The following is a 57,671-nucleotide window of genomic DNA, read 5'->3' on the forward strand; positions in this document are numbered from 1 at the left end:
ATAAAAAACAAGAACGTACCTGCAACGAGCAAGATTATTGTCATCAAAATTGAAAATTGTGAGTTAATATCGAGTCTTCGTCTCTTTTTTCGCAAGTATTCATAGGATTGAATAATAGTTGTAAAGCCTAAACCACCAAAAATAACCAAAAAAGCGATAATAATATTCACAAAAACATTGTAAGTATAACCTTCGAAGCTATGAGGAAACAAAGAAACACCCGCATTACAAAAAGCTGATACCGAGTGAAACACCGAGAAAAATAACGCTTTCCCAAAAGGGAATTCTTGAATGAAAGAAATAAACAAACACAACGCTCCTGTAGCTTCAAAAAGCAAAGTAATATACACCACACGCTTTGCTACGGCATAAATATCGTAACTTTTGTTGTGATTAAGCCCTTCGGCTACTATTTTTTTAGTATAAAAACCGATGCGTTTAGCAATAAGCAATACTAAAACAGAGGAAATAGTAAGCACTCCCAATCCGCCAAACTGAATAAGCACCAATAAAATGAGTTTCCCGTAAATAGTAAAGGTCGCTCCTATATCTATCACCGAAAGACCCGTAACGGTAACCGCCGAAGTAGCTGTAAAAAGCGCTTCGAGGAAAGAAATATCTTTCTGAGGCGTATGTGCAAAAGGCATCATCAAAAGCAAAGCACCTACGACTATTAAGCCTATAAACGAAAGCATTATGAGGTTATATGGTGATATTTTTTTTAACATTGGATTCAATTTTTATTGTTTATCCATCTGAACGGTACGAATAGGGAAAGGTATATTTATATTATGTGCATCAAAACACTTCTTGATAGCCATTATAGCTTCTGATTTATACAAAAAAGACTCAGAAAGTTTTTTGGAAGGAATAGTAAAATACACAATAAAATTGATAGAACTATCGGCGAACTCAGTATAATAAAAAGAAATGGTAGTGTCAAGCTCTTTTTGTTTCATCATCTGCCGAATGGTAGTTTCAGTAAGCATTTTCACCTGCTCCAAATCCGATTCATAACCTACGCCACAAGTAACTAATACATTGGCAGTATCACTTTCAGAATAATTTTTCATAGGATTATCAACTATAAGCTTATTGGGTATCGACACATAGTTCCCGTCAGCCATTTTAAGCTTGATAGTACGCAAATTTATATCTTCAATAGTACCTGTATAGCCCATAGTTTCAATTTGATGTCCTATACGAATGCTCTTACTAAAAGATAAGGTAATGCCTGAAAAAGTATTGCTAAGCGTGCCCTGTAATGCCAAACCGATAGCTAAACCTGCTACTCCTGCCCCTGCCAAAATGGTTTTAAACATATTTTCGAGGTCTAAAATATTTAGCGAAAACATAAAGAAGGTAATAACTACCAACACAGAAATAATATTGCCAAGCATTATGCGTGAAGAAGGTTTTACACCACGCTTTTCTAAGATACGAATGGCTATTTTTTTGATAAGTCTAGAAAGATAAAAACCTAAAATAAAGACTAATAAGGCTATAACGATATTAGGTGTTTTATCGATGAAGAGTTGAATCCATAGATGTATTTTTTTAGTGAATACTTCTATAATATTAATGTAATCATTTACTATTCCGTTTTCCATTGAGTCTAATAAGTTTGTTTTACCAAATGGCAAAAGTACAAAATATATTGCTGATACGCACTTTTTTGCTATTTATTACATAAATGAGGCTGTCTAATCTTTTCAGACAGCCTCATTTTTGGAAGTTATATTCGTTTATTAACGTGAATAATTAGGAGCTTCTTTGGTGATGGTAATATTATGGGGGTGGCTTTCGGTAATTCCGCTTGTAGTGATGCGCACAAAGCGACTCACGGCTTGCAACGTTTCGATATCCTTAGCACCACAGTATCCCATACCTGCGCGCAAGCCTCCGATGAACTGATGCATACTTTCTTGTAGTTCGCCTTTGTATGCCACGCGCCCTACAATGCCTTCGGGCACAAGTTTTTTGATATCGTCTTCAACATCTTGGAAATAACGGTCTTTACTACCTTGGTTCATCGCTTCTACCGAGCCCATACCACGATAAGATTTGTATTTTCTGCCTTCAAAAATGATAGTTTCCCCTGGTGATTCCTTAGTGCCTGCAAGCAGAGAGCCAAGCATCACACTATTGGCACCTGCGGCGATAGCTTTTACGATATCGCCAGTGTAGCGAATGCCTCCGTCGGCAATCACAGGGATTCCTTTACCTTTAAGAGCGTTTGCAACGTTCATTACCGCTGATAATTGAGGATAACCCACGCCTGCTACCACTCTGGTAGTACATATAGAGCCTGGACCTATGCCTACTTTCACTGCATCGGCGCCATTTTCGGCTAAATAAAGGGCAGCCTCGGCAGTGGCAATGTTTCCTACCACTACTTCTAAGTCGGTAAACTTACTTTTTACGGCTTTAAGAGCGTTCGTTACGCCTTTTGTATGTCCGTGAGCTGTATCGATAACTACGGCATCAACTCCTGCTTGTACAAGGGCTTCGGCGCGGTCTACCACATCGGCAGTAACGCCTAAGGCTGCTGCTACGCGCAAGCGTCCTAAGCTATCTTTGTTAGAAATAGATTTTTCTTGCAAATTGGCAATGTCTCGGAAAGTAATAAGACCTACTAATTTGTAGTTTTTATCTACTACGGGGAGTTTTTCTACCTTACTGCGTTGTAAAATACCCTCAGCTTCCTTCATAGAAGTGCCTTCGTTGGCAATCACAAGGTTTTTAGAGGTCATTACTTCGGTTATTGGGCGATTATTATCGTGTTCAAAGCGTAAATCGCGGTTAGTTACAATGCCTTTTAAGATTCCGCCGGCATCAACAATGGGGATACCGCCAATATTGTTTTCTTTCATACAGCGTTTTGCATCACTCACCTTGCTGTTTAAGGGAAGCGTAACAGGGTCGATAATCATACCGCTTTCGGCACGTTTTACTTTGCGTATTTGTTTGGCTTGCTCCTCAATAGTCATATTTTTATGGAGCACCCCTATGCCTCCTTCACGTGCCATAGCTATAGCCATAGCAGCTTCGGTTACAGTGTCCATAGCTGCTGAGATAATAGGTACATTCAAAGTGATATTACGGGTAAAATGTGAAGTTATCGACACTTCACGGGGTAATATCTCAGAATAATTGGGGATAAGAAGGACATCATCATAGGTAAATCCTTCATTAATAATTTTATCTTGGAAATTCATTTTAAAAAAGAGAATTTAGTTGCGTGCAAATGTACTTCTTTTTTTATATACGAAGCAAATTTTTCGAGTATTTTAAATGAAACAAATAGAGACGATACTCTTTATATCGTCTCTATTAAGGTTACAAATTCTTTTGCTTTACTTGATAAACTCTTTGATAGGCACTTTTTGGAAGTATAAATCTCCATCACCTTCGTAAAGAATACCTATATATTTATTGTCTATTACCGTAAGACAAGAATAGCCCATAGCTGCTTGCTCATACAACAATATTGAAGGTAGTTTATCCCAAGTATTACCTTCATCATCGCTGACTTTTATTGTCATATTTACTCTGTTCTTTGCATCATTAGGATTAGAGAAGAATAAATACTGTTTTCCCTTTTTGTCTTTATAAGAAACGATACTTGCCATACAATTAGGCTCGGTGAGAGCAGTGCGAGAGGTAGAATGTTCTATCCACGTTTTACCCATATCGGTTGTAACGGCTACGGAACGACCGTGATAGTTATCAGAGAGCTTATAGTTGGTGCGATTACGGTCATCACGCATATTGAGCATTAACGTACCATCAGAGAGTTCTACCACTTGAGACTCGGTAGTATGTGTTTTAGCTCCTGTCCCTACGTGCCACGTCTTACCGTGGTCTTTGCTGTAAATAATAGTAGAATGAGGCACTTGGTCTTTATCTTTAAACTGACCTGCAAATACCAAGGTACCATTACTCATAGAGATACCTCTTCCAGGTCCTTGGAAAAAGAGTCGCCATTCGGGATTTTTGATTTGAGAGGTGATATTGATAGGTTCACTCCACGTTTTACCATCATCTTCACTTTTTACTACTACTATTTGTCCTGTTTCCTCAGGAGTCATTCCACTTTTAGAGCCCCACCAACTCATTGTTTGAGGATCTAAGCCGTGCTGCCACAAGCCCATGACCCAAATAGTATTGGTTTGCTCGTCTACCAAAACTGCAGGATCTCCTACCCCATTAAGGCGGTTAGTTTTTCCTCCCCATTCCCCCATATCAATCACTTTTTTCATAGGTTCCCACGTTTGTCCGCCATCAGTACTGCGACTCATTCCTACATCGATATCTTCTTGCAAATCCTTGCAGTTGTTGTAACGATTGTCGTAAACGGCTATCAGCGTACCCTTATTAGTGGTTACAAGCCCTGGTATACGGTAACATTCTATCCCGTCTTGTTTACGCTGACGAAGCGCAATAGCAAAACGTTGTCCTTCTTTTTTAGCATTGCTGAGGGTGATTTTTGCCTCATTAGTGATGAGTTTTACCTTTGATAAGTACAGTTTTTGCAAGAGGTCTGGTTTTTGAGTAGTACGAGCAGAAACCCAAACAAAAAGGGTATCATTAGTAGCTTTGAAATTTCCTTGTAGTTTGGTGCTGCAACCAAGATTTGAAGTTTTAGCAAAAAGTGTTGCTTGTTCTCTTTTAGCGTTAGCACCTACATAAACAGAGAGTTCTGAAAGATTGAGCCTTTTACTCTTAAACTGCAAAGAAAGTTCTTTTACCTCTGTTCCTTGCTTTACAGGTAGTACAAATGAAGTAATAAGATTATCTTTATCAGTAGCCAAAGGCATTTGTGTTTGAGTAAAAGTCATTCCCTTTTGGGCATAGCCAAAGCTAAGAAAACATAATGCAATAATGGTAAATAATTGTTTCATTTGTTAATTTGTTGATTTAGAGATTGATTATTAATATTATAGACTTTGACAAAGTTGTGATGTAAATTCATACAATATTATGCTTTCTTTACATATTGAGTAAGGATAACGATTTGTTGTCCATCAACTTTGCCTTCTATATATTCAGCATTTTCGGGGTCGAGAGTGATTTTGCGCACAACAGTACCTTGTTTAGCTGTCATACTAGTGCCTTTTACTTTCAGGTCTTTGATAAGTACTACATTATCACCATTAGCGAGTACTGCCCCATTGCTATCTTTGTGAATTACCTTTTCGCTCTCTTCTAAATGATCGTCGGAAGCCTGGGCAAAAGCCAATTCTTCCTCATCTAAATACATCATATTGAGAAGATCAAGCGACCAGCCTTCGTTTTTGAGTCGGTTGAGGAGACGCCACGCCATTATCTTTACAGGGCGGTGTTCGCTCCACATACTATCGTTGAGGCAACGCCAATGGTTGCTATCCATCGTTTCGGGATTTTGTATTTGGCTAAGGCAAGTACCACATACCAAAAGGCTATCATCTGTACTTTCGTTTCTAGCGGGAGGCACTGTATATACACTTAGGTTTTCAGTAGCTCCACAGAGCTCACAACAATTACCACTACGAGATTTTAGTTCTTGTAACATCTTAATTTAATTTGTCGATTTTCAATTAATCAATGTGCAAATATAAAAGTTTTTCTCTGAACTACAAAAAAAGAGGCACGAGCTACAAGCTCGTGCCAGCGTGTGATGATTTTTATTATAAAAACTCTACTTTTAAATAATTGATTTTACCTTCTGAATTTAGTTTTGCTGTATCTTTACCTTTAAAGGCAAAGAAAGTACCATCTTTTCGTTTTCCTGAGGCAGCCCAATGAGTTTCAAGAGTATTTTCAGCAACTTTAATGGTTTCCCAAAGATGTTTTGTAGTTTTATTTCTTTCAAAGAATTGTTTAAAAAAAGAGATTACTGCAGTTTTACCTTTCATTTGTGAACCATCGGCACTTAACATTGTAATATCTTCAGAAAACAAAGCTATTAACTTATCAAAGTCTGTTACACTATTTCCTGCATAATCTGATAAATAGAAATACTCATCAAGAACTGTCCAACTCTTAGCTTCAAGAGGTAATTTATCAAATATTTTTTCCTCAGTACCGAGCCACATTACGGAGTTTGCCATATCTACAAATTTGAGTTCATCGGCACGAAGGTCGGCTAAGGCTTTTTGCCCCTCAGGAGTGTTGCGCGCTCTGAGAAAATCGTCTTTACTTTCATACCACAATTCACCCATAGCATCAAAGGTAAAAGGGAGGGTTTCTCGCTGTGTAGACGATTTTTCATCAGTAGGTTGAAAAGGAAATGTTTTAGCATAATCCTTTATCAGCAGGGCTTCTTTATAGTTTATTACTTTTTGAGAATGTGCTTCCCATAGTTTTATAAATTCTTCTGTGCTAAGATGATGTTTCTTGCGCACAAACATTATAATCTTAAACATATCAATATAAGTTATCAGAATAATTAAAAGATTGTAAGGAATTTTACAAAACGTTTCTACAAAATATATTGTAAAAATACCTAATTATCATTATATTCAACTTTGCCAAAGGTCGTAGCACGACAAGCTTTTAAGACTTTTGGCAAAGTGTAATGGTGTTCATTTACTAATTTACTAATTTGTTAATTTCCCAATTTCTCTTTACAAAGTCGGCAAGTTCTTTACCTTTGAGAAGACCTTGTGAAAGTCGTGCTAAATCAAAGGCTTGCTTGATAAGGCTTTCTTTTTGAACTTCGTCTTTAGAGTGGAGGATAGCATCGGCTAAAGGAGAATTGCTGTTTACCACTACGTGATATACTTCGGGGAACCCTCCCATAGCGAACATACCACCTCCTCCGGTAGCACTCATTTCCTTCATACGGCGCATAAATTCAGGTTGATTGATAACGAACGGGGTATCATCGCTGTCTAAGTCTTCTAACTGCACCATATAGCCTTCTTTAGGAATTACCTTCTCGATTTCAGCTTTCAGCGTGTTTTTCTCTTCGTCGGAAAGTTTAGCAATAATAGGTTCTTCTTTTTGTATCAGCTTAGCTACAGGAGCAGCATCTACACGGGTGAAAGTAAGTTTCTCATTATCACCTTCTAACTTCTGTATCAAGTGCGATACGATAGGGCTATCCAACAACAACACTTCGTAGCCTTTTTCTTTGGCTTGCTCAATAGCTGTGTATTGCTGTTCTTTATTTTGAGCGTATAACACTACCAAAGTACCGTTTTTGTCGGTTTGTTCAGCTTTTATTGCTTCTTTTAGTTCTGCCAAAGTGTAATACTTGCCATCGGTAGTGGGGTACAACATAAAATCGGCTGCTTTTTCGTAGAATTTATCATCGGTAAGCATACCATATTCGAGCACTATCTTAATGTCGTTCCACTTGTTTTGGAAGTCGTCGCGATTATTAGTAAAGAGTGATTTCAGCTTATCAGCTACCTTACGAGTGATGTAATTAGCTATCTTCTTTACATTACCATCGGATTGGAGGTAAGAACGCGATACGTTTAGCGGAATATCTGGCGAATCTATCACCCCTTTGAGCATTGTTAAGAATTCGGGCACTATACCTTCGACGTTATCGGTAACAAATACTTGGTTTTGATACAACTGTATGCGGTCTTTCTGCAACTGCATATCGTTAGTGAGCTTAGGGAAATAGAGGATACCGGTAAGGTGGAACGGATAATCTACGTTTAGATGAATATAGAAAAGAGGTTCATCGAACTGCATTGGGTAGAGTTCGTGATAGAACGCCTTATAATCCTCATCTTTCAAATCGGCTGGCTGTTTCGTCCAAGCAGGATTAGGGTTATTTACAATATTATCGACCGTTACATATTCCGTTTTATAGTCGTCAGGGGCATTTTCAGGACGAGGTAACGGCTCTTGTTTTGTGCCAAATTTAATTGGGATAGGCATAAAGCGGTTGTACTTGCGCAATAGCTCTTCGATACGGAAGTCTTCCAGAAACTCAGTAGAATCATCGGCGATGTGCAAGATAATTTCAGTACCGCGTTCGGTGCGAAGATCGGTTTCGTCTAAGCTGAACTCAGGACTACCATCGCATACCCAGCGCACGGCTGGAGCATCGGTGTAGGATTTGGTGATGATTTCCACTTGTTTGGCTACCATAAAAGCAGAGTAGAAGCCTAACCCAAAATGACCTATCACTCCAGCGTCTTTGGCTGTATCTTTATATTTCTCCAAAAACTCCTCAGCTCCTGAAAAGGCAATTTGGTTGATGTATTTTTCGACCTCTTCAGCGGTCATACCGATACCTTGGTCGATTATATGGAGAGTTTTATTGTTCTTATCGACCTTCACTTCGATGATAGGGTTCCCATATTCCACTTTTGCCTCGCCTATAGTAGTGAGGTGTTTCAGTTTAAGGGTGGCATCGGTAGCGTTGGAGATGAGTTCGCGCAAGAATATCTCGTGGTCGCTGTACAAGAATTTTTTAATAAGTGGAAAGATGTTTTCCACAGAGACGTTTATATTTCCTTTCATTTTTATTTAGTTAAGAGGTAAGAGATAAGAGGTAGGACTCGTATCTCTTAATTTGTTATTTACTGGGGGGAATATAGCGAAAAGAGTACCAAAGTAGGAGAAGATGACAAAATGGCAGGTGAGAGGTCGTAGCACAATGGGCAGGTGCAAGCCGCACGGGCAGATAGTGCGAGCCGCACAGGCAGATAAATAATTAACGAACAAATGACGAACAAATGACGAACAAATGACGAACAAATGACGAACAAATGACGAACAAATGACGAACAAAAAACGAACAAATGACGAACAAATGACGAACAAAAAACGAACAAATGACGAACAAATGACGAACAAAAAACGAACAAAAGACGAACAATGAACGAACAAAAGACGAACAAAAGACGAACAAAAGACGGTGCGAGCCGCACCGGCAGATAGAGAAAAGACGAAGAGAACCTCCCCCTTACACATACCCAGCTTTCGCTGGCTTCCTCCAAAGGGGGAATTACAGCGACGTAAAGACGAACAAAAGACGAACAATGAACGAACAAAAGACGAACAAAAGACGAACAAAAGACGAACAAAAGACGAACAAAAGACGAACAAAAGACGAACAAAAGACGGTGCGAGCCGCACCGGCAGATAGAGAAAAGACGAAGAGAACCTCCCCCTTACACATACCCAGCTTTCGCTGGCTTCCTCCAAAGGGGGAATTACAGCGACGTAAAGACGAACAAAAGACGAACAATGAACGAACAAAAGACGAACAAAAGACGAACAAAAAACGAACAAAAAACGAACAAAAGACGAACAAAAGACGAACAAAAGACGAACAAAAGACGAACAAAAGACGAACAAAAGACGAACAAAAGACGAACAAAAGACGAACAAAAGACGAACAAAAGACGAACAAAAGACGAACAAAAGACGGTGCGATCCGCACGGGCAGATAAACAAATGACGAACAATGAACGAAGGATAAATGATGATAAAATAAAGGTAAGATGAAGATATAATATATCAAGTTTTAACTTTGCCAAAGTTTGAAATTTTCGCAAAGTGAGGACAAATATCTTGCAAAGTGTTGTTCAATAAACGTTTTTTCCTATCGATGTTGATAAAAAGAGGCTACTTAGTTTTTTTATTCCTGTAAAAATACTGTACCTTTGTCCGCTGAATACAAAACCTTACAGCAGTTACATTATTGAGTTATGTTTTTATTTTTTGACTTTAGCTTTCACCCTACCATAGAACTGGCTTTGCCTAATGCTTATTTAGCCGAAAAACAAAACGGATACGCCTCGTTTTACAAGAAAGCTACCACAGAAGTATTACATAGTTTGACTAACTTTGAACTATCAGAAAGTGAAAAAGAGGCTTTAAGTATCGTAAATAGTCTACAACCTAATATTCTACATCAAAAATATATCAAAAAAGGGGATAGTTTTGAGGAAATATACAAAAATACCCAAATTAAAAAGCATATTCAGCAACAAATAGAAGAAAAAACAGCTGAATTACTTTCTATTATTGCAGAAAATAGTTTGTTTATCACTACTAACCACAATCACAAAGACGATATCAGTAAAAAAATACTAACCACAAGCACGAATATAATTGAACCTCTATTGGAATTTACAAAAATTGAAGGAGGTATTCGTTATCGGTTGTTGTTACAGAAAGACGATGAAAAATTATTGCCTTGTGAAAGCCATATCGAACTGCTGAACAACTCATACGCTTGGATTGTACTCAAAGGGCAAGTAGTGCGAGTAGCTCATATTAAAGCTTCGCACCTTAAACCTTTTTTGAATAAAGAAAGTACCTTTATTCCCGAAAAAACTTTCCCCGAATACTTCGAGAAATTCCTTAAAAAAGTACTTAGAAATGCACAGGTAGAAGCAAAAGGCTTTAAAATTATTACTCAGAATGAATTAAAAAGTAGTGAATTGGATATTTTATACGATTTCTTTGCCAATCATTACAAAATATACATACACTTTGATTACAATGGTTATACTTTTGACAGTAATCAAGCGAAAAACAATCAGTCGAACTTAGAAATAAGCCCCAATAACGACATAAAAATATATAATTACCAACGAAATAAAGAAGAAGAAACAAGAAAGTATCGCCTTTTGGAACAGTTAGGTTTTGTGAACGACGGAGGTACTTTTTCAGTTGAAAGTAAAGACCCTTTTGCTTCGTATTTTCATCTGTTGCACTGCAAAAAAGATTTGGAAGAAGCAGGTTTTGGCTTTCATACTTTTAGCATAGAAGGTGGAAAAGAGATCAGTGAACATCTGCCTGAGCTCATTTTTGCAGAAACAAGTACCGAAAACGATTGGTTTGACCTCAATATAAGAGTAAAACAGGGAGAAAATAGCTTTCATTTTAAAGATTTAATCAAGAATTTGAAAGAAAATAACCCTATTTACTTACTTCCTGACGGGAAAGCCTTCATTATTCCTCAAGAATGGTTTAGTAAGTTTGGTAGTATTGCCAAATATGCACAAATTAGGCAGGAGAAACTGCAAATTAGCAAGAGTAACTATGCACTTTTGGAAGCTATACCCGAGATAAAACCTCAGAACTTAGTAGAAAAAGTGAATTATACCCCCTCGCCTAACCTACGAGCTACCTTACGTCCGTATCAAATAGAGGGTGTGGAGTGGCTTTTACAACACTATTACAATGGTGTGGGGGCGTGCCTTGCTGATGATATGGGACTTGGGAAAACACTACAAACCATTGCCTTATTAGTGGCTATACACGATGCTTTACCCGAAAAAGCGATTGAAACTGCCGACCTTTTTTCAGGGATAGAAAAGAGTAAAGAGGCTCTAAAAGTATTGGTTATTCTGCCTTCATCGCTTATTTTTAATTGGTATGACGAGACTAAAAGGTTTGCCCCACATTTTAAATGCACACAATACGTGGGGACTGACCGAAAAGTAAAAGCCAAACGCTTAGGCAATTACGATGTGGTTTTTACCAGTTATCCGATAATAGAACGCGATGTGGAACTCTTCCAAAAGTACGAATTTAGGTATATCATTTTAGATGAAAGCCAGCGTATTAAAAACAAGAACTCAAAGACATTCAAAGCAATACATACCTTAAAAGCGACTCATCGCATTGCGCTGAGTGGGACACCTATTGAGAACTCACTCAGTGACTTATGGTCGCAGATGCAATTTATCAATCCGAATATACTGAAAAGTTATGCTTCGTTTTACAAGAACTATGAAGTAGAAATCAGCAAAAAGAAAAACGCACAAGCCTTAGAGGAGTTAAAGACTATTATCAGTCCGTTTTTACTAAGGCGGACAAAGGAGCAAGTGCTTGACGATTTGCCAGAAATGGAAGAGCAAATTATCTACTGTCCTATGAGTGAAGCCCAACACAAATGGTATGAAACAGAAAAATCGAAAGTGCGTAACCAGCTTTTACAAATTAATGAGCCAATCACTGAATTTAATACCCTAAATATGCTAATAAGGCTTAGAAAAATAAGCCTACACCCTAAATTAGTAGATAAAGAGAGTAAAATTGCATCAGGAAAGTACGAAGAAGTGATAAATTATATGGAGGAATTGCTACAATCATCTCGAAAAGCACTTATTTTTAGCAGTTTTGTGAGTCATTTAGCACTTTATGAAGAATGGTGTAACAAAAAAGGGATAAAATATGCTAAACTAACAGGCGAAACACCCTCGTTTGAGCGCAAAAACCAAGTAGAGATGTTTCAGAACAATCCTACTATATCATTCTTTTTCATTTCGCTTAAAGCAGGTGAGGTAGGGTTAAATCTCACGCAAGCATCTTATGTTTTGTTATTAGACCCGTGGTGGAATCCGTTTTCTGAAAAGCAAGCTATTGGGAGGGCTCACCGTATAGGGCAACAAAATAAAGTGAACGTGATACGCTTTGTGAGCAAGGATACCATTGAGGAAAAAATCATCAAATTACAGAAAAGTAAAACAGAACTTTCCGAAAACATTATTGATGAAAATCACATCATTAAGGAAGTAATGGAACAAATTGATAGCTTATTGGAATAATTTTTGTGCAATATTTTATTGTTAATTATCAATTATTTTTTACCTTTGCATTATTATGAAGATTAGATTATTTAAATTACCAAAGAACAAGCGCTTTAACTATACTCCTCGTTACTACGAAGGGAAGGAAGAAGGCAACCCTTTTGAGATGGGCTCACGCATTCGCAAAGACCGCGAAACCGTAACGAACCACTTCACGGAAGAATGGCGTTCTATCCGCAGTGAGAGTCGCAACCGAAAAAACGCAGGGGTAAACAAAACTTTTTGGATAGTGTTATTAGTATTAATATTGATAACTCTTTACTTCCTTGACTTTGATTTATCAATATTCAGAAGACATTAACAAAGTTACAAGAAAATATGAAAAAAACTATTGCAATTTGTGTACTCATAGCGGTGGCGATAGGATTAGGCTCTTTTTATTGGGTGAAACAGCAACGCGAATGCAAAGAAGCAGAGTACAACTACCAAGTAATAAGAAAAGGGCTTTTAATACTCTCAGAGGAATATAATAAAGGCGCTGAGAAAGTGCAATACCTCAAAGAATATGAAGAAACTAAAAACAAAATCGTTAAAGAACATTAACAACATATTGTTACTATGAAAATAAAGAAAATATTAATGCTATCTGCTTTTTGGGTGACCATAGCTGTTAACGGACAAACAGCCTTTGAAAAGTTAGAAACCAATAAAGATATTAGCACTGTGGTAGTATCGCAGAAGATGTTTCAGATGCTATCAAAAATTGACAGTAAAGATGCAGAAGCTAAAGAGTTTATGGAAGTTGCTAATAAGCTCAAAGGAATGAAGATATTCACGACTGAGAGTAAAACGGCTGCTGGGCTAATGAAAACAGAAGCACAACAGTACCTTAAAACAGCAGGGCTATCAGAATTAATGCGAGTAAAAGACAAAGCTCAAAATGTGAAATTCTACACCAAAGAAGGGAAAGATGCTACCCACGTATCGGAACTGCTAATGCTTGTAGAACCGACCGAGACTTCAAAACAAACTATAGTACTATCGCTCACAGGCGATATAGACCTTAATAAAATAAGCGTTTTAACCAAAAATATGAACCTCCCACAAGAGGTTAAAGAAATAAAGTAGCAGAAAAATGGCAAGATATGAATTAATATTCCCTTCATTAGGAGAAAGTGTAACAGAGGCTGTTGTTACCAATTGGCTGAAAAAAGTAGGCGATCCTGTAGAAGCCGAAGAAAGTATTGTGGAAGTATCTACAGATAAAGTAGATACTGAAGTACCTACTGATGTGTCGGGTATATTGGCTGAAATCAAGTTTCAAGTGAATGACGTCGTGAAAGTAGGTGAAGTAATAGCTGTTATTGAGACACAAGAAGAGATTAGCACTTCTGGAGAGGCGCTTGATGTTGTACAACAATCGGTTGCAAGTTTAGAAAAGAACATTGCTAACATACAACAAAGTACCTCAGCTCAGCCACAAGTAGACTTTAGCAAAACAGAGCGTTTCTATTCACCTTTGGTAAAGAATATCGCTAAGAAAGAAGGTATCAGTTTAAGCGAGTTAGACAGCATCAAAGGAACAGGCTTAAACGACCGTGTAACTAAGAGTGATATTCTTGACTATCTATCGCATAGGACACAAGGAAAAGCAAAGCCTTCAGCTACTTTTGATGCTACTCCTGCCGATAAGAGAGTTTATACCAAACGCGGTGAAGAACGAATTGAGATGAGTCGTATGGGTAAACTCATTGCAGAGCATATGCTAAAAAGCAAACTTACTTCAGCACACGTACAAAGTTTTATTGAGGTAGATGTAACCCGTATATGGAAATGGCGCAATAAAGTAAAAAAAGCATTTGAAGAGCGCGAAGGTGAGAAATTCACTTTTACACCTATCTTTATGGAAGTGGTAGCCAAAGCACTTGTTGATTTTCCTATGATGAATGTCTCAGTAGAAGGAGATAGCATTATCAAGAAGAGAAATATTAATATTGGTATGGCTACTGCGCTATCAGACGGTAACCTAATTGTTCCCGTTATAAAAAACGCTGATGAGCTCAGTTTAAGAGGTATGGCAAAAGTAGTAAATGACCTTGCTAATAGAGCTCGTGCTAATGCACTCAAGCCCGATGAAGTGAAAGATGGCACATATACAGTAACCAATATAGGTTCATTTGGCACTTTGTTTGGCACTCCTATTATTAATCAGCCACAAGTAGGTATCTTAGCAATAGGAGCTATCCAAAAAGTTCCTGCTGTAATTGAAACTCCAGAAGGAGACACAATAGGCATTCGTTATAAACTAATGCTTTCTCACAGTTATGACCATCGTGTTGTAAATGGAGCCTTAGGAGGAATGTTTGTACAGCGTGTAGCTAAATATCTTGAAGAGTGGGATATGAATAGAGTACTATAAAATAATTTCAATAATGTGATTATATAGAAAAACGGGAAGTTTAATTAAAACTTCCCGTTTTTATTAGAATATGGTTTTTCTCATAGATGAGTCCTATAAAACTAATCTACATTGTCGTGTAAATAAGAATTATTTTTTCTTATTTGCATCTCTCCTGCACTATCTTTCCCCATAGAGGTACGTGATTGATTATTACTTCCAAACTTGTAGTTATAATCTTGCAAACGATTGGAACGAGAGCGTTTCATTACATCAGAGATTCTACTGTCAATAGGGTTCAAAGAAGACTCTATATCCTCTTCTTCTGCAAACATATCTAATTGACCTGAAGAAGTAGAAGTTTTGGACTTAGAATCCTCTTCTTTCTTATAAAGAATAAACTCGTTTGAGTTTTTATCTTCTGTAAAAGAGGTTGGCTTTGCTTCTATAAAAGTTCTTTCAAGCTCTGTATAGTCTTCTAAAGTATAACGAATTTCTCCCTCTTGATTTACAATAGGAGGATTCTTCCGGCGTTCTACTTGAGGGGCTTCTTTATGAATATCCTCACTCAATTGGTGAATAATTGGAGCTTCTTTTTTGGGCTCTTCGTGTTTTACTAATGTTGGTTGCTGGGTTTGCACTTCAGCTTTTTTTTCAATAGTCTGAAAACTATTCTTTTTAGGAATAGACTTATCTACTATCACAAACTCATCATTTACAGCAGTAACTATTTCACAATCCACCCAAATATTAAATAAATCTGATAGCGAAGACTCTTTCTTTATTTCAGAGATTGAGGAAATAGGATAACTGCTACTTATAGCATTAACCACAGTTCCTTTAGGTTCTGTTAAATCACGAGTAGCTGTTTGGTTTTCCTCAAGAATATGTATTACCTTTTTGGTTTCAGCGTTCACTATTTCTTGTTGTTGGTCAGCATCAAAGCCTGTGGCAATCACTATCACAGAAATAGCTTCTCCTAATGATTCATCTTCACCTATCCCATAGATAAGGTCAGCCATATTATCACCTGCTTGCTCTTGAATAAAACTACTTATTTCAGTAACTTCACGTTGAGTTGCTTCTTTTTTACCATAAGTAATCAAAAGAAGAGCATTTTTAGCACCTGCTATCTTATTATCATTTAGTAAAGGAGAGTTTAAAGCAGCTGCTACAGCTTCATAAGCTCTATTATCACCTTCAGCTGAGGCTGAGCCCATAATAGCCGTACCCCCGTTTTCAAGTACGGTACGAGCATCGCGTAAGTCGATATTTACAAGGTAATGCTTACTGATTACCTCAGCCATACCTTTAGCTCCTTTTAATAATATCTCATTCGCCTTCCCATAACTCTCTTTAATACTCAAATCACCGTATATTTCGTTGATTTTATTATTATTGATAACAATAAGAGAATCTACACATTCACGTAGTTTCTTAATACCCGCCTGTGCTTGTCGACTGCGTTTTAAGCCTTCATAATTAAATGGAGTAGTGACAATAGCAACAGTAAGAATACCCATATCCTTAGCTTGCTTAGCTATTACGGGCACTGCTCCTGTTCCTGTTCCACCACCCATACCAGCTGTGATAAACACCATTTGGGTATTCCCTTCCAAAGTACGTTGGATATCCTCAATACTTTCAAGAGCCGCTTTTTCACCAATATCAGGATTGGCTCCTGCTCCTAATCCTTCAGTAAGGGTAACTCCTAATTGAATTTTATTAGGGATAGGGCTGTTTTCCAAAGCTTGTGCATCTGTATTACAGACTACATAATCTACCCCTTTAATACCTTCGTTGTGCATGAAATTCACGGCGTTGCACCCTCCGCCTCCTACGCCAATAACTTTGATATAGTTACTAATATTCTTTGGCAAATCAAATTGAATGTCCGAATTCATATCAAAAAAATCATAATTATTTGTTTCTACTTAATCTTCACTATCTAAAAAGTCCTTTAGTTTTTCATTTAATTTACTCCACCAACCTCTACTAGTTTTATGTGTCTCTAATTCATCATCTTCATCTTTATCTTGAAAAACGTTTATTTTTGGTGAATCTACTATTGTGATAGGTTGTTTTTCAAGTGATGAATCCTGCAAATCTGTTGATAAAGGTTCTACTACCGCTCCCTTTCCGTTGTCTATTGTTTCTTGAGCTTTTACTTCCTGGAAGCGTTTTTTAAATTGCTCTTCGGCTTCATTTTCAATAGCACTCATTACAAGCCCTATAGCCGTGGAGTAAATAGGCGAAGTAAGTTTAGGGTCAGAGTTACCTGCTAAGTGCTCATTAGGATAACCTATGCGAGCATCCATTCCCGTAATATATTCTACTAACTGAACAATATGCTTCAGTTGGCTTCCACCTCCTGTGAGTACTACTCCGGCAAACAGTTTCTTTTTAGTTTCTTCGTGACCGTAATTTTTAATCACGTTAAATACTAAATTGATAATCTCACTTACTCTTGCGTGAATAATTTTAGAAAGGTTTTTAAGTGTTATTTCTTTAGGCTCCTTCCCTTTAATACCAGGAATAGATACTATCTCATTATCTCGGTTCTCTCCTGGCCAAGCCGACCCAAATTCTACTTTCAGCATCTCGGCTTGACGGGTGAGTATTCCACAACCTTCTTTTATATCATCAGTAATAATATTACCTCCTAAAGGCACTACGGCTGTATGGCGGATAATACCATCTTTAAAGATAGCTACATCGGTGGTACCACCTCCTATATCCACTAACACCACTCCTGCATCTTTTTCCTCTTCACTTAATACAGCTTTAGCAGAAGCAATAGGTTCCAAAGTAAGACCTATGGGCTTTAGATGTGCCATTTCCACACAACGAGTAATCCCTTTGATAGCGCTTACTTGCCCGATAACTAAGTGAAAAGTAGCATCTAAACGCGTCCCCATCATACCGATAGGTTCTTTAATATCTCCCACATTATCTACTTTATAGTCCTGAGGGAGTGCGTGAATTATCTTTTGTCCCGGTGAAAGTGCTATAGAGAACACCTGTTCTTTCAAGCGTTCCAAATCGTCAAAGTCTATAAGTTGTTCAGGGTCTGTACGGGTAATATAATCGCTATGTGAACGACTTATGATATTTTGTCCTGCGATACCTGCTTCTACGTTCTCAATTTCTAAGCCTGTCTTTTCTTTGGCATCTTGAATAGCATCCATAATAGATTGAGTAGTTTTAGCAATGTTAGTTACTACTCCTTTATTGATGCCTTCACTTTTAGATTGCCCATAACCTAAAATCTGAATTTTCCCGTATTCGTTCTTTGCCCCTACCATAGTTACAATCTTGGTAGTCCCGATATCTAACCCTACGTAATACTTGTTATATTTCATTTTTCACTTAAACAACTATATCTAGATGTATAGCCGATAATTTTTTGTTTAATTCGTTATTAATTAGGTCGCTCTATTCGTGTCTTTACACTTCTTTAGACGTAGCAAAGATATAGAAAAAAAGAAACTTTACAGCATTTTTTTATTAATAAGTTATCAACATTTTTATAAATAGCTGATAATCAATGTTAATAATTTGCTAAATTTCTGCTTTATTCCCCTCAATTTTAGTCTTTTTCTCTCTGTTTTTATCACTTTTGTGTAATCAATCGCTTACGTGCCCTCTCCAAATCTTCGGGGGTATCAATCCCTATGGTAGGAATATTGGTAAGTGCTAAACGTATTTTAAACCCATTTTCTAAGTAACGAAGTTGTTCTAATTTTTCCGTTTCTTCTAATAAGGAAGGAGGTAACTCGGTAAACTGTTGTAACGCTTCTTTACGATAGGCGTAAATACCTATGTGTTTGTAATAAGATACCTCGGTGTTAGGGTCGCGAGGAAAGGGAATGATATTCCTCGAAAAATAGAGTGCCTCTCCAAATTTGTTCACTACTACCTTCACATTGTTTGGGTTTGCAATATCATCTGGGTCGGTAATACGCTCCATTAGGCTTGCTACCGCTATGCTTTTAGTAAGGTCTTTAACAAAAATGTCAATTACTTTTTGTAAGTTCTCTTTATCAGTAAAAGGCTCATCACCTTGTACATTTACAATAATATCTACGTCTAAATCTCTTGAAGCTTCTGCCAAACGGTCACTGCCACTATTGTGTTCTTTTTTACTGCGAATTACTTTGCCTCCTACCTCTCGTATCGCCTTTTCTATACGGTCGTCATCAGTTACCACATACACTTCGTCAAACAAGCGGGTATCAGCTACACGTTCATAAGTATGTGCAATTACAGGCTTGCCACAAAGGTCTTGCATCAGCTTTGCAGGAAAGCGGGTCGCTCCGTAGCGGGCAGGTATCATTGCTATCAGTTTCATCTCTAATTTAGTATAAACAATATTAATAACGTTAAGGGCATTAGCAAATCAGGAAGAATAATCCATACGTTCCCTTTGTTGAAATTGTGTTTTCGCTTCATCTCAGCGATGTGTAACAAGACTGCTCCCATCAAGAATACGCTAAACGGAATAGCCGTTGCCAACCAGAATCCGTCGCGAAACCAATGGCACAATATACCACAAATGCCTATCCCCAACGACACAAAACCCAATTCTTTTTGAAAACCATTAGATGCCCACCCTATGGTTTTAGCTACTTTCTCACTGAGTACCGAGTGCCCTACAAAGTTAAACAACCCAAAAAAGCCTACTCCATAAACCAAATGAGTGTATAATGCGGTATATACAAAGCTTTCATCGAAAGAAAAAGCATACAGTACAACAGCTAATATCCAACAAATAAAATATACAATAAGATATATCATAGTATTGTAACTATACAAAAGGGACTATCTTTCTCTTGAGTTAGACAGTCCCTTTCTTTATATAATCATTTCTACTTCATTATTCTGCCACTTGGGGTTTCATCTGGAAATCCTCCATAAACTTAGTAGTGTAATTGCCTGCTAAGTAATCGGGGTCGTCCATTAGTTGCAAGTGGAACGGAATCGTGGTTTTCACTCCTTCTACTACAAACTCGTCTAAGGCGCGTTTCATCTTGGCAATTGCTTCCTCACGGGTTTGCGCTGTAGTGATGAGTTTCGCAATCATCGAGTCGTAGTTAGGCGGAATTACATAACCACTGTACACGTGAGTATCGAGGCGCACTCCGTGACCTCCTGGGGCGTGCAAGGTGGTAATCTTACCTGGCGACGGACGGAAGTCGTTATAAGGGTCTTCCGCATTGATACGACACTCTATGGCGTGCAGTTTAGGTGTGTAGTTCTTACCTGAGATAGGCACTCCGGCAGCTACCAATATCTGCTCGCGAATAAGGTCGTAGTCTATCACCTGTTCAGTGATAGGGTGCTCTACTTGTATACGAGTATTCATCTCCATAAAGTAGAAATTGCGGTCTTTGTCTACCAAGAACTCTACTGTTCCTGCCCCTTCATATTTGATATACTCAGCAGCTTTCACTGCAGCTTCTCCCATACGCTTGCGAAGGTCGTCCGTCATAAAAGGCGACGGCGTTTCTTCGGTAAGTTTCTGGTGGCGACGCTGTATCGAGCAGTCGCGTTCTGAAAGGTGACAAGCCTTGCCGTATTGGTCGCCTACGATTTGTATCTCAATGTGACGAGGGTCTACAATCAGCTTTTCCATATACATCGCATCGTTACCAAAGGCAGCTCCTGCTTCCTGCATCGCACTGTTGAGGGCTTTCTCGAGGTCTTCCTCTTTCCACACATCGCGCATACCGCGACCTCCCCCACCGGCAGTAGCTTTCAGCATTACAGGATAGCCTATTTCTTTGGCTATTTTTTTAGCGTGCTCCAATGATTCTACGAGCCCGTCAGAACCTGGTACGGTAGGCACTCCTGCGGCTTTCATAGTCGCTTTGGCTGATGCCTTATCACCCATTTTTTCAATCATTTCAGGCGATGCGCCTATAAACTTAATGCCGTGTTCCGCACAAATCTTCGAGAATTTCGCATTTTCCGAAAGAAATCCGTAACCTGGGTGTATGGCATCGGCATTGGTAATTTCGGCAGCGGCTATAATATTAGGTATTTTTAAGTATGAATCTTTGCTGGGTGGAGGACCTATACACACAGCTTCATCGGCAAAACGCACGTGCAAGCTGTCAGCATCGGCAGTAGAATATACGGCTACCGATTTGATACCCATTTCGCGACACGTACGTATCACGCGTAAGGCAATTTCTCCACGGTTGGCTATCAATATTTTTTTAAACATAATTGTTTGGTTTATGAAGGATCCACTAAATACAATGGCTGGTCAAATTCTACAGGTGAAGAATCATCAACCAATATTTTAACTATCTTACCAGAAACTTCTGATTCTATTTCGTTGAAGAGTTTCATCGCCTCAATAATGCAAATCACACTACCTTTGGCTATGGTAGAACCTACTTCCACAAATAGCGGTTTGTCTGGACCAGGACGACGATAAAAAGTACCAATCATCGGCGATTTGATAGTAATGTATTTGCTATCGTCATCGGCAAGTGTTGCTGGTTTGCTGTCAGCAGGTTCAGCTGTAGGAAGTTGTTGTACAGGCACTTGCTGTTGCAAAGGCAATTGCGGTAGCTGTTGTGCTACGGGCAATTGTTGTACAAACACTTGCTCTTTGCCACTTTCATCAGGGTTCGTTTTAATGGTGATTTTTACATCTTCCATTTCCAATTTCACTTCGCTTGCCCCCGACTTGGCAACAAACTTAATTAAATTTTGAATGTCTCTTAAATCCATACGTATATTGTATTTTTCTCAATGGTTGTTCCTTATTTGTGATAAAGGGCTCCGTCGTATGCCCATTTTAAGTAAATAGCTCCCCAAGTGAAACCTCCTCCAAAGGCTGCCAATACTATATTGTCCCCTTTTTTGAGTTGGTTTTCGTAGTCGTTAAGAGCTAAGATGATGGTTGCCGAAGTTGTATTGCCGTACTTGTGAATGTTGAGCATCACTTTTTCAGCAGGTAATCCCATACGCTCGGCAGTAGCATCAATAATGCGTTTATTAGCTTGGTGAGGCGTAAGCCATTGTACTTCGTTTGAGGTCAAACCGTTGCGTTTAATAAGCTCCTCTGCTATGTCAGCCATTCCTGTAACCGCATATTTAAACACCGTTTTACCGTCTTGGAATACAAAATGGTCTTTGTTAGCCACTGTTTCAGCCGTAGTCGGACAGAGAGAACCTCCTGCTTTTATGTACAAATAGTTACGTCCTATGCCATCACTTCTTAAAAGTTCGTCCTGTACACCTAAACCTTCGTAGTTAGGTTCAAAGAGTGCAGCTCCTCCCCCATCGCCGAAGATAATGCAAGTAGCTCTATCGGTATAGTCTATGATAGACGACATTTTATCTGCCCCCACCAAGAGCACTTTTTTATAACGCCCTGATTCTATGTATTTAGCAGCTACCGAAACCCCAAATAGGAAGCTCGAACACGCAGCTTGCAAATCGAATGAAAAAGCATTCACAGCGCCTATTTGCGACGCTACATAAGGACCTGTAAGGGCTACAGGCATATCAGGGGTAGCCGTCGCCAAAATAACTAAGTCTATTTCTTTGGGGTCGAGACCTGTTTTGCGAATAAGGTCTTTAGCGGCTTCAATGCCTAAAAATGATGAACCTTTATTAGGGTCTTTAAGTATGCGTCTTTCTTTGATACCTGTACGGGTGTAAATCCACTCATCGTTAGTATCTACCATTTTTTCTAACATTTCATTGGTTAGAACATCTTCAGGTACATAGCCTCCGATAGCCGTAATGGCAGCGGTTATTTTCTCCATCGTAATTCTCTAAATTAATTTTTATATAACTCACATAGTGATTATTAACTCCAATAAGTAGTTTTTTCACAAAGCCCACTATGTAAATTTGGGGCAAAAGTACATAATATTTTTGATTTAGCACCAATATGCAAAGAGTTTTTTTACTGAATATCCTTTTAAAAGCTTATTTTTAATGATGCAAAATTTTTACAAATAAATAAAACCCTAATAAAATGAACTTTTAAACTATTATAAAACACCCTATCTCCACCCTGCTACTCAGGTTTCACTCGTTCATCGTTTGTTTATGTATAAACTTTGCAGAAGTCTGAAACTCTATCAAAGTTGAAAACCTCCAATAATCATCTTTTTATCTTTACCTCAACTTCAACTTACCTTCGCTTTAGCATCGCTCTTCCTTCGTCTTTTTCTCATCTGCCCGTGCGGCTCGCACCGTCTTTTATTCGTTCTTTGTTCGTCTTTTGTTCGTCTTTTCTCTATCTGCCCGTGCAAATCGCACCGTCTTTTGTTTATCTGCCCGTGCGGCTCGCACCGTCTTTCCTATAAGCTTTCTATAAGCTTCTCCCAAATTAACCATTAACCATTAATCATTAAATAAGGCTTCCTATAAGCTCTCTAAATCTACATTATTTTATTTCCCCTCCCCCATTTGCTAATTTGCTAATTAACCCATTTACTAATTTTATCCGCTTGTGTGGCTTGCACCTGCCAGTGTGGCTCACACCTCACACCGTCATTGATTGGGTATTATTGGTATTTCTGGCATTTCTGATATTAATCAGTATTATTGGCATTTTTGATATTAATTCAGTTTCAATTCGTATCTTTGCAAAGTAATTATAAACTTTTGTACCAATGAAAATATTCTATGCGGTTGCTATTATTGGAATTATGCTATTGGGCATAGCCCATTCAGCACTTAGTTTCAAGAAATACGACCAACTTTCGGCAGAAGCCTTTTGGTTTTTCAGTGCAGGGTTAGCCCTTATCTTTGCCGGTTTAGCCAATGGCTTACACTATCAGTTACAACTGCCTATTACTTTTCGTTATGTACTTGCTATAAACGTGCTATTAGTACTTTTTACAGTATTTTTAGCAATAAAAGTACCTGCTCCCACTACTTTTTTAGTAGCGATATTCTCAGCACTACTTTGCATAGCAATTTTACTAAACAAATAGATAGGCAAGTTATTGTATTCATAACTCAATTACGATGAGTTTAATAAAAAAGAGCTGTCCATTGCTGAACAGCTCTTTTTATCCGCTCTGTGTGAGACTTTAAAAAGAATGAAGCTCTATTTTCTTTTAATTTGTAACTAATTTTTATTTCAATTTTTGCCGTTTGCGACACTTCTTTTAAAACAAATTTTCATTAAACCTTACACTTACTTCCCTTTAAGGCTTATAAATAACTTTACCATTAGAAATAGACCCAAACTCATAAGTGATAATATAGAATCCTTTTGCGTATCTCGACATATTAAAATCTAAACTTTTGCCGAAATCTAAGTCTCCTTGTAAAATTCTCTTACCCGAAAAGTCAAATACTTTAACCCCAATTTTATCTAAATTATCGCGATTATTTAAGTAGTATAATACTTTTTGGAGCTCTTTATCGTTTAACTCTTTTCCTGAATATTTAGCGTCTAACCATTGCTGTAAATCCTCTGTTTGAACACGCAAAATCGAAGCCCTATTCGTGAAAAATTCATATACAGGAATATCTTCATTTGTGCTTTTAACGGGACTATTATAAGCAGAAGCTGACCTAAATGAAGTTTTAACTATTGCTCCATAATACCTACTAATAGGATCAGACCATCGTGAATAACTCCTACAATCTGATATAAATCTTGCTCTTGTACTCACAACGAAGGGAGTTTGAGTGCGCCTTATAGCTAAAATTTCTACCTCTTGTTCACTATTTTTAAACTCAAAGAAATCGTTAGGGTCTTTATGTAAGATTGTGTTTTCCCATTCTATTTTTCCCATAGGGTAAGAGGTTAAAATCACGTGTTTAATTATATTAGTACTACCTCCACAACAAGGAATTCCATAGGGTGATTGTGGGTGATTGCTAATTGTAGGTTTACTTTTCTTCCACTCACTATCATTATTAACGTAAACCTCTTTTTCAAAAGTTCTTACAGTACCATCTTTATAAGTTACAACAGCTTTAATAGTTCTATTTCCATCCCAATAAGTACCTCTAAACACACAACTTTTAGTACCTTGTCCTGAAACAATTTCCAATCTATATTCAGGATCTTCCCATTTAATAGTAGCATCATTAGGGATAGGAGCTATTAACTCAAAAGTAGCATCTGTTTTCAAGCAAAATTCATCAGGACCTGCGATAGTGGCTTTCTGCAAAGCCTTATAAGCATCTACCAAACCATAACCCATCTCATTGTTCCAAGTTCCATTAGGACGAGTATAAGTGTTTTGGTAGTTATAACCTCCTACTTTTTGTGCAGTTTGTTCTATGATATCAGCTACTTGTTTAGCTGTTAAATCAGGATTTACTGAGAGTATTAAGGCAGCTACTCCTGCTACGTGAGGACAAGCTGAAGAGGTACCATTAAAGCAATTAGTATAATCTTTATCTGAAAAATCTGAAGTTAGTTTAGTACCTCCTGCCTCTCTATGTATAAATACTTTAGGATTATATCCATTATCTCCTTGCAAATCTGTAGTAGCAATAAGAACTCCTGGTGCCATCACATCTAATTCTTTTCCATAACAACTCCCCCATTGTTCTGTATCACAAGAAGAAGGATTCTTTCTTTCCCCACAAGGACTCATAGCTCCTACTGCTATAATATCAGGATTACTATTGGCTGGATATTGCACTTCATTATTACTATTCCCTGTTGCGAAAACTACTACACAACCTTTCCCATTACGCCCTTTTGTTAAAGCATTTGTGATAGCATTATCAACATAACTATTAGGGAGACCTCCCCAAGAATTACTAATAATATCAGCTCCATTTTGCCAAGCCCAATTAATCCCTCCTGATATTTTCATATTTCCGTTAATTATTCCATAAACACCTAAAGGATAACTAATAGACATTAATGTAGATTCAGGAGCAACTCCTGTTATTCCAACTTCATTATCTACAGCCCCTATAATTCCAGCACAAGCAGTTCCGTGGGGTCCCCAAACAGTACTTGGAGAACTTCCTTTTTCCGTATCATAACTTAGAGAGAAGATATTATCTTTTAAATCGGGGTGATTCAATTCTATACCGTGATCAACTACAGCTACTTTTACACCTTTCCCTTTTGAAATTCTCCAAGCTTGTAATGCCTTAATATCGATCTCTTTTCTCCCTCCATACTGTCCTGTATTATTCAACCCCCATTGTTTATCTGTAAATTTATTGGTATCTAAAAGTCTATTGCCTCCAATGAAATCAGGTTCAGCAGTTTCAAAATATTTAGATTCGTAAAATATATTTGCTAATTCTAAGGTATTGTAGATATTTTCTTTTGTTCTCGATAAAGTATACCAAAGAGGCATATATTTATCTTGCATTACCACTCTACATTTATACTTTTCGGCATACTCATAAAGTATTGAAATATCAGATGCCCTTCTGAGTTTTACATAAAAGTAGTTTGAAAGACCTATTTTGTCGTTACCTTTTGTTTTAAAGAGAGGAGAAACAGATAAAATATCAGGATTTGATTTTAATACATTTACTCTATCCTGATAGGTTTGCATTGAAACATCATCACCTATTTTGACTTCTCCTAAATATATTCCTTCACTAAGGGCAGGCCTTCCTTGTATAGAAACATTATTAGGTAATTTAGACACACTCATTTCTTTTGACGAAATAAGAAGGTAGTCCTTATTTAACTCAAGAGCTATTTTTTTACCTTTATAGTAATAAAAATACTCATTAACAGTTTGCCCAATTAAAAATATCGGCAAAAAGAAACTTAATAGTAATATATATCTTTTCATCTTTATTATTTTTCTGGAAAATTAACCTTTATATTGGCATTGTTAGGTAGTTTCTTCACTATAATACCATAATAAAGTACTCTTGGTTGAGTAAAAAATGTATCCGAAAGACCAACTTTGAGAGTATACTCATTATTCCCTTTTTTTCTAAAATCGTAAGATTTCACCCCATAAGTATGAACAAAAAACTTACTTCCTAATAAAACAGTCTGTGTAGAAAAATCTATTTCTTTAAAAATAGTTCTTTCTCCTAGATTCTGATTAGGAAACAAATCTTGTAATTCTTTCCTACTCTGGATTACTTTTAGAGTATCTTTCTCAAGATTAATTCCCAAGAGTTGCTCTTGAGGAATTTCTCTTACAATCACAGCCTCAGGAGAAGTATCCTTGTCTGCTTTTGAGCAACCGCACCCCACTATCACCAATAGCAGTAGTGCTAAAAATGTTTTGATTTTCATAGTTATATTGCTTTTAAAGTTTTATGCTACAAAGTTACGAAAAAATTTGTTATAATATATTGTATTTTACAGAAATCTTTGTTGGGTCATCTATTTTATGATTTACAGCTATATTTTTATTATTCTTAAAATCCAGTGGCAAAGCTGAGCAATCCACAAAACACTTGTCTGCTGTTCTAAAATACTCTCCATTCCTCTCAAAGGTCACCAAGTAATCAACCCTCTTTAATCAATTTGTCTTAAAAAGCTAAGCTTCTACTTGTTTGATTTTTTTAAGGCTTTAGCCTTACTCTCTTTACGTTGAATTCCCATAATAAATTAAAAAAAAGAGCTGTTCAGCAATGAACAGCTCTTTTTAGTTATGAAAACTATTAACGATTATCGGTATAATGTAAAGTTGCCATAGAACTCACGTTTGTCGTATAATTCATCGTTCACCTCAATGATATACCAGTAGTCACCAGCTGGCAAACTACGACCGTCGTAAGTACCATCCCAACCCTCTCCTGATCTGAGCAGTGCTACACGTCTACCATAGCGGTCGAAGATGTAGAAGCGAGCATTAACGTTGTTGTCTAAGTTTTTAGGTTTCCAAACATCGTTAATTCCATCGCCATCTGGGGTGAAGAAGTTCGGTACTTCAATGTCAAGATATTCTTTCTCTATCGTCATTGTACGTACACAACCTTGTGCATCTTCCACCTTCACTTCTATGATTTTAATGCGTCTGCCATTATCTATTCGTTCAGGGTCATTATGCTTGATTTTGTATACACGGTTATCGCCACTATCTACTCCGTTGAAGTAGTAAGTATAGCCCTTCACTGTGCTAGTTACCCCTCCTGTAGCTATCACTTCTATCGTATTGAGGGTAGTATTGGTTACCTGACTCAACACAAGCGGAGTGATTTGGTCTACTGTAAAGGTCTTGCTTGTTGTACAATATCCTGTGATAGGAGCTACCGCAGTGTAATGTATATGAATAGTTTGAGTGCGGGTTGTTCTATCAAAGTTATCGATATAAGCTATATTACCTACCGTACGAGTAAAGGCTGTACGACTTGCCGTACCGTTAAGACTATAAGTTATCTTAGAGTAATCTACTTCTGTATTTCTGAAGCGTACTATCAAATGGTCTACATAGTTATTAGTATTCATTTCACAAGTACCTTCTTGTTCTACATAGCTTATAGCTATATCAGGGAACTCTTCTACAGTAAAGCTGAGTGTCTTAGTCATCGTACACTTATTAGTATCTTGTATCACTACTTGATAATAAGTGTTCTTAGGTGATGGAGCTAATCCTGAGAACGTTTCTGATGAACCTGCTGTTACTCCTGAGCGTCCGTCTATCTTTTGGTTATTATCAGCTCTCACGATATTCACTGTATAAGAACCTGTACCGCCTGCGATATTGTGAACTGTTACACTTCCTCCATTCTCACCATAGCAAGTAAAGAAGGTTGAGTTAGTCACATCAATATCAGCAGTAATAGGTTGCGGATTCGTAAAGGTATAGCTTCCTGCTACGGTTACTGAACAGTTCTTAGCATCTACTATATCCACACGGTAAGTACCTGGTTTAATACCTGTAAAGGTTGCTTCACCTTCATTAGTAGCTATTTCAGGTAAATCACTACCCGTTGCCGATGTTCTCACTAAAATATAGTGATAAGGACGTGCTCCTCCTGTTACACCTGTTACTTTAAGAGTACCGTCATCAGCATCAATACAAGTGATTGGGGTTGTGGTTACTGAAATAGTAGAGGTATTGATACCACTATATGGGTCAATAGTCACACTCAAAGTACCTGTAGCGGTTGCACAGCCTAAGGCATCGGTTACTGATATAATATAGCTACCTGCGTCTAAGCCACCAAACTCAATTCCTGGAGCACCTGCTCTCACATTAGTTTGTACGTGTGGAGTACCACCTCCTACAGGAGTAAGTGTTACAGTAAAGGTTTCTTGACCTCCTACTACTGTTAAGGCTGCTACCCCGTTCTTATTAGCACAATCGACAGATACTTTTTGTCGAGCATCTCTCACTTCTATCTCAGCAGGGTTAGAAGGAATAGTAAAGCGTGTTTTCGGTACTTTACATCCTACTCCATTCACTGTTACTTCAATATCATATGAACCACCTTTCAAGTTCACAGTAAAGCTACGTGTACCTACTGGTATCGTTGCCGAAGTAGAAGTAGCTACTGTAGCTCCCACTGAGGTAATGGTATAAGTATATCCATTTGTTGATTGATCGCCGTTAGAAAGGTCTGTATCCACTAATCCGAGTGTGATAGAACCATTATCGTTATGGCAAACCGCTCTCACTGGATTAGTTGATTCTATCGCAAAAGTATTAGGCTGTCTGATACTGTGTACGCCTGTAATGCTACAACCAGTACGTTCATTAATTACTTCTATTGTATAATTGCTATTACCAAAGCCACTTGAACCTGTAAGTGGTACACTAAGGGTAGTAGCAGTAGTAGAAGTAATAGCCACAAAGCCATTATCAGTACCTCGGATAGTATAGCGCAATGGAGTGCCTGCTATATAAGTAGGCGTTACCGTTAAGCTAATATTTATCACTTCATCTACCACACAAGTTACTGAGGTAGTTGTGGTAATGCTCATTGAGGTAAGAGCAAAGGCAGGAGCTACTGTTACGCTAGCAGTATTAGTACTACAAGTGCCTGAAGCGTCTTTTATGCTTACGTAGAAGCTACCTCCATTGAGGTTTGTTAAGGTGTACTCAGTACCTGTACCTAAACTATTACCTGCTCCGTCAAAGAACTCAGTAGTATAAGGTGGTATACCTCCTCGTATCTTACTTACATCTACGCTTACTTTTGGTGTAGTCATTCCCGCACCTCCCTCACATACATATTGAGTAGCTGAAAGAACATCTGCATCAAAGCTCAAAGGCTCTGGTGAAGTAAGTATTGTTTCTACCATTGCGGTACAACCCGTACTATTAGTAACAGTTATTTGGTATCTTACCCCTTGCGTAGTACCTCGTAGCTGTGTAAAGGTAGCATTATGAGTTCCTGCGGTTGAAGGCACAGTAGTTACCGTTACGTTGCTACCATCGGTTAAGTCTATGGCACTTGTAATTCTAAATGTATAGGTATCAGGGTCGGTAGGGATAGCTACGTCTATGCTTCCTGTTGGGGTAGCTGTGAGACCTAAGTTACATTTTTCGTTATAAGCTTGAGCTACTATAGTCGATGGGTCGATAGGTGTTGGGTCTACCACTTGAACTTCTTTCACAATAGGACAATCGCGTGTTTCAGCATCAAATATACTGATGCGGTAGGTAGCAGCTTCAGTTGGGTTGGTAATAGTTACCACACCACCTGCTGGCAAGGCTACATTCTCTCTAATAATTTCACCTGCTAACGAACCGTTGTCTAAACGCTCTAAGGTATAGCTGTATACACCTGTACCTCCAGTGGCTACTACGGTTATTTCAGCCGTAGGTGTAGCACACGTTTTTACTTTGCTCACGGTAGCCGTAGCAGTGATGATAGCCGTAGTACTGAATGTTGTACTAGTAGCACAACCATTCACATCTTTCACAACGATAGTGTGATTTACTAATGGGCTTACTTCTACCTCAAAGGCTTGATTAGCTATTGTCCAAACCACAGGCTGATCAGCACTACCATCTAAGGTGTAATAGTGGTTACCTTGACCTATCTGGTTGAGGGTCACTCTCACTGGTATCTTACCTGTTATATTGTTGTAGGCTTGGCAATTCAAAGCTGTAACATCCGATATTCTTGGTACATCAAACATTCCTATGGTTACAGTAGCGTGCTGTATACAGCCATAAGCATCGCTTACATATACATCCCAGTTACCTGCTGGCAAGTTGATGTAAGTAGAAGCTTGTGTAGTGCCTGTCATTACCGCTGGGTTATAAGCTCCACCTGCGGTTACATAACCATAAGTATAGCTTGCAGTACCTCCTTTGATATTCAACCACGCTTGACCAAGTGTACTACAAGAGGCTTTCTGAGTAGCTATAGTAGATACTTGTAATGGCACCGCTGAGCGTTTTACTTCAAATGGGAAGGCTTTCACGCAACCTGTATTTTCAGTAAACTCAATATAGTATTTACCTGCTGGCAAATTACTATTGGTGTTTTGTGTGATATGGAACGGAGCTGTTACACTTCCTCCTGCACCTACTTGTTGGTGATTATCTTCTCTGAATATCTTCCAAGTAATAGCTGTTGTGCTACCTTGGAAACTTGTTAAGGTATAGCTTACTGTACCGTCATTACCTCCTGCACATTTCACATTGGCTACTTGTAAGGTAGCACCCAATGTAGAATACGTAGGCACAGGCATAGTAGCTTGTTGAGTATATCTACAACCTGTTGTGATGTTGTACACCACAAAGGTATATTGAACACCAGGTGTTAAGTTTGGTATTTTTACAGCTACTCCTGCACCAGAAGCAGTTCCTCTATACCACGTATCAGTTCCTCCATTGAGGTTGGCGGTTGTAAATTGTTGTGCAGTAGTCGTATTTGGTGGATTTACAATTCCTGGACGATATACAGCAAAGTAAGCATTGGTAGTTGCACTGAATGTAGTGCCATTACTTGCCTTTATAACCATACTACTTGTTGTTGTACAACTTGTAGGCGTTTCAGCAGTGATAGACATTACATTAGAATTAGGATTAATTACAGTGCTAAGTTTAGTTTCACAACTATTAGCATCGGTAATGGTAATATCATAATTACCATAATCCAAACCAGTGAACTCTGTTGGCATATTATTAGAAGCGGTTAAAGTATGTGTACTTTCATAACCGTTCAAGTTATTTCTCAAATGTACTGCAAAAGGTGGAGTACCTCCTCCATTAACAAGAGTTACAGTGATAGCCGCTAAATCAGCTGCTGCTGAGGTACAGCCCATTTGTTTAGTAACCGTAGCAGTAGCAGTAAGCTGTGGTACTGCTCCTACAGTAAAGGTTTGGGAAGCCACACAACCACGATTATCGGTTAATTCAGCTACATAGTTACCTTGTGCTAAAGCAGTAGCTGATTGTACAGTTCCTCCAGTATCTTTAATCACTAAGGTATACGAAGCAGTACCTACATAGTAATCATTTGGTGTAATTGTTACTGAACCATTCGCTTTTCCACAAGTAGCTTTGGTAGTAGTGAACGGTTTCAAGAAGCGAGGTGAATCGCTTAATAAAGTGATGTAACGTTCAGCAGTACATTCGCTACCGTCAGGTTTATAGGTTACTTGGAATCTAATAACAGTAGTAGTGGCTACACTCACTGCTACAGTAGCTTGTGAAGGAGCCGTAGCTATGGTAGTATAAGTTACACCATTATCTACACTGTATTTAAATTCTTTCATTGCTGTTGGGATACCGCCTTGTGCTGTAAGGGTGTAGGTTACACTACCTCCTTTACAATCAGCATACTGTTGGGTAGTAGGCGATACCTGTAATGTCAATGGGTCGTATACTTGGGTAGTAACAGTTGTACTACAACCAAATCCATCAGTTATAACAAAGGTATGGTTTCCTGCTGGCAAAGCATCAGGATATACATAGCTATTAGTGTTGAATGAATAGATAGCTCCTCCTACACGTTGTACTTTATAATTGCCATTACCACTGAGCATTGTAATAACTACTTTCTTCTCATCTCCTGTTCTATAACAGTAAGATTGAGGTTCGGCAGTCGCTGAAATAGTAGCTTTATCTTCAATCTCAAAAGTAGTTTCTGTTTTACAGCCATTAGCATCAGTTACTACTAAACTATAGGTTCCTGCTACAAGGTTATTAAACTCATAAGGGTTAGGCGTTTTAGCAGCTGGCTGTGGAGCACTTAAAGTACCTGTTACCAATCCCACTTGATACTGATAACCTGGTGTGCCTCCAGTAGCCGATACTTTTACTTTAGCCTTTTCTCCATTGTAACAAGTTATTTTCTCCATTACTACGGCAGTAGGTACAATAGAGGTAGGTTCTCCTATCTTGTAACCCGTTTGTAAGGTAGTAATACAGTTTGGATTATTAGCATCTTGTACAGCTACTACACCGTTTTGAGTAGCACTTAATCCTGTAATGGTAAAGACCCCTTGTGCATCAAGGGTAGTCGTAGTCCAAACCGCTTGATAAGGATCAATAGAATATTTAACAGTATTAGAAGCTGGATTTATCACTCTAATACGCACTTGTCCGTCACTGGCTCCTTTACAGCTTACATTCTTCTCAGCACCATATTTCTCAATACGCATTTGCTTAAATTTCTCAATATTCACTAATTGAGAAACTTGTGAAGCACAATATTGTGTAGCTTGTGCTACTTTAATATTATCCACAGCATAATCATTGCCTAAGTTACCATAACTTGCGGCCGCTGTATTCACAATCTTAACGATAAGAGTGCCATCGGTAAGACCTGTTAATTCAGCTTCGGTAAAGGTAACACTTACATTCTTCCAGCTTGTAGCATTCACAGTGCCTACATTCTTGCCACGAAGCAGTGCTCCATCGCTCTTGTGTAATTCTACACTGAAACGAGGTGCTACTCCTGAGGTACTTGAAATAAGATTCAAGGCATTAAAACTTACAGTTATAGGAGTAAGAGCAGTTGCTCCTGTAATGCGTTTTTCATACACTAATTCGCTACTACCATTTCCTGCAATAGCCAAATAACGTCCTCCCGAAGGGTCAGTAGGCGATGGTACCCAAGAGGCATTAGTTCCTACTTGTTTAGTAACTACATAATTACCATCAGCTAAGTCACCATCAGTCTTACATACTAAACCTGTAGTGGCTCCTGATAAGCACTCATTAGCACCTTTGCCAAAATCTTCTACGTATAGTACATTAGGCGTAGTAGCTGTATTCAAAGTCTTATAGTACACAGTAATAGAGTGCGTACCTGGTGCTAACCATCTACTGAAAGTATTACCTGCGATAGCTGTTTTACCACTACCATCTATACTGTATTCATAAGTTTGACTAGTAGTTGAAGCAATCGTTACAGTTACCATTCCATAACCATTATCACAACGATAGGTAATAGGGTTGGCAACGGTAAGAGTCGGTATGGTTTGCGCAACAATATTCACAGGGATAACAATACGGCAATCCTTGCTATCTTTTACATACACATTACCAGAACCTCCCATAAAGCCAACGTTGTTGGTTCCATAAGTAGTTTCTCCATCAAAACTATAACGGTAAGGAGGTGTGCCTCCTGCAACATTGTTTACCGCTATTTTATATTGGTTACTTGCATCGCAATCTTTATCAGCTACTACTCCTGCAAAAGCTCTAAGAGGATCTTTAGTAGGAGCAATTACAATAGGTTTCTGACTGTAAGTACATATATTACCCCCTACATTCGATTTCATTTCTATCTCATAGCTTCCTGCGGGCAAACCAGTAAATAATCCTCCTGAACTTGTTTTGTAAGCAGGCGTGATGCGATTACCATTATTATCTAACTTATACAAATTAATAGTACGATTTTGGTGTTGGCTACCTGCTGGGAATATCATATTGATGTGTCCACTATTAGGATTGCTTTCACACTCAATTTCTTGAGTTACCGACAAGGTATAGCTATGTGGATCTGGTGGTGTAATCGTTACCTTGTTAGACAAAGCAAACTTACCATTATCCATATCACCTACTATAAATACATACTCTCCTACTTGGGTAATATTTGGTACATCTACATCTACGCTTGTTTGGTGTCCTAACTGTAATGCAATAGGTGTAGCAGAAGCAATTGCCGTTTGTTCGTCAGCAAATTGTTGTACTCCATTGATACTCCAAATATAGAAACGATAAGTAGGTTTACCTCCTTCAGCTTTAAGTTGTAATTTAGCAGTGTTACAATCTTTCCAACCTTTGAAGGCAGCAGTCATTGTCATTTCAGTGAGCTTATCTATCGTTACATTACCATTATACTCACAACCTGGTATTTGTACTGAGGTAACCTTAATATCATAAGTATCTTGTCGCAAGTTAGGAATACGATAATCATTTGTATTGATATTGTCAGTTCTTAGAAGTACACCTCCTTTGTAGATTTCTACCTTATAGTTTACACCACTGGTGCTAAGAGTTAATCTCACTGAACCTTGTGAATAGTTTGTTTCATCAATCTTATCAGTAAGGTTACCACTTAATCCTGCTGTAAATACTTCAAAATAGAAGTTTTCATTACAATCTTTCAAGTGTAAACGATATTTACCAGCACTATTAGCTGTAAAAGTAGCATTAGAATGTACCGGATTCCAACAATTATCATCGGTATTACGACAATCGGGAGAAGTTTCTGTACAGCCTCCACTCCATTGTTGCCATTCAAAAGCAGTGTTTTTATAGCTTACCGTAATATTCTTACTTCCTCCTTGACAGAAGTAGAAGTGGCTTGTCCAACTACCATCACCAGGACAAGTTACCCCTATATTCTGAGCTTGTGCGCGAATAGGGTCAGTAGTAGGTGAAATACCTTGATAATTGATTGTTTCTACTGTTACTACTGAAACTCCTTCACAAAAATTCGTTTTCTCTACTTTATAAACACCTGGTGAATTAGCAACAATTGATTGTTTTGTTTCTCCTGGCAGGAGGCTTCCATTCTTATACCATTGATAACTTGTAAAACCTCCTACAGCTTCAAAAGTCATCGCTCCAGTACCACAGAACACTTCCTGACGATTGCAATCCGTAGTATTTATGGTGATTGTTTCAGTACCTGCTTCCGTTTGTTGATTTCCTGTACAACCCGCAGCCCCTCCTTCGTAGTCTATATTCATAGACGTTTTCAAGAAGTTCTCACAAGGTTTTAAAAAGTCATTACAATCGCCTACAAGTTTAAGAGGAATACGTATTGTACGAGCGGGGTCTCCTGCTTTAAGCGTAGATTGCAACTGTACACCTCCTGCTGTACCTCCTATCACAAACTGATAGCTCTTAGTAGCATTATTATAGCTACTTTGAGGAAGAGGATTATTCACTGTGCCATCACCTGCCCCATTAAGGTCAGGGTTACCATTAGTAACTACGGTAGTATTAGCAGGAAGTTTTACATTTATAGTTGCTTTATTGATATTTTCTAAACCGTCGTTCTGATAAGTAAGTACATAGAAGAACTCCTGATTAGGGGTCAACTGAGTGATAGTATTCCCCGAAGTATCAGTATAACGATGGCTCGATTTTAGTTTAGTAGCGTTAGATTTCACTGTTACGGTGAAAGAACAACTAATGGTATTTCCTTTTATATCAGAAAACGCATAGGTAACAGTATGAACTCCTATATTGAAATAATATGGAGGTGTATGGCTCTTTGTAGTAGTGATAGTACCACTACAAGTGTTATAAGCCGAAGGCTCTTGCCAATTTACTGATTTACCACAGGCTCCCTGATCAGCAAAAACTGTAATATCATTAGGACAAGGTGTTCTAAACTTAATGGCATCACTTCCTGAAGCCACCTGTACAGTAGTAGATTTAGTGTATACTTTAGCATTACCACAACCTATACCTGGCTTCAAGTTATATTCAGCCAAATAGTGAGTAGTGGTCGTAATATCCTCAGAGAATGAAGGTCCCGATTGAAGTGGAGACGAAGTAGTTTTTTGTCCATTAGCATCAAGCTTAAACCATCGGATATCAAAAAGATGTCCTGATACTCCAAGAAATACTTTAACTGTATTAGTTTCGCATAATCCTGATTTATCTACTAATAAATAAGGATCAAAATCACCAGTACTATTTATCTCTATATCTTTATTTACTGTTTGGCAACGGTGAATAGTCCTCACCATATAATGCCCCATAGGTAAATTAGAGAAAATATGATAATATTGGTTTTGTGACTGCTGGTAAGTTGCTTTTTTTACAAAAGTAGTTTGAGTAGAAGTAGCACTCGGTTTAGAGTACAGCTCATAGGTAACAGGGAAAGCCACTTGCTGTCCTGTTAAATCTACTGAAATCATACCAGTGTTGTTACCACTATTACATACTGCAGGGTTTAATACAGGGTTTAATTTCACCACATCTCCTATAGTAATCTCTCCATAATCTTTACTATCTCCTATATATGGAGTAGTGGGATCTGTTAAATTAAAAGAAGTATAATTCCCAAAACTATCAGGAATAAAACCAAAGTTTCTAAATCTAGAACCTTGGGAAATATCAGCATATACCCTATATTTCCCTGGTAATAGGTTTGAAAAAGTCCCTCTATGTCCTGTTTTATAAGTATTAGTACCATCTACTTTTACAGGTTCCCAACTACGTCTACCATTAGCGTCTTGTACTTCTTTTTCTAAATAAACTCTTTCTGAAAGAGAATTATTATATACAGAACGCCCTAAATCATAATTTATCTGCCCTATTTCACAATCACGTTCATATTCCAATTTAGGAGTATAACGAGTTGCAGGTAAGAAAATATCTTTTGTAGTTGTATTATTACAAACATCAGTTACAGTAATTCTGTAATTGCCAGAAGGCAAATTAGTATAACCCAATGAACTACTAGAAGGCATCGTATATTCTATTGGATAGGTAATGGTACGTGTAACAGTAGCCGACCAACTAATCTTACCTTGATAAGTTACCGATTTTGTACCATCTACAGGAGCTATCTTAAATTTTAATGGGTAGTAAAAACCACTACCTAAATTCTGGAATAGAAAAGCTCCTGTTCCCTCATAAGAACCATAACCAGCTGGACGTAAGTTTTCCCAAATTTTATCAATCGGATTAGGAGATGTTTCTTTATTGTATATTACCTTTACTTCCGAAGTACAAGTACCTTTACAAGTAGACGGGTCAGTATAAGTAAGGCGGTAAAGTCCTTCTCCTGTACCTCCGCTTAAAGTAACAAGCCCATTATAATAAGGAGTTGTTGTCCACTGAGCTTTTCCTGAACTTGCCCCTACTGTACCCTCTTCTAAAGGAACATTTACCCAAGGACCTGCCGAGGTACCACTAGTACTTCGCTCTAATTTAAAGTTTTGTATCTTTTGCTCACTAGGCCATTCTACACGATAATCGTAAGTTCCTCCATTTAAATTAGGTAATTTTCTATTATCATAATATTTTATTTCATAAAAAAACTGTAATAGTTTTTCAATAGCTCCACAAGTACCTACTTTATGTCGTTCATATGAACGATTGCTTGTATTTAGTACTTCTGAAGAAGGACAAGAAGGTGTTGCTACTTGGTTGTCGTCCAATTTAACTCTTTCTACAATAGTATTTTTAGGTCCTTTTATAGTAATCTGTATTTCATCACCTTTACGCAGCTCGTGTGTATCTACTTCTACAGAGGTATTTCCATCATACTTAAGTTGTATTTTTTTATAGCGACGGCTTAAAATGCGTATTTCTGCATTTCCCTGCTGATTAAAATGATCTCTAAGTACTTCTCTACTCGCATAAGCGGGCAAAACAGCTCCTTTTTCCTTATCAACAAGTTCAATTTTAATCTTAAACCTATCACAGTTTATTCCCAATCTGGTGAGATAACGCTTATTTGTTTTTATCTCAATACAATCAAAATTCTTTGTATCAGCAGGTATCTGTATATTCGGAAAACGACGTGTTTCCCCACAATCATTGTGTACATTTGTAATATCTCTTATTTGTACTTTTATAGTACTATTCTGAGGAATTCTATGTCCCGCATTACCTCTTACTTCTATATAGTTATTACCTATAGGGCGAGTAAAACTTTGTGCAGGAACAAGTACTTGGTCATTCATATCAAGTAAAGTTACCTCAAAAGGACCAATTCCTCCACTAGGTATTCGGAATCTTACTCCTCCATTATCCTTTCCACAAGTAGGAGCTAAAGCCTGCAAGTTCTGGATATTCATTATCTTATAGCTAGAAATAACCTTTACGCTTTTAGCTTCAGAGTTCCCATTTTTCGCATCATATACTGTTACCGTATAGTTACCAGGATTTAAACTAGTAAAAGTATATTGCCCTGAGGTACCTCCTGCCATTCTCTCTAAACCTGAATCAGTTCCGTAACCCTCTAAGCGTACAAAATAACCTTCACTACCAGGCGCAGGACAACCCGAAGGAAGAGGTGATACTGGCTTTGCCTCTACCTTTAGCTGTGCATCGGAGTAACAAGTACCCGCCGTAGGCGTTACTTTTATGTCTATACATTGAGCTGACGCAACTCCTGCGAACATCAAAAACAAAATTGCTGATAAAAACTTTTTCATTATCATTAGTTATTAAACTATGGTATATAAAACTGCTATTCTTAAAACTAATATGTATATTATGTATACAGAGTTAGTGCGACAAAAGTAATCTTTTTTTTTTAATTACACATCATTAAAGTATATATTTTTACGTTTTTAAATCAAAAAAAATATAGGTTTTTCATTTCCAATATTTTACACTATGTTAAAGTCTTGTTAAAGTTTTACCCAAATGCATTTTAGATGTTTTTTAAGTTGTAAAAACTTTTCTTTTTGCAGAAATAAAATACGATTTCAATAATATTTTATCTAACAAATAATATAAGACACATTAAAAATATCTATAACGTTAAATTAAATATTACTAAATTACTTTACATAAAAAGTGAAGAGATGTTTTCTATTTACAACTACCTTCCTCGTGCAGGAAAATAGCCACAAATCCGATACACTTATTTTAAGAAGTTAGGCGTAATCAGTCTTTAAACCAGACTAATTACGCCTATTTTGTAGCGGGAACTGGAGGAACTCCCTTAATACTATGAAATGTAATTAGTTAGATATTAGGGCTTTATATATCAATAAGAGGTGTTAATATTTTTATTTAAGTACCAAAATCGTCCCAGTACTCCAAGTACTTTTACTTCACAACAAAGGTTGTTTGTCTCTATCTCTTTATATTCTTATTTCTTTTGTATGTTTTGTATGTAATAAAATAAATAGAGTATAAATATAAGAAAATAAAGCGATTACGTTCTGAATTTTTACATACAAATCTGCATACAAATCTTTTTGCATACAAATCTTTTTGTATGCGGAGCAAAAAAAATCCACCTAAATGGAGGTAAACCATAGGTGGATTTTTTTATTATTGTAAGTCTAACACAAATGTTTGACAATTTGCATTAACTGAAAATCTTTTATAATCGTAAGGCTGAGTATCATCTACACTATTATACAAACTTATTTGATGACTTAAATAATTAGAGCTGGTAGACCCTCCCGTAGGAATTACAACAATTTCAACACTCTTTCCTTTTTCCAGTAAAACTTTCTCTGAATCAGTATCTATACTTATATAAATAGATTTATTTAATTTATTGTTTATATCTACTGCTGACATTTGGTCTACATTAGTAATTTCATAAGTAGCTACCAATCCTTTTTTAAGAGTTACTTTATTTTGGTTTTTAGCTATTTCTTCCACATTACCCAAGCAATGGTCATTAAGAGCTTGAATATAATACTCTCTTTCTTCTAAGTTTTTTAAGAGAACTTCTCCCTTTTCATCGGTTACCCCACTGGCTACCTTGTTAGTTCCTTTTTGCAAATCCTCTGCCGTTTTGTAAAGTGTAACCGTTATTCCTGTAATAGTTTTTTGTTCTGTTATACTTATATTAAAAAGAGCTTTTGCAGTATTAGGAGCATAAATAGCTTTTACTTTTAGCTCTATTACTTGATTGTCGTTGGTGTCGTTCTTGCTACACCCTGCTATCATAGCTACCGCTAAGAATAGCACTAAAAATACTTGTTTTTTCATCGGTTTATAAATTTAAAAATTACTATGGCGCAAATATACAAAAAATTATTCACTTATTATTTTTTTTTGTTATTTTACTTCTTTATTTTCTCTTCCATTAAGGATATAATCTTATCTTTCAGACCAGAGTTTTCTTGAGTAAGTCGTTTATTTTCTTTTTTTAAGGTTTCATAATCTTCGGGCGCGTGTATGGTTTGGTGCTGGGTTATCGTGCTGCTTATATTATTGTGTGCTTGCTGTATAATAGGCGTTTCTTCTCCTATTAATTCAGATACAGCACAATTCAATACCCTTGCGATATTTTGCAGTTTATTAAGAGAAATATCGGCAATTCCATTCTCATAATCACTTATCATACGTTCAGATATACCAGATTTCTCTGATAAATCTTTTTGAGATAGTTTTTTTTGCTTTCTTAACTCTTTGATTTTCAATTTCATAAAAATAAAAAATAAAATAATATGCGAAATATTGCTTAAAAAATTTGGTTATATGCGAAATATCGCATACTTTTGCCCCGAATTAGTAACCTAAATAAGTGTTCAGAAAAAAGGTATCTAAATACGTTCCTTTTTTAGGGGACAAAGATACGTACTATATATAATATATGCAAAATATTATGCGTATTTGTCATAAAAAAAGCCCCACCACTTTGGGAAGAGCCTTTTTAGAAACTATTTACATTTCCTTAGAACAATTAGAACAATTAGTAAAATGATAAAATCAGAAACCATAAAAGTAACACTAAAACCAAATTTAGTAAAACAAATAGATGATACAGTTATCGCTGTCTTACACCTTAAAACGAGCGAAAACCAGCGCACTATAAAAAAGTGGCTCAAAGCAAATAGCGATAAACTAACTCACTATTCTTTTCTGTTAGCACTTAGTGAAATATTCAGTCTTTCTATTGAAGACCTTGTAAATATAGAACGTATAAAACCATAATACAATGAATCACATAAACCAAATTACCCGAATTCTAAACGCACTATATGATATTGACTATCTAAAAGTGTGTTGTACCACCGTTGAAGATAATATGCTTATTATTGATTTTACTTACGACAATGAAAGAGCAATTTGTTCCCTCTACAACAAAGTACCAGGTGGCTATGTTGTTACTAACCCTGGTGTAGGACAACTCTCATTTGCCCTTACCGAACCCGACAACATAAAAAACAAAAAAACAATGATAGTAGCTTTTGCCTATCCCGATGAAGATTAAATAATTTGAGTCAGTTCGTTAGTGAAGCCGCGCTACTTGCGCAATAACAGCGCGGCTTTATTTTAACTCAACTAACGACTAACTATTAAAAACTAAAAACTAATGAATAACGACTACAAATACACCCCCGAAGAACTATACGCCCACACTAACCAAGGACTTGATATACTCTACCGTTACGAACCCGCCTGCATTGGCTGTATGGGTGTCAAAAACTTCAAATTCAACAAAGGAGAACGCACCGCCTCTGCCTCTCTGTTCATTCCAAAGGGAGAGAACTTTTGGGCGATAAAAGACTTCTCCAGTGGCGAATTTATCACCCCCATACAACTCGTTCAAAAGTACACTGGCAAAGAATTTGGCGAAGCCCTCAAGGACTTATACGCCGAATTTAACGTACCCACCGCCGACAAAGTATTCCAAAGCAACGTAACATTCCGTGAGGATAGCACCCTACCCGAAAACTATTGGAAAATAAACCCAAAACCAAAAATCGAAAACCCACAAGTATATTCCCGCTTTGTAACCGCCGAACTACTCGAAAGTTTCGGTATCATCGAAATTGAATACACCGAACGCCGTACCAAAAGCGGCAAAATAATGCGTGTAACCAATACACCAGCCTACCCAATGTTCGCCTATTCCGATAACTACGAGCAATGGGCAAAAACCTATTGCCCAAAAGAAACAAACAAAGCCTACAAACACTCTTATTTCGGACAAAAACCCACCCACTACGTACACGGCTACAAGCGCATTCTTGATAAAATAGGCAATAATTATGAGCGCATAATGGAACTACAAAAACGTATGGAAAACCCCGAAACCAACGATTTAGAAAAAGAAATGTTCCAAGATGAATTAAACGAAATGCTATTGCCCTACATCATAATATGCTCTGGAGGGTCTGACGGCGTTTCCGTCGCCTCTCTATCCGAAGAATTCAATCCCGTATGGTGCAATTCCGAAGCCGAAATCATAACACCCACCATATACCACGAACTCAAAAAACTAACAAAAAATCTAATAAACCTCCCCGATTTAGACCCCTCAGGCATAAAATTCGCCTACAAATACTCACTACAATACTGGAAGCTACCCACTGCATTCCTCCCCAACTACTATTTTACCGATGAAGACGGCAACCCCAAAGGCAAAGACTTTCGCGACTACCTACTACATCGTGACTTTACACACGCCTCAAAAGAATATATAACCAAAAAATTCAAAGAACAATTAAGCGTTGCCGTATCCTGCAACTTTGTAATGCTCAACGAGCGCAAACAATACCGCGTAAACGCCCGTAACCTATTCTATTTCCTCAACTGTCATAACTTTTTCGGATACAAACCCGAATTTGTAACCGACAAAAACCCAAATGAAACCGACGATATACTAATCCAAATAAACAAACACAAAATAAAAGTACCCACCTCAAAAGATATACGCCAATACTGTCAAGAATTCCTTATCCGCCAAGGAACCTCCCCCGACGTGCTCGAAATGCTCGAAAAAACAAACGCACTACGCGCCTCCGACCTCGTCAATCTACCTGCCCGCACCCTCGATTTTACCAACTACGGTGCCGATTATCAAATCTTTTTCTTTGATAACATTTCAGTAAAAGTAACAGCCTCCGAACTCCGAACTGTAACCGATAAAGACATCACCTGCTACGTGTGGGACAAACACATTATATCCAACCGATTCACCGCCCTGCCCTCATTCTTTGAAATGTACCAAGACGAAGCAGGCAACCAGCGCGTACATATACACCAAAACGCCTGCGAGTTTATGAACTTCATCATCAATGGAAGCCGCGTACACTGGGAAACCGAAAAAGAACACAACCCCGATTTTCGCAAAGCCTATATACTCAACAGCCCACACCTTACCGAGGAACAGCAAATCACCCAAGAACGCCACTTTTTGGGCAAATGTTTTGCTATCGGATACCTCTTGCATAAATATAAAAGACGTGGCTTTGAAAAATACGTATATGTAATGGACGACAAAGTAAAAGACAGCGTAAACGAAAACAACGGACGAAGCGGTAAAGGACTAATGATTAACGGGCTACGAGAACTCGCACCCTATTTCTATCGAGGCGGTAAAAACCCCGACCTATTCCGCGACAAACACCTATTCGGAACCTACAAAGGCGAACCCCTCATATATTTTGACGACTTGCACGCCTCAATACCCTTTTCCGAAGTCTATACCTACGTAACCGACGGTATCACCGTAAACGAAAAAACCAAAGGCGACTACCATATACCCTACGAAAAAGCCCCAAAAATGGTAGGAACCTACAACCACGCCATACGCAATATGACCAGTAGCGATATAGGGCGAATCCTATTCGTAACATTTTCCGATTATTACTACTTTTCACTCACCGACAAGTTTCAACCCATCGACGACTTTGGGCACGCCTTTTTCCAAGACTGGAAAGAAACCCAATACAACCTATTCTACAACTTTATGTTGCAATGTCTACAATTTTTCCTTGCCAATCAGCACGCCCCAGTACTATCACCTATCGAAAACCTACAAATAAACACCCTCAAAGCCTCCATAGGCGACAACTTTATGGAATGGGCAGAAGAATATTTTTGTGAAGAAAACCTAAACCGAGAAATACTAAAAAAAGAAATGTACGACGACTACCGCAATGTAGTCGGCAAAATGGCAGTACAAATAAAGAATTTCAAAAAGAACATCGCCCTATTTTGCCAACTCAAAGGCTACGTATTCAACCCAAAAGATCTATGCAATTCACAAGGCTACATCAAGCGCACCGTTTACACCCCCGATAACACCCGCACCACCAAAGAATACTTCTTTGTAGGTATCCCCAAAGACGAAACCAACCCCCAAACCACACCCATAACACCCCCAACCACCACCCCGTCCCACCCGTCCAACGACGACAACGACAACGATTTATTCAACGATTTACCCTATTAAAAAAACAATGAACACCCTGCATTTAACACTCAAAAAAAAATGGTTTGATATGATTCTATTAGAAAATAAAAAAGAAGAATATCGCGAAATCAAGCCCTACTGGGCAAATCGTATCTATGCAAAAAAATACAAATACATTACCTTTCGTAATGGATATGCTCGTAATGCCCCTCAATTCACTATTGAATTAAAAAGCATAACCCCAAGTACTGGCAAGCCAGAATGGGGTGCAGAAGAAGGTAAAACCTACTTTGTGCTGCTTTTAGGGAATATTATTAACACTAAAAATATCAACAAATGATAACAGAAATTAAAGAGGGAGCATTTATATATTGCTCTAAGGATAATTTACCATATAATCTTATGGGAGTTATTACTGAAGATGGTTTAAACTTATTTCTAAAATTAATAAGAGATTGTTTTTTATTTGAAGGAGTAAGTTATGAATTTAGACAAGTTTATGATGTAACTACATCACTTATTTGGTATAAAGAAACAGAGTTTAAGAACTTGAAGTTTAAATTAGAATTCATGTCAATAGCAATCAATTCAGAAAAGATATAGAATATGAAAACCTATCTTTAAACGGAAAATTTATCAAAGATGAACACCGAAAACAGCAAAACAAATTTTAAACTAATAAAATTCTCATTAGAATTTGAACGTGGTTATTCTTGGAAAGAATTACCAGAACAGCAACAAAATAGATACGAGGGGTATGTAAAATTCAGCAATGATATAAATGAAGAATTTATCTTAAAAGTCGATGATGATATTTCATTGCAAATAATAAAATTTATAGCCAATAAACTCGCTGAAAATACCGAAAGCCTTGTGAAAAACATTACTAACTGTATAAATAACGTAAAACCATAAAACAATGAACCTCGACCTATTCTCCAAAGCATTCTCCTACTGCCTAAAGAAAGGCATAACAGTAGAGTGTGAAGCAAAAGACTACTACGGTAACCGCATACAATTGCACGTAAAACGCAAAGGCAAAATAGTAGACTCCAGCAAGCAATATTACAACAACAAAACCGTTGGCGACAAACAAAAAGAAATATATATCACGCTATATGAACGAGAATTAAAGAAAAACAAAATACCACAAACCCTATGAAAATACTCACAACCGTAAAAACAAAAAAACAACTCACCTCCCTATACCTTTCACAGTATAGCGAAAAGAACATACGTACCTATATTAATGATATAATCACACAATATCGCCCCAACGCTACTAAAAACAAAAACATAAGCCTACAAGAGTTTCTCACCTTTGTAGAGCTATACGGGACACCTCAAGGTTATGCCTTGTCAGAAGAGCTCCAACACGAAATCAAAAACCGAAAACTAAAAGTATAAAATTTGCTAATTCAAAAAATAGTCGTATGTTTGCACCGCAAAACATACATAGAGGGCGTGAACCGCTCTAATAAATAGTGCGGATTTTTTATATCCGTACCTCACCTATATAAGGTTTAGTACCCCCTTGCGGATAGTTAATGCTACCGCGACCGCCCTCGTGTGTGTTTTGCAAAGGGAAAGGCTAAACCTTTTAGTAATTTTAGCCTATTATATTTTTTCAAAAGTGCAAAATAATGAAAAAAATGTAGCAATGGTGAATAACAGTATCCTTTGCCACACGCCCAACGGTGCGACAACCGCCCCTTGCAACTTCGATATTGAAGCCGTAAGTAAGTTTTTCAAATCAGTAACCGCCAAAGAGTTTGCGAAGATGATACGTACACTCAACTACAAAGCCTCTCTTATATGGCTTGAAAACCCACAAGATGTATCACCTAATCTCACCGTCGCAATGTCCTACCTTAATGAGTTTGCTGAAGCAATAGACCCCTATTTCTACAACGACGAAATTTAATCAAAGAAATTTGCCAATTAACACATTTTGTTAATTGGCAAAATTTTTGTATCTTTGCACCATAGAAACAAAAAACACTCAAAACATTATGCCAGCAACAGTTACAAAAACAAGAGCCGTGAGTACTAAAATAAACAATAACACGGGAAAAAAGCTATCATACAGCCAACAAAAAAAGGCTATCAATGAAATTTCTAAATCTATGAATGCAGGAATGACAAGAAAATACCTGTTTGATATGCTATTTAAAACAAAAAAATGATACTCATAACAGATAGTAATATTTTAGTAAGTGCCTTAATAAAACCTAAAGGAACAACGGCTTCTATACTGAAACAAAAAAGCAATTTACAGTTTACAGCTCCCGATTATATATTTGAGGAGCTAAAGGAACATTGGGATAAAGTTGTGGCAAGTTCAGACCTAACAGAAAAAAAACTAAAAGAAGAACTGAAATACTACAAAGAACGCATAAAACTAAGTTACGTAAGTGAAATCCCAACTTCTACTTTATTGAAAGCTCACGCTTTAGTAGATGATATAGACGAAGACGATACTTTTTTTATTGCCCTTCACCTACATACAGGGCACAAAATTTGGTCTGGTGATGAAAAACTAAAAAAAGGTCTTACTAAAAAAGGCTATGGACATTTCTTTACTTCTACTGAAGAACTCAAAAAACACCTTTACAAAAGAACAACTAATAAGAAAAAATAAAGTTTCTCCCCTACTCTAATATCACAGCCCGCACAAGCGGGCTTTTTTCTTTTATAAACTGCCTTATCCTGCCCTATCCTGCCCTATTGTGCCTAATCGTTTCTATACTATTTTCTTCTCGTACTATATTTGCCTCGAATATTAATCACGTTAAATCGCATAATATGAGTATCACAGCAGACGAGATAAACAGGGGGCTACACCGCCAAGTGCGCACCGGCGCACTCTATGGTGCATTTATGCCCCCTTCCGACTGCTCCTCTACCAAGCTCGGCAACGGCGACACCTTTTTTGCTATCCAAAATATGGCAAAAACAGCACGCAAGTACCAGCACCACACCCGCGATTTAACCCTTAAGTTTTTCAGTGGAATGCCCCTCGAAAAACTGTGTAATGATATTCATCAATTCTTGTATTGGCACATTCAATACAGTATAGACGGAGACAAACAGCTACTGCGTTCCCCCGCTTGTAGCTGGCTATCACGTTTCGACGGTATAGATTGTAAAAGCTACAGCATATTTGCCTCAACAATACTCCTCAATGCAGGAATAAAGCACTATATGCGCCGTATCAAGCAAGAGATGAACCCCGACGGATTCACCCACGTATACGTAGTAGTACCGAAAAACCAAAAAACCGCAAACCTCGCACAAGGTTATTACGTAATCGACGGTACGATTAATACAACAAAAGAATTGCCATACATAGAAAAAGACGATGTATTGGTGAACGAGAATAAAGTTAGTTTGTCTTCGCCTCTACCCGTAATGGTTGGAAATGATACCCTAACTCAAAAAAGGCAAGCGTGGAAAACATTCGTAGAGGCGATAGATAACATCGGGGCTATGAATCCAAATAACCCAGAGCTAACTCACCTAAAAGCACGCGTGTACCAACTTGCCAAAGAGAATCGCACCGATGTACCTTTCAAAATTGACGGCTTTACTATCACCCTCGACGGACACAAGTACAACCTTTGGAAGAAAGAGTACGAAACACCAGCTCTCGGTGAACCAGATGTAAACCAACAATTAGAAGACTTACTGAATCAATCTTACGAAGTGGGCAAACAAAACGCAGAAGCTACGAGCGCACATCACAAGCAAAAAAGTATACAGAAAGTAAACGCCGTAGGCAATGCAGCTTCTGCCACCGCTACCGCCACCATTGTAGCTATCGGCGGAAAAGCCGCTTTAGCCTCCAACGCTGTCCCTGGCGTGGGTACCATTGTAGGGCTATGTATCGCTGCTGTTACTGCTATAGTAGCCCTTGCTATAATGTTGTGGGGCGACCCTTGCGCTGGTGCTTTCTACACCTCTGATTTTATAAATAGTGGACTAAAAGAACAATTCTTTGAGCAGTTCAAAACTACAATGAACACCCTGCGCACCAAGTTAGAGCAAGGATTGGAGCCCACCGCTACAAGTGAACTCAATAGGCTTTTGAAAGAAATAGACCTTGGTAACGCACACTATTACCACGAATGCCAAGTGCACAACCAAAAGTGTAGTACCGAAACACTAAAGAGTTACAACGTTTTTGTGAAGAATACCAAAAAAGCCGTTGATGATATGCTTGATATGCTCAAATTCAAGCTATCCGAAAATTTTAATGTAGCAATTATAGAGCGCCAAGGTAGTGTGTCAGAGCGAAGCTGGTATTTCATTGTGCCCGCTGGCAAAGATGTGATACAAGCCAAATATCGCTTTCTAAAAGTAGAAAGTCGCAATGATAAAAAAGGAATGTATCCCTACGGAAGTGAGCAGAGTTTTGACGCGTGGCTCGAAGATAACGTAACTACTTTACGGGTAGAATATGGCGCACAACAAGCCGAGAACTACCGCCGTGAAATGTTACCTTTCAAGGAAAAAATTGCTTCGATTCGCCGTAACATATACCTACCTGTCGTAACACAGGTAACAATGGAAGACGAACTAAGGCGTGAGCAATACAGCATTTATTTAAAGTATGATAAAAAGTATCAGAAAGAACTGTTAGACCTCGCTAATAATAAAGCTGACGCATATAATTTGGCAAACAAATTATTTTGGGAAGAACTCAAGAAAGTACGAGCCCAACGGCTGTACGAAGAACAACACAGCGTCGATAATATAAAGAAAATAGCCTCCCACGAAGCTAACCAGCGCGCGGGACTCGAAAATAAAAAACTCCTAAACCTCGCCCTCGTTGGCGTATTAGGTATAGGAGTCCTAACTTTCATCAGCAAAAACTAATACTTAAAAAATATGTTTGATACAATAGCAGAACAAAGAATTGAACGCGCCTCTCTATCGTCACCCTGCAAAGGATTAGGAGGTTGCAACCCACATCGTGCAAGAGCCCAACAAGCCGAAGAACATTTTGTAGAAGTACGAGACCGTTTAAATGAGCTTATCAAAGAACGAGATAATTTAAAAAACGGAAATAATCAGAAAGAATACAAATTGTTAAAAGAAAAACAAGATAACTTAGAACAAGAAGTTATCAAGTTAGACGCACAGCTCAAGCAGACCGAATTATTAGTGAATGCGTGGGAAAACAACCCGAAGCAACAAGCAGGAGTTGAGGGCTTAGGTTGGTTTGGAAAACGTTGGTGGAATAAGGCATTTTCTTGTGACACTTATACTGACCGCGAAAAAGAATGGAAAGAAAAGGTCAGACCTTATGAAGTATGGGTTGGAGAAGTTTCAACTGATATTAAAAACATACGAGCACAAATTTCACCAGACAACTTACAAATTCAACGCAACGCTATCGCTAAATTAGAAGAGCAAATTTCACAGAAGAAACAATTACTTGACAGTTATAATAAGCGTATTGCCGACTCTCGTACCAGCTACCAAGCCAATAAAGACGCTGAGAAACTTGCTCTTGAACGTGAAGCACAAGAAGCAGTAGCCAAAGAGCAAGCCAAAGCAACCGCCAAAGAACAGTCCAAGCAAACACAAACCATTATATTGGTAGGTGCAGCTCTCGTAGGTGGTTACCTATTATTCAGAAGAAAGTCACCAACCAATGTAAGTGCATAATAATGAGTTTCGTCGGAGTAACAAACGGTATTACCACAGGTCTTAATATTATAAGCCAAGGTAAAGACTTGTACGACAGCTTTGCTAACCAAGGCGGTGGTAACAGTGGCGAAGGTAATACGGTTGTGAATGAAAACCACTACCATATTACAAAGAGCAAAGAAGAGATAGAATTAGAACGCCAACGTCTCGAATTAGCTCGACAACAAGCCAGTTTCAACCGTGCCACTGCTCGAAGTAAGCACGCCGAAGATATTAGGAATAAACGTAAAATTATTGACAGTATGGCTCAGAAAAAAGAAGACAACACCCCACTATATATACTCGGAGGCATTCTCTTCTTAGGGTTCATTGTCGTAATGATGAAAAAATAACTATGGAAGCAAAATTAGCAGTATATCAATTAGCCGCCCCTTGTACCACTTGTAACGGTGGCGGTATGGGAGGATTCTTTGATTTTCTCAAAGCTAATCCCGAAAAGAAAGCTCAACGACAGCAAAACCGATTGGTGCGCCAAGAACAACGACAACAAAAACGTGTAACACGTCAAGAATTACGCTCTCAAAAAGGTGGTAATATCTTTGAACGGAACAACATTACCGTAGGTTCTACTCTTGAACGAGCAACCCAATTGCTAAATTTAGCAGGAGGTGCCGCCAATGTGATTAGTGCTTTTAAAAGCGGACAACCTGTTCGTGTTAATGGCGAAGAATTAAGTGATGAAGAGAGACAATACGTCTACGAAACCGCTATTGCTCGCCAAAATGGCACCCTTACAGAAAATAGTAGCAACGATATGTTTCAACAGCTAATGTTAGCGAAAATGTTAGATGATAATAAGAAAGACAATACCCCTCTATATATTGGATTGGGAGTAGCCGCCTTGCTTGTTGTTGTGCTAATGATGAACAAAAAATAACCTATAACAATTAATTTCATAACTCAAAAAATTAAAAAATGAGCAACATCAATCAGAAAACCCTCACAGAAAGCGCTACCACAGCCGCCGGCGTAGTAGCTGGCGCTATGGTATCACGCGTTGCCGCCGATAAGTTATCCGGTGTGCTTAAAAAACCCGCCATACGCCACGGAGCTCTTGCTGTACTTGGCGTAGTACTCGCCGCTTATAGCAATCCGAAAGAAACCAGTGGCAAATTTATTCAGAGTGCCGGAGCTGGTATGGCAGCTACACAAATTACCGAAGTGTTAAAAAGTGTTTTTTCTCCTAAAGACAAACCAATGAATGACGGTATCTTGAAAACCGCACTCGGAGCCCCAGAAGAAACTACTGTGTATGTAGATAGCAGTAGCGACTACGATTACTACCCATATGAAGAGGTAGAAGATATTGATAATCCGTACATAGAGAGCGAACCTACAACAGGATTTCTTTCTGGTGCAGACCTTTTCGCAGAAGCGTAATTACAATAAACGAATAAGTGATTACAACCTAAAAGATTAATAATTAATAACTCAAAAAAACAATTTAAAATGAACGAGTATTTCACCAACGAAGAGCAATACACACGTGTTGCGACATTTCTTTCACGCCAAGCGGGTAAATTCAACCTTTCACCCGATGTAATGGCACGTATGAAACCTACCCCAAGCGAATTGTATGTTAATGCACAATTCACAGCAGGCGGTAACATACCACTCCTTAACGGTAATTCTACCCAAGAAGTAGGTGTAACAAACCTTGACGGAAACCGCCTCGATAATGGACGATTCTTCGTTATTGACGCTGTTACCGTTAAGTATGGCGAAGCAGCTGCTGGTAAAAAGGTGTGGGAAGTAGCTTATAATAAGGAACTTCCTGCTGAATTGTTAGCCTCTCACTTGGTTGTTCGCCAAAATGGAGAAGTAATTGTTAAATTGCCAATCTCAAGCATTGATAATGCCAAGAAATCCGATGATTTTTACAGAAAACTTGGTGCTTTAGCAGTTATCGAGCCAACTCAAACAGTAGATATCACCATCGAAACCCCCGCAGGTAGTACTATTACTCCTGCCACAAGTGGAGAAAAATCATTTGTTCAAGTTCTCTTGAAAGGTTTCGAAACCTACATTAAACGATAAGAGGAAGTGTTTTTTTGTCTGTTTGCCAGTGTGCTATTTTGCACATTGGCAAATCGACAAATTTACAAATTAATTAATTGACAAATCTACAATTTAATATGACAAGTAGTATTATCACAAACCGCGTTAAGGTACATATTCCCAGCGGACAAAAAGCCCAAACCGAATACGTTACCTTAGAAAAGGGTAAATGTGTCGGAGTACACTTTGTGCCATTTAAAAATTACACTCCCGAATTTGCCGTCGAAATGAGCGTGAGAGACCCTCAGTCTAACTCAATCATTGAGCCTGTAGATTATCGCGATTTTGAGCACAAAGGAGGTGGTTATATACAAGGTATGAAACAAGTAGGCTTTGAGTGTAATAACAACAAATTCCAAGTAGCTGTATTAGCTGATGAAAGTCTTACCGATGATTTTATCGGCGAACTTATCTTTACTATCCAGCGCGATTGCAACTGTAACCAAGAAGAGCAATGACAAAAGGACTATTAACACGTATTCGTATCACTGATGACACTGTTTTCAATTTGTTTGAAGACACGAAAGGTCAAGGGGCTATCGGCATAACTATTCGTAACGATGGTGAGACCTCTTTTATTATTGAGGACGGCGTTAATGAAGAATTTGCACCGAAAGAGTACTTTATGTGTGAAAACACAATACCTGTTATTAATACCGCTTTTCGTGTTTCTTTCAAAAAACAAATAGGTAAAGTCAATAGTGCTATAATGAGTTATGTAGTTCCAATAATAGAGAGTAATAACAATAATATAGAAAATTAACAATGGAAACACCCGCAGAACGTATCGAGCAATTCCTATCCGAAAATCCCGCTAACATTATCACTGTAACACAAGGTACCGCCCGCTTAGCAAAGGAGGTCGCTCCTAAGTATGGTTTTAGCTTGCAGGATATTCATACGCTTTACGGCTCTGTTGATGATTTTCTTAACTTTTTGCCCTCTAAAGGTTTTACTAAGAACGTAAAAATAGACCTTAAACGCCTCTACGGCGCGGGAGCTAAGCAAACAACTTACAAAATAGAAACCCTCACTCTTAATTTCAAAAAAGAATCAAGTATGCCCAACGAAAACACACCTCCACAATCTATATCTTCTACACCAATAGCACCGGCTCAAACAACAATGCCTACACAACCGACTGCTATGGGCTACCCTATGGGGCTGGGATATACACCAGTAGCTACTACAGAATGGATTAGTAGTAAGGTTATAGAGGAGCGTTATAGAGACCTATTGCGAGAAAACGACGCTTTGCGTGAAGACAATAAAGATTTGCGCAGTCAAGTACGCACCCTCAACGAGGAAAAATCCTCTCTAAAATTGCAGTTGGATACAGCAGACAAGAAGCACGAGTTGGCATTAAAAGAGGAGTTGTTGAATAAAAAAGGTTTCTGGGAAAGCCCTGCCTTTGAAAAAGTAAGTGAATCACTTGGAGCTATAGTACCTTTGGTAGCCGAGAAAGTGATGTCAGCTCCAGCCTCCACTACTACACCCGTAGCAGCATTAGCAGGAGCTAATCTATCACCCGCAAAGAATGAATTTATTAAGCTTATCAGTGACCCACAAATTACCGATGAGCAAATAAGTGAGTTATATGAATATCTAATCAGAAACGATGAACAAACAGCAAGCAATTGAAAAATTAGCACAGTTAGATGAAAAAGTATTAGTGCGGTTAGCAAGTCTTTCCGACAATAAAAAAGCACTTAGCTATTTCTCTAATAGCATTCTTTGGAATGCTTTAAAAGCATTCTTAAAGATTTAGAATAGTTTCTAATCCTTAAAGATATGAAAAATAAAAAAAACACCGAAAAAAATAAACTTTCCGGAACTGTCTCAGCGATTGTAGCTCAAGAAGCTGTTAAGAATAACAAAACAGCAATTACAACTACTATTAATGTAGGTTTTATATTATTGGGGCTTACAGTTGTGAGTATCGCTGGTTATTCTTTTTACGCGTTCTATTGGAAAAATAGGTTCAAAAGGTGGAACTATGACCCTAAATCACCCGCAAGTAACGTGTCTCCTGTTGCAGCAAAAGCAAAAGCCGACGCACTCTATACGGCAATGAAAGGGGCAGGTACTGACGAAAAAACAATTTTTGAAACACTTGCAGGAGTAAATAAGAATGGTTTTATAGCTGTATATAATGCTTTTGGTAAGAGAGAGCCAGGAGGTATATCTATATCATTAGGAAACAGAAACTACGAAGACTTAGTAAGTTTTTTACACGGTGACCTTAGTAAGACAGAACTTGAAAGATTAAGACGCGTGTTAGGTCCCGCAGGAACTTTATTTTAAACTATATTATATTATGGACGTAACAAAGAAACAAGCATACATAATAGGAGGCATTGCCTTAGTAGGTTTAGGTGTTGGCGCTTATTTTCTCTTCTTCAAAAAAGAAAAAGGAGAATACGACGCAAGTATAGCTAATCAAGAAGTTCCCGAAACTACATTGCCCAGCGGTGTAAAAGTAAAAGCTACTGACGCATACAAGCAAGAACTTATTAAGTTTAGCAGGAGCAGTAAGATAAGAGAAGTTACTCGTGCAATACTTACAGAGATGAATCACAATTGGACATCTCGCAACAAGGACCAGATAAAGAGTATTATCTACAACAATATTCAAGACGACGAAATGATGAAAGTGCTTAAAGGCTATTTCGGCTGTCACACATTTACAGGCAGGTGGTTTGCCAACAAACGAATGGACTTAGTCGGCTGGATAAAAGAGGTGTTCTCTGGCGATGATTTGAAGGACTTGCTCACAAGATACCCTACCTTGAATTATCACATTAATTGTCCTCCGCAAAAAACTATTAAAAAATAGAGCTATGAGAAGTATATTGCAAAATTCCCAAACTAACAAAACTGTAGAAGTAGGAATGATTAATCAATTTTCAAAAAATTGCTATATGAATATAGATAAAAAAATACGTGTTCTTGATTTTAAAACCAAGAAACCGCTAATAGGCGCACACATTGTGAATTTATCGCAAAAAAACGTAGGCACAACAACAGATAACAACGGTTATTTCCTGTATAAAAACCTCAGAGCAAAAGGTACAAAACAAGAAAAAATACAAGTATCGTATTTAGGATACGGTACTTTAGTTGTTACTGCTCATTCTCTGTTAAGTGCAAAAATATTGTACTTAAAGGAGAAAATAGAAGAGTTGCCAGGAGTTACCGTCACCAATAAGCCACAAGAGCCTAACAAACAGGTGCCAACAAATCAAGCTACAAATACCCCCACACCCGAACAAAATAAGAAAGTAGAGGTGCAACCTTCTCTTAACGATAAGGTGAAGAATAGTAAAAGCTGGATATGGATAGCAGTAGCTGTGTTAGTAGCTGGTGGTGTACTATACTTTAGTAGCAAAAAGAAACCTAAAACTTTATAACAATGGTAGGAAAGTTCAATAATAACATTACAATACAAGGCGGTGGAGGAAACGGAAACACTCCAAGTGGTAGAATTGGTGGTATTCCTGTAGTAGAGGTAACCACACCACAGTATACCGTAAAAGAAGAAGATATGGGCTGTGTCTTTTTAGTGAGGGAAGATTGCACTTTTGATTTTACAGACATCAACCAAACGGCTATTTTTTTATTTTATCATATTTCTATTGATATAAATAATAAAATTAATAGTCACACATTTACTTGTGTAGCAAATAATAAAGAAGTAGTAGAAAGAGAACGTTTCTCTCCCTACTCCCCAATTGATTTTTTGCCTGTAGCTGTTATGGTGTATAATAACGTTGTATATGTTCGTTCAAATGGTGGATATCCTTCATAAATTTTAAATAATGCAAGATTTTTTCAGTAAATATAGTTTTTTTCTGTTAGCTGGTGCTATTGGTGCGGCTATTAATAAATTACGAAAAGCAATGTCGTGGAAGCGTTTTTGTCGTTCGTGCGTCATAGCTGTTTTTACCTCACTATGTGCTGGTATTCTTTTTTTACATTTTTTTCAGCTACCTATTCCGGTAGTCAATGCCCTATGCGGTATCACAGGTATATTCTCGGAATATATACTTGACGAAATTGAAGAAATGATAAGAAACGCTTCGGATTATCTGAAGAAAAAGTTTGAATAATTAATACAATTTACTATGAAAAATAATGCTTTTTTGTTGTTTATGTTATTTGCTGTGTGGATTATAGGATGTCGTACCCATAAGGTAGCACAACAATCTACAAGTACTTTTCAAATAACAAAAGATACTGTCTATATAGAGCGCTCTAATCCAGTTCACGACACGCTATACATTACTGTACCTACCATTCGTACAGTACGTCCAGAGTGCGATTCTCTATGTCAGCAAGAACTACAACGCACTCTTGCACAACTCGCTACGGCTAAGCAAGCAGGAGCCAACAGTTACGGTGTGTATTACGATAAATATCGCCAACAACTCGTACTTTATCAAAATTTAAAAGAACAGTATGATACTTATCGCTCACATCAGGAGCAAATGCAAACCTCATTGTTCAAGCTACAACCAGTTCCTTACGTGCCCACGTGGGCTAAAATATTAGCAGGCATAGGCGTATTAGTTATTATATATATCTGTTATAAAATAACCTCACTAATCAAAAAAAAATAAAATGAAAGCAAAATACCTTATCATCGGTGGAACACTGGTAGGAACCATAGCCTTAATGAGCTTTATCAAAGCCAAAACCGCACAAGCCAAAGACGTATTCGAAAAAATACTCTTCAAAGTAGGCTTTCCCAAAAACTTTGATATAAGCACCACACGCCTGCGCTTCTATATCGATTTTATGCTACAAAACCCAACCGCACAAGATTTCACCGCTCGCACCGGTAACCT

55 protein-coding genes (2 of these 55 running past the window's edge) are annotated in these 57,671 nt (G+C 37.8%); 35 read left to right on the top strand and 20 right to left on the bottom strand.

Annotated features, from left to right (window positions below; all coding sequences use genetic code 11):
- The 7 genes from HW279_RS10545 to htpG form a co-directional block, all read right to left on the bottom strand.
- Window positions 1-728: the 5' portion of a TrkH family potassium uptake protein gene (locus HW279_RS10545; RefSeq protein WP_012796825.1), read on the bottom strand. The gene continues 601 nt to the left of window position 1, outside the view; the window shows 728 of its 1,329 coding nt (coding positions 1-728); the start codon lies at window positions 726-728; its stop codon lies beyond the left edge, outside the window.
- 12 nt (window positions 729-740) lie between these two features.
- Entirely contained in the window at window positions 741-1,610 is an 870-nt protein-coding gene (locus HW279_RS10550; RefSeq protein ID WP_178958954.1) for a mechanosensitive ion channel family protein, read from the bottom strand.
- A 138-nt stretch (window positions 1,611-1,748) separates the two neighbouring features.
- Window positions 1,749-3,218, bottom strand: a complete 1,470-nt coding sequence (gene guaB / locus HW279_RS10555) for an IMP dehydrogenase (protein WP_178958955.1) — start codon at window positions 3,216-3,218, stop codon at window positions 1,749-1,751.
- 138 nt (window positions 3,219-3,356) lie between these two features.
- The gene (locus tag HW279_RS10560; RefSeq protein ID WP_178958956.1) at window positions 3,357-4,904 is read right to left on the bottom strand and encodes a sialidase family protein; all 1,548 of its coding nucleotides are present in this window, start codon (window positions 4,902-4,904) and stop codon (window positions 3,357-3,359) included.
- A gap of 77 nt (window positions 4,905-4,981) precedes the next feature.
- Window positions 4,982-5,554 (bottom strand): PhnA domain-containing protein, encoded by a 573-nt coding sequence (locus HW279_RS10565; RefSeq protein ID WP_002672699.1) that lies wholly within the window; start codon window positions 5,552-5,554, stop codon window positions 4,982-4,984.
- A gap of 115 nt (window positions 5,555-5,669) precedes the next feature.
- Window positions 5,670-6,407 carry an EthD domain-containing protein gene (locus HW279_RS10570; protein WP_178958957.1) on the bottom strand — a complete coding sequence of 246 codons (738 nt, stop codon included), beginning with the start codon at window positions 6,405-6,407 and terminating at the stop codon, window positions 5,670-5,672.
- 166 nt (window positions 6,408-6,573) lie between these two features.
- Window positions 6,574-8,469 (bottom strand): molecular chaperone HtpG, encoded by a 1,896-nt coding sequence (gene htpG, locus HW279_RS10575; protein ID WP_178958958.1) that lies wholly within the window; start codon window positions 8,467-8,469, stop codon window positions 6,574-6,576.
- Window positions 8,470-8,990: 521 nt separating this feature from the next.
- Here htpG and HW279_RS10580 point away from each other — a divergent pair.
- From HW279_RS10580 to HW279_RS10605, 6 genes are all read left to right on the top strand, one after another.
- Window positions 8,991-9,404 (top strand): hypothetical protein, encoded by a 414-nt coding sequence (locus HW279_RS10580; RefSeq protein WP_178958959.1) that lies wholly within the window; start codon window positions 8,991-8,993, stop codon window positions 9,402-9,404.
- Window positions 9,405-9,662: 258 nt separating this feature from the next.
- Entirely contained in the window at window positions 9,663-12,515 is a 2,853-nt protein-coding gene (locus HW279_RS10585) for a DEAD/DEAH box helicase (RefSeq protein ID WP_178958960.1), read from the top strand.
- A 55-nt stretch (window positions 12,516-12,570) separates the two neighbouring features.
- A complete protein-coding gene (locus HW279_RS10590; RefSeq protein ID WP_002672706.1) occupies window positions 12,571-12,858 on the top strand; it encodes a hypothetical protein in 288 nt (95 codons plus the stop codon).
- A gap of 17 nt (window positions 12,859-12,875) precedes the next feature.
- Window positions 12,876-13,100, top strand: coding sequence for a hypothetical protein (locus HW279_RS10595; RefSeq protein WP_009421325.1), 225 nt, complete (start codon window positions 12,876-12,878; stop codon window positions 13,098-13,100).
- A gap of 15 nt (window positions 13,101-13,115) precedes the next feature.
- Window positions 13,116-13,625 (top strand): DUF4252 domain-containing protein, encoded by a 510-nt coding sequence (locus tag HW279_RS10600; protein WP_002672710.1) that lies wholly within the window; start codon window positions 13,116-13,118, stop codon window positions 13,623-13,625.
- Between the two features lie 7 nt (window positions 13,626-13,632).
- Entirely contained in the window at window positions 13,633-14,916 is a 1,284-nt protein-coding gene (locus tag HW279_RS10605) for a dihydrolipoamide acetyltransferase family protein (RefSeq protein ID WP_178958961.1), read from the top strand.
- Window positions 14,917-15,017: 101 nt separating this feature from the next.
- Here the strand turns inward: HW279_RS10605 and ftsZ are convergent, their stop codons facing one another.
- The 8 genes from ftsZ to HW279_RS10645 all read right to left on the bottom strand — a co-directional run bounded on the left by ftsZ (window position 15,018) and on the right by HW279_RS10645 (window position 23,262).
- Window positions 15,018-16,799 carry a cell division protein FtsZ gene (gene ftsZ / locus HW279_RS10610; RefSeq protein WP_178958962.1) on the bottom strand — a complete coding sequence of 594 codons (1,782 nt, stop codon included), beginning with the start codon at window positions 16,797-16,799 and terminating at the stop codon, window positions 15,018-15,020.
- 30 nt (window positions 16,800-16,829) lie between these two features.
- Window positions 16,830-18,257 carry a cell division protein FtsA gene (gene ftsA, locus HW279_RS10615; RefSeq protein ID WP_178958963.1) on the bottom strand — a complete coding sequence of 476 codons (1,428 nt, stop codon included), beginning with the start codon at window positions 18,255-18,257 and terminating at the stop codon, window positions 16,830-16,832.
- Between the two features lie 251 nt (window positions 18,258-18,508).
- Complete coding sequence (gene kdsB, locus HW279_RS10620) at window positions 18,509-19,246, bottom strand: 3-deoxy-manno-octulosonate cytidylyltransferase (protein WP_178958964.1); 738 nt, start codon at window positions 19,244-19,246, stop codon at window positions 18,509-18,511.
- Window positions 19,247-19,248: 2 nt separating this feature from the next.
- A complete protein-coding gene (locus HW279_RS10625) occupies window positions 19,249-19,692 on the bottom strand; it encodes a DUF6790 family protein (protein WP_178958965.1) in 444 nt (147 codons plus the stop codon).
- Window positions 19,693-19,771: 79 nt separating this feature from the next.
- Window positions 19,772-21,124, bottom strand: a complete 1,353-nt coding sequence (gene accC, locus HW279_RS10630) for an acetyl-CoA carboxylase biotin carboxylase subunit (RefSeq protein ID WP_178958966.1) — start codon at window positions 21,122-21,124, stop codon at window positions 19,772-19,774.
- Between the two features lie 11 nt (window positions 21,125-21,135).
- Window positions 21,136-21,639, bottom strand: coding sequence for an acetyl-CoA carboxylase biotin carboxyl carrier protein (accB, locus tag HW279_RS10635; RefSeq protein ID WP_178958967.1), 504 nt, complete (start codon window positions 21,637-21,639; stop codon window positions 21,136-21,138).
- Window positions 21,640-21,671: 32 nt separating this feature from the next.
- Window positions 21,672-22,682: a beta-ketoacyl-ACP synthase III gene (locus tag HW279_RS10640; protein ID WP_002672722.1), complete on the bottom strand. Its 1,011-nt coding sequence runs from the start codon at window positions 22,680-22,682 to the stop codon at window positions 21,672-21,674.
- 442 nt (window positions 22,683-23,124) lie between these two features.
- A complete protein-coding gene (locus HW279_RS10645; RefSeq protein WP_178958968.1) occupies window positions 23,125-23,262 on the bottom strand; it encodes a hypothetical protein in 138 nt (45 codons plus the stop codon).
- A 278-nt stretch (window positions 23,263-23,540) separates the two neighbouring features.
- Here HW279_RS10645 and HW279_RS10650 point away from each other — a divergent pair, with 278 nt between their 5' ends.
- Window positions 23,541-23,864, top strand: a complete 324-nt coding sequence (locus tag HW279_RS10650) for a hypothetical protein (RefSeq protein WP_178958969.1) — start codon at window positions 23,541-23,543, stop codon at window positions 23,862-23,864.
- A gap of 216 nt (window positions 23,865-24,080) precedes the next feature.
- Here the strand turns inward: HW279_RS10650 and HW279_RS10655 are convergent, their stop codons facing one another.
- The 5 genes from HW279_RS10655 to HW279_RS10675 all read right to left on the bottom strand — a co-directional run bounded on the left by HW279_RS10655 (window position 24,081) and on the right by HW279_RS10675 (window position 41,332).
- Window positions 24,081-26,663, bottom strand: a complete 2,583-nt coding sequence (locus HW279_RS10655; protein ID WP_255495817.1) for a S8 family peptidase — start codon at window positions 26,661-26,663, stop codon at window positions 24,081-24,083.
- Between the two features lie 5 nt (window positions 26,664-26,668).
- On the bottom strand, window positions 26,669-27,121 hold the full coding sequence (locus HW279_RS10660; RefSeq protein ID WP_178958970.1) for a hypothetical protein: 453 nt from the start codon (window positions 27,119-27,121) through the stop codon (window positions 26,669-26,671).
- Between the two features lie 378 nt (window positions 27,122-27,499).
- Entirely contained in the window at window positions 27,500-39,376 is an 11,877-nt protein-coding gene (locus tag HW279_RS10665; RefSeq protein WP_178958971.1) for a T9SS type B sorting domain-containing protein, read from the bottom strand.
- Between the two features lie 844 nt (window positions 39,377-40,220).
- On the bottom strand, window positions 40,221-40,892 hold the full coding sequence (locus tag HW279_RS10670) for a prealbumin-like fold domain-containing protein (RefSeq protein WP_178958972.1): 672 nt from the start codon (window positions 40,890-40,892) through the stop codon (window positions 40,221-40,223).
- Window positions 40,893-40,966: 74 nt separating this feature from the next.
- Window positions 40,967-41,332 (bottom strand): helix-turn-helix domain-containing protein, encoded by a 366-nt coding sequence (locus HW279_RS10675; protein ID WP_178958973.1) that lies wholly within the window; start codon window positions 41,330-41,332, stop codon window positions 40,967-40,969.
- 274 nt (window positions 41,333-41,606) lie between these two features.
- Here HW279_RS10675 and HW279_RS10680 point away from each other — a divergent pair, with 274 nt between their 5' ends.
- The 28 genes from HW279_RS10680 to HW279_RS10815 form a co-directional block, all read left to right on the top strand.
- Window positions 41,607-41,840, top strand: coding sequence for a hypothetical protein (locus HW279_RS10680; RefSeq protein ID WP_178958974.1), 234 nt, complete (start codon window positions 41,607-41,609; stop codon window positions 41,838-41,840).
- 4 nt (window positions 41,841-41,844) lie between these two features.
- Window positions 41,845-42,120, top strand: coding sequence for a hypothetical protein (locus tag HW279_RS10685; RefSeq protein ID WP_178958975.1), 276 nt, complete (start codon window positions 41,845-41,847; stop codon window positions 42,118-42,120).
- Between the two features lie 102 nt (window positions 42,121-42,222).
- The gene (locus HW279_RS10690) at window positions 42,223-45,090 is read left to right on the top strand and encodes a hypothetical protein (protein ID WP_178958976.1); all 2,868 of its coding nucleotides are present in this window, start codon (window positions 42,223-42,225) and stop codon (window positions 45,088-45,090) included.
- A 49-nt stretch (window positions 45,091-45,139) separates the two neighbouring features.
- On the top strand, window positions 45,140-45,391 hold the full coding sequence (locus HW279_RS10695) for an ASCH domain-containing protein (protein WP_255495819.1): 252 nt from the start codon (window positions 45,140-45,142) through the stop codon (window positions 45,389-45,391).
- Complete coding sequence (locus HW279_RS10700; RefSeq protein WP_178958978.1) at window positions 45,388-45,654, top strand: hypothetical protein; 267 nt, start codon at window positions 45,388-45,390, stop codon at window positions 45,652-45,654. Before HW279_RS10695 ends, HW279_RS10700 begins: the two co-directional genes overlap by 4 nt.
- Window positions 45,655-45,693: 39 nt before the next feature.
- The gene (locus HW279_RS10705) at window positions 45,694-45,966 is read left to right on the top strand and encodes a hypothetical protein (protein WP_178958979.1); all 273 of its coding nucleotides are present in this window, start codon (window positions 45,694-45,696) and stop codon (window positions 45,964-45,966) included.
- A gap of 4 nt (window positions 45,967-45,970) precedes the next feature.
- Entirely contained in the window at window positions 45,971-46,213 is a 243-nt protein-coding gene (locus tag HW279_RS10710; RefSeq protein ID WP_178958980.1) for a hypothetical protein, read from the top strand.
- Window positions 46,210-46,458, top strand: coding sequence for a hypothetical protein (locus HW279_RS10715; RefSeq protein ID WP_178958981.1), 249 nt, complete (start codon window positions 46,210-46,212; stop codon window positions 46,456-46,458). The genes HW279_RS10710 and HW279_RS10715 overlap by 4 nt, the downstream gene beginning before the upstream one ends.
- A 226-nt stretch (window positions 46,459-46,684) precedes the next feature.
- Entirely contained in the window at window positions 46,685-46,975 is a 291-nt protein-coding gene (locus tag HW279_RS10720; protein ID WP_178958982.1) for a hypothetical protein, read from the top strand.
- 34 nt (window positions 46,976-47,009) lie between these two features.
- Complete coding sequence (locus tag HW279_RS10725; RefSeq protein WP_178958983.1) at window positions 47,010-47,237, top strand: hypothetical protein; 228 nt, start codon at window positions 47,010-47,012, stop codon at window positions 47,235-47,237.
- On the top strand, window positions 47,234-47,692 hold the full coding sequence (locus HW279_RS10730) for a PIN domain-containing protein (RefSeq protein WP_178958984.1): 459 nt from the start codon (window positions 47,234-47,236) through the stop codon (window positions 47,690-47,692). The genes HW279_RS10725 and HW279_RS10730 overlap by 4 nt, the downstream gene beginning before the upstream one ends.
- Window positions 47,693-47,856: 164 nt before the next feature.
- Entirely contained in the window at window positions 47,857-49,929 is a 2,073-nt protein-coding gene (locus HW279_RS10735) for a hypothetical protein (protein ID WP_178958985.1), read from the top strand.
- 12 nt (window positions 49,930-49,941) lie between these two features.
- Complete coding sequence (locus HW279_RS10740; protein WP_178958986.1) at window positions 49,942-50,724, top strand: hypothetical protein; 783 nt, start codon at window positions 49,942-49,944, stop codon at window positions 50,722-50,724.
- Window positions 50,725-50,726: 2 nt separating this feature from the next.
- Window positions 50,727-51,098 carry a hypothetical protein gene (locus HW279_RS10745; protein WP_178958987.1) on the top strand — a complete coding sequence of 124 codons (372 nt, stop codon included), beginning with the start codon at window positions 50,727-50,729 and terminating at the stop codon, window positions 51,096-51,098.
- Between the two features lie 2 nt (window positions 51,099-51,100).
- Window positions 51,101-51,643 carry a hypothetical protein gene (locus HW279_RS10750; protein WP_178958988.1) on the top strand — a complete coding sequence of 181 codons (543 nt, stop codon included), beginning with the start codon at window positions 51,101-51,103 and terminating at the stop codon, window positions 51,641-51,643.
- A 38-nt stretch (window positions 51,644-51,681) separates the two neighbouring features.
- Window positions 51,682-52,146 (top strand): hypothetical protein, encoded by a 465-nt coding sequence (locus tag HW279_RS10755; protein ID WP_178958989.1) that lies wholly within the window; start codon window positions 51,682-51,684, stop codon window positions 52,144-52,146.
- Window positions 52,147-52,215: 69 nt separating this feature from the next.
- On the top strand, window positions 52,216-52,803 hold the full coding sequence (locus HW279_RS10760) for a hypothetical protein (RefSeq protein WP_178958990.1): 588 nt from the start codon (window positions 52,216-52,218) through the stop codon (window positions 52,801-52,803).
- 98 nt (window positions 52,804-52,901) lie between these two features.
- On the top strand, window positions 52,902-53,282 hold the full coding sequence (locus HW279_RS10765) for a hypothetical protein (protein WP_178958991.1): 381 nt from the start codon (window positions 52,902-52,904) through the stop codon (window positions 53,280-53,282).
- Window positions 53,279-53,587, top strand: coding sequence for a hypothetical protein (locus HW279_RS10770; RefSeq protein WP_178958992.1), 309 nt, complete (start codon window positions 53,279-53,281; stop codon window positions 53,585-53,587). Before HW279_RS10765 ends, HW279_RS10770 begins: the two co-directional genes overlap by 4 nt.
- 2 nt (window positions 53,588-53,589) lie before the next feature.
- A complete protein-coding gene (locus HW279_RS10775) occupies window positions 53,590-54,465 on the top strand; it encodes a hypothetical protein (RefSeq protein WP_178958993.1) in 876 nt (291 codons plus the stop codon).
- Window positions 54,443-54,592 (top strand): hypothetical protein, encoded by a 150-nt coding sequence (locus tag HW279_RS10780; RefSeq protein WP_178958994.1) that lies wholly within the window; start codon window positions 54,443-54,445, stop codon window positions 54,590-54,592. The genes HW279_RS10775 and HW279_RS10780 overlap by 23 nt, the downstream gene beginning before the upstream one ends.
- Before the next feature lie 23 nt (window positions 54,593-54,615).
- The gene (locus HW279_RS10785; protein WP_178958995.1) at window positions 54,616-55,128 is read left to right on the top strand and encodes a hypothetical protein; all 513 of its coding nucleotides are present in this window, start codon (window positions 54,616-54,618) and stop codon (window positions 55,126-55,128) included.
- 13 nt (window positions 55,129-55,141) lie between these two features.
- Window positions 55,142-55,660 (top strand): hypothetical protein, encoded by a 519-nt coding sequence (locus HW279_RS10790; RefSeq protein WP_178958996.1) that lies wholly within the window; start codon window positions 55,142-55,144, stop codon window positions 55,658-55,660.
- Between the two features lie 85 nt (window positions 55,661-55,745).
- Window positions 55,746-56,234: a carboxypeptidase-like regulatory domain-containing protein gene (locus HW279_RS10795; protein ID WP_255495820.1), complete on the top strand. Its 489-nt coding sequence runs from the start codon at window positions 55,746-55,748 to the stop codon at window positions 56,232-56,234.
- Between the two features lie 2 nt (window positions 56,235-56,236).
- A complete protein-coding gene (locus HW279_RS10800; RefSeq protein WP_178958998.1) occupies window positions 56,237-56,632 on the top strand; it encodes a hypothetical protein in 396 nt (131 codons plus the stop codon).
- A gap of 10 nt (window positions 56,633-56,642) precedes the next feature.
- On the top strand, window positions 56,643-56,933 hold the full coding sequence (locus HW279_RS10805; protein WP_178958999.1) for a hypothetical protein: 291 nt from the start codon (window positions 56,643-56,645) through the stop codon (window positions 56,931-56,933).
- Window positions 56,934-56,948: 15 nt separating this feature from the next.
- Window positions 56,949-57,443, top strand: a complete 495-nt coding sequence (locus HW279_RS10810; protein ID WP_178959000.1) for a hypothetical protein — start codon at window positions 56,949-56,951, stop codon at window positions 57,441-57,443.
- A 1-nt stretch (window position 57,444) separates the two neighbouring features.
- Window positions 57,445-57,671, top strand: partial view of a hypothetical protein gene (locus tag HW279_RS10815; protein WP_178959001.1) — the beginning only. 358 nt of this gene lie beyond the right edge of the window; only the first 227 of its 585 coding nucleotides appear in the window; the start codon lies at window positions 57,445-57,447; its stop codon lies off the right edge, out of view.

This window comes from Capnocytophaga sp. oral taxon 903, assembly GCF_013394785.1.
In the GTDB taxonomy this organism is placed as follows: domain Bacteria; phylum Bacteroidota; class Bacteroidia; order Flavobacteriales; family Flavobacteriaceae; genus Capnocytophaga; species Capnocytophaga ochracea.

Excerpts from the sequence above, each read along its gene's own strand:
- HW279_RS10550 (WP_178958954.1), bottom strand. The coding sequence starts at position 1,610 with ATGGAAAACGGAATAGTAAATGATTACATTAATATTATAGAAGTATTC.
- guaB (WP_178958955.1), bottom strand. The coding sequence starts at position 3,218 with ATGAATTTCCAAGATAAAATTATTAATGAAGGATTTACCTATGATGAT.
- HW279_RS10560 (WP_178958956.1), bottom strand. The coding sequence starts at position 4,904 with ATGAAACAATTATTTACCATTATTGCATTATGTTTTCTTAGCTTTGGC.
- HW279_RS10565 (WP_002672699.1), bottom strand. The coding sequence starts at position 5,554 with ATGTTACAAGAACTAAAATCTCGTAGTGGTAATTGTTGTGAGCTCTGT.
- HW279_RS10570 (WP_178958957.1), bottom strand. The coding sequence starts at position 6,407 with ATGTTTAAGATTATAATGTTTGTGCGCAAGAAACATCATCTTAGCACA.
- htpG (WP_178958958.1), bottom strand. The coding sequence starts at position 8,469 with ATGAAAGGAAATATAAACGTCTCTGTGGAAAACATCTTTCCACTTATT.
- HW279_RS10580 (WP_178958959.1), top strand. The coding sequence starts at position 8,991 with ATGAACGAACAAAAGACGAACAAAAGACGAACAAAAGACGAACAAAAG.
- HW279_RS10585 (WP_178958960.1), top strand. The coding sequence starts at position 9,663 with ATGTTTTTATTTTTTGACTTTAGCTTTCACCCTACCATAGAACTGGCT.
- HW279_RS10590 (WP_002672706.1), top strand. The coding sequence starts at position 12,571 with ATGAAGATTAGATTATTTAAATTACCAAAGAACAAGCGCTTTAACTAT.
- HW279_RS10595 (WP_009421325.1), top strand. The coding sequence starts at position 12,876 with ATGAAAAAAACTATTGCAATTTGTGTACTCATAGCGGTGGCGATAGGA.
- HW279_RS10600 (WP_002672710.1), top strand. The coding sequence starts at position 13,116 with ATGAAAATAAAGAAAATATTAATGCTATCTGCTTTTTGGGTGACCATA.
- HW279_RS10605 (WP_178958961.1), top strand. The coding sequence starts at position 13,633 with ATGGCAAGATATGAATTAATATTCCCTTCATTAGGAGAAAGTGTAACA.
- ftsZ (WP_178958962.1), bottom strand. The coding sequence starts at position 16,799 with ATGAATTCGGACATTCAATTTGATTTGCCAAAGAATATTAGTAACTAT.
- ftsA (WP_178958963.1), bottom strand. The coding sequence starts at position 18,257 with ATGAAATATAACAAGTATTACGTAGGGTTAGATATCGGGACTACCAAG.
- kdsB (WP_178958964.1), bottom strand. The coding sequence starts at position 19,246 with ATGAAACTGATAGCAATGATACCTGCCCGCTACGGAGCGACCCGCTTT.
- HW279_RS10625 (WP_178958965.1), bottom strand. The coding sequence starts at position 19,692 with ATGATATATCTTATTGTATATTTTATTTGTTGGATATTAGCTGTTGTA.
- accC (WP_178958966.1), bottom strand. The coding sequence starts at position 21,124 with ATGTTTAAAAAAATATTGATAGCCAACCGTGGAGAAATTGCCTTACGC.
- accB (WP_178958967.1), bottom strand. The coding sequence starts at position 21,639 with ATGGATTTAAGAGACATTCAAAATTTAATTAAGTTTGTTGCCAAGTCG.
- HW279_RS10640 (WP_002672722.1), bottom strand. The coding sequence starts at position 22,682 with ATGGAGAAAATAACCGCTGCCATTACGGCTATCGGAGGCTATGTACCT.
- HW279_RS10645 (WP_178958968.1), bottom strand. The coding sequence starts at position 23,262 with ATGGTTAATTTGGGAGAAGCTTATAGAAAGCTTATAGGAAAGACGGTG.
- HW279_RS10650 (WP_178958969.1), top strand. The coding sequence starts at position 23,541 with ATGAAAATATTCTATGCGGTTGCTATTATTGGAATTATGCTATTGGGC.
- HW279_RS10655 (WP_255495817.1), bottom strand. The coding sequence starts at position 26,663 with ATGAAAAGATATATATTACTATTAAGTTTCTTTTTGCCGATATTTTTA.
- HW279_RS10660 (WP_178958970.1), bottom strand. The coding sequence starts at position 27,121 with ATGAAAATCAAAACATTTTTAGCACTACTGCTATTGGTGATAGTGGGG.
- HW279_RS10665 (WP_178958971.1), bottom strand. The coding sequence starts at position 39,376 with ATGATAATGAAAAAGTTTTTATCAGCAATTTTGTTTTTGATGTTCGCA.
- HW279_RS10670 (WP_178958972.1), bottom strand. The coding sequence starts at position 40,892 with ATGAAAAAACAAGTATTTTTAGTGCTATTCTTAGCGGTAGCTATGATA.
- HW279_RS10675 (WP_178958973.1), bottom strand. The coding sequence starts at position 41,332 with ATGAAATTGAAAATCAAAGAGTTAAGAAAGCAAAAAAAACTATCTCAA.
- HW279_RS10680 (WP_178958974.1), top strand. The coding sequence starts at position 41,607 with ATGATAAAATCAGAAACCATAAAAGTAACACTAAAACCAAATTTAGTA.
- HW279_RS10685 (WP_178958975.1), top strand. The coding sequence starts at position 41,845 with ATGAATCACATAAACCAAATTACCCGAATTCTAAACGCACTATATGAT.
- HW279_RS10690 (WP_178958976.1), top strand. The coding sequence starts at position 42,223 with ATGAATAACGACTACAAATACACCCCCGAAGAACTATACGCCCACACT.
- HW279_RS10695 (WP_255495819.1), top strand. The coding sequence starts at position 45,140 with ATGATTCTATTAGAAAATAAAAAAGAAGAATATCGCGAAATCAAGCCC.
- HW279_RS10700 (WP_178958978.1), top strand. The coding sequence starts at position 45,388 with ATGATAACAGAAATTAAAGAGGGAGCATTTATATATTGCTCTAAGGAT.
- HW279_RS10705 (WP_178958979.1), top strand. The coding sequence starts at position 45,694 with ATGAACACCGAAAACAGCAAAACAAATTTTAAACTAATAAAATTCTCA.
- HW279_RS10710 (WP_178958980.1), top strand. The coding sequence starts at position 45,971 with ATGAACCTCGACCTATTCTCCAAAGCATTCTCCTACTGCCTAAAGAAA.
- HW279_RS10715 (WP_178958981.1), top strand. The coding sequence starts at position 46,210 with ATGAAAATACTCACAACCGTAAAAACAAAAAAACAACTCACCTCCCTA.
- HW279_RS10730 (WP_178958984.1), top strand. The coding sequence starts at position 47,234 with ATGATACTCATAACAGATAGTAATATTTTAGTAAGTGCCTTAATAAAA.
- HW279_RS10735 (WP_178958985.1), top strand. The coding sequence starts at position 47,857 with ATGAGTATCACAGCAGACGAGATAAACAGGGGGCTACACCGCCAAGTG.
- HW279_RS10740 (WP_178958986.1), top strand. The coding sequence starts at position 49,942 with ATGTTTGATACAATAGCAGAACAAAGAATTGAACGCGCCTCTCTATCG.
- HW279_RS10745 (WP_178958987.1), top strand. The coding sequence starts at position 50,727 with ATGAGTTTCGTCGGAGTAACAAACGGTATTACCACAGGTCTTAATATT.
- HW279_RS10750 (WP_178958988.1), top strand. The coding sequence starts at position 51,101 with ATGGAAGCAAAATTAGCAGTATATCAATTAGCCGCCCCTTGTACCACT.
- HW279_RS10755 (WP_178958989.1), top strand. The coding sequence starts at position 51,682 with ATGAGCAACATCAATCAGAAAACCCTCACAGAAAGCGCTACCACAGCC.
- HW279_RS10760 (WP_178958990.1), top strand. The coding sequence starts at position 52,216 with ATGAACGAGTATTTCACCAACGAAGAGCAATACACACGTGTTGCGACA.
- HW279_RS10765 (WP_178958991.1), top strand. The coding sequence starts at position 52,902 with ATGACAAGTAGTATTATCACAAACCGCGTTAAGGTACATATTCCCAGC.
- HW279_RS10770 (WP_178958992.1), top strand. The coding sequence starts at position 53,279 with ATGACAAAAGGACTATTAACACGTATTCGTATCACTGATGACACTGTT.
- HW279_RS10775 (WP_178958993.1), top strand. The coding sequence starts at position 53,590 with ATGGAAACACCCGCAGAACGTATCGAGCAATTCCTATCCGAAAATCCC.
- HW279_RS10780 (WP_178958994.1), top strand. The coding sequence starts at position 54,443 with ATGAACAAACAGCAAGCAATTGAAAAATTAGCACAGTTAGATGAAAAA.
- HW279_RS10785 (WP_178958995.1), top strand. The coding sequence starts at position 54,616 with ATGAAAAATAAAAAAAACACCGAAAAAAATAAACTTTCCGGAACTGTC.
- HW279_RS10790 (WP_178958996.1), top strand. The coding sequence starts at position 55,142 with ATGGACGTAACAAAGAAACAAGCATACATAATAGGAGGCATTGCCTTA.
- HW279_RS10795 (WP_255495820.1), top strand. The coding sequence starts at position 55,746 with ATGAATATAGATAAAAAAATACGTGTTCTTGATTTTAAAACCAAGAAA.
- HW279_RS10800 (WP_178958998.1), top strand. The coding sequence starts at position 56,237 with ATGGTAGGAAAGTTCAATAATAACATTACAATACAAGGCGGTGGAGGA.
- HW279_RS10805 (WP_178958999.1), top strand. The coding sequence starts at position 56,643 with ATGCAAGATTTTTTCAGTAAATATAGTTTTTTTCTGTTAGCTGGTGCT.
- HW279_RS10810 (WP_178959000.1), top strand. The coding sequence starts at position 56,949 with ATGAAAAATAATGCTTTTTTGTTGTTTATGTTATTTGCTGTGTGGATT.